This is a genomic window from Mycolicibacterium austroafricanum (genome assembly GCF_902705885.1).
GTDB lineage: Bacteria > Actinomycetota > Actinomycetes > Mycobacteriales > Mycobacteriaceae > Mycobacterium > Mycobacterium vanbaalenii_A.
The window spans coordinates 1-55,484 of sequence record NZ_CACSIP010000030.1; the positions used below are offsets into that span (position 1 = coordinate 1).

Annotated in this window: 56 protein-coding genes (1 of these 56 running past the window's edge); 29 read left to right on the forward strand and 27 right to left on the reverse strand. The window is 66.6% G+C overall.

Annotation, left to right across the window (positions count from 1 at the left end):
* On the forward strand, positions 1-555 hold a 555-nt coding region (locus BEMPMBAN_RS32775), incomplete at its 5' end, for a DUF6414 family protein (protein WP_234897583.1).
* Positions 556-570: 15 nt separating this feature from the next.
* Here BEMPMBAN_RS32775 and BEMPMBAN_RS19445 read toward each other — a convergent pair.
* A complete protein-coding gene (locus BEMPMBAN_RS19445) occupies positions 571-879 on the reverse strand; it encodes a hypothetical protein (RefSeq protein WP_159232894.1) in 309 nt (102 codons plus the stop codon).
* Positions 876-1,265 carry a hypothetical protein gene (locus BEMPMBAN_RS19450; RefSeq protein WP_159232895.1) on the reverse strand — a complete coding sequence of 130 codons (390 nt, stop codon included), beginning with the start codon at positions 1,263-1,265 and terminating at the stop codon, positions 876-878. Before BEMPMBAN_RS19450 ends, BEMPMBAN_RS19445 begins: the two co-directional genes overlap by 4 nt.
* Positions 1,266-1,722: 457 nt before the next feature.
* On the opposite strand from BEMPMBAN_RS19450, the gene BEMPMBAN_RS19455 reads away from it, so the two are divergent.
* Both BEMPMBAN_RS19455 and BEMPMBAN_RS19460 read left to right on the forward strand, forming a co-directional pair.
* Positions 1,723-2,109 carry a hypothetical protein gene (locus tag BEMPMBAN_RS19455; protein ID WP_159232896.1) on the forward strand — a complete coding sequence of 129 codons (387 nt, stop codon included), beginning with the start codon at positions 1,723-1,725 and terminating at the stop codon, positions 2,107-2,109.
* A gap of 122 nt (positions 2,110-2,231) precedes the next feature.
* Positions 2,232-2,531 (forward strand): hypothetical protein, encoded by a 300-nt coding sequence (locus BEMPMBAN_RS19460; protein WP_234897584.1) that lies wholly within the window; start codon positions 2,232-2,234, stop codon positions 2,529-2,531.
* 664 nt (positions 2,532-3,195) lie between these two features.
* On the opposite strand, the gene BEMPMBAN_RS19470 is transcribed toward BEMPMBAN_RS19460, so the two are convergent.
* The 6 genes from BEMPMBAN_RS19470 to BEMPMBAN_RS19495 form a co-directional block, all read right to left on the reverse strand.
* On the reverse strand, positions 3,196-3,357 hold the full coding sequence (locus BEMPMBAN_RS19470) for a hypothetical protein (protein ID WP_159232898.1): 162 nt from the start codon (positions 3,355-3,357) through the stop codon (positions 3,196-3,198).
* A gap of 4 nt (positions 3,358-3,361) precedes the next feature.
* The gene (locus tag BEMPMBAN_RS19475) at positions 3,362-4,237 is read right to left on the reverse strand and encodes a hypothetical protein (protein ID WP_234897585.1); all 876 of its coding nucleotides are present in this window, start codon (positions 4,235-4,237) and stop codon (positions 3,362-3,364) included.
* Positions 4,238-4,352: 115 nt separating this feature from the next.
* Positions 4,353-4,619, reverse strand: coding sequence for a hypothetical protein (locus BEMPMBAN_RS19480; RefSeq protein WP_159232900.1), 267 nt, complete (start codon positions 4,617-4,619; stop codon positions 4,353-4,355).
* Positions 4,620-5,857: 1,238 nt separating this feature from the next.
* Positions 5,858-6,826 (reverse strand): AAA family ATPase, encoded by a 969-nt coding sequence (locus BEMPMBAN_RS19485; protein ID WP_159232901.1) that lies wholly within the window; start codon positions 6,824-6,826, stop codon positions 5,858-5,860.
* Positions 6,823-7,080 (reverse strand): hypothetical protein, encoded by a 258-nt coding sequence (locus BEMPMBAN_RS19490; protein WP_159232902.1) that lies wholly within the window; start codon positions 7,078-7,080, stop codon positions 6,823-6,825. Before BEMPMBAN_RS19490 ends, BEMPMBAN_RS19485 begins: the two co-directional genes overlap by 4 nt.
* Positions 7,077-7,229 (reverse strand): hypothetical protein, encoded by a 153-nt coding sequence (locus tag BEMPMBAN_RS19495; protein WP_159232903.1) that lies wholly within the window; start codon positions 7,227-7,229, stop codon positions 7,077-7,079. Before BEMPMBAN_RS19495 ends, BEMPMBAN_RS19490 begins: the two co-directional genes overlap by 4 nt.
* A 344-nt stretch (positions 7,230-7,573) precedes the next feature.
* On the opposite strand from BEMPMBAN_RS19495, the gene BEMPMBAN_RS19500 reads away from it, so the two are divergent.
* Positions 7,574-8,185 (forward strand): hypothetical protein, encoded by a 612-nt coding sequence (locus BEMPMBAN_RS19500; RefSeq protein WP_159232904.1) that lies wholly within the window; start codon positions 7,574-7,576, stop codon positions 8,183-8,185.
* Positions 8,186-8,214: 29 nt separating this feature from the next.
* On the opposite strand, the gene BEMPMBAN_RS19505 is transcribed toward BEMPMBAN_RS19500, so the two are convergent.
* From BEMPMBAN_RS19505 to BEMPMBAN_RS19515, 3 genes are all read right to left on the reverse strand, one after another.
* Positions 8,215-9,348, reverse strand: a complete 1,134-nt coding sequence (locus tag BEMPMBAN_RS19505; protein WP_159232905.1) for a hypothetical protein — start codon at positions 9,346-9,348, stop codon at positions 8,215-8,217.
* A gap of 95 nt (positions 9,349-9,443) precedes the next feature.
* Entirely contained in the window at positions 9,444-10,052 is a 609-nt protein-coding gene (locus BEMPMBAN_RS19510) for a hypothetical protein (RefSeq protein WP_159232906.1), read from the reverse strand.
* Positions 10,053-10,109: 57 nt separating this feature from the next.
* Positions 10,110-11,681, reverse strand: coding sequence for a recombinase family protein (locus tag BEMPMBAN_RS19515; protein WP_159232907.1), 1,572 nt, complete (start codon positions 11,679-11,681; stop codon positions 10,110-10,112).
* Positions 11,682-11,854: 173 nt separating this feature from the next.
* On the opposite strand from BEMPMBAN_RS19515, the gene BEMPMBAN_RS19520 reads away from it, so the two are divergent.
* Together BEMPMBAN_RS19520 and BEMPMBAN_RS19525 are read left to right on the forward strand one after the other, a co-directional pair.
* Positions 11,855-12,271: a YkvA family protein gene (locus BEMPMBAN_RS19520; protein ID WP_159232908.1), complete on the forward strand. Its 417-nt coding sequence runs from the start codon at positions 11,855-11,857 to the stop codon at positions 12,269-12,271.
* Between the two features lie 47 nt (positions 12,272-12,318).
* Entirely contained in the window at positions 12,319-12,585 is a 267-nt protein-coding gene (locus tag BEMPMBAN_RS19525; RefSeq protein WP_159232909.1) for a TetR/AcrR family transcriptional regulator, read from the forward strand.
* A gap of 3 nt (positions 12,586-12,588) precedes the next feature.
* Here BEMPMBAN_RS19525 and BEMPMBAN_RS19530 read toward each other — a convergent pair whose 3' ends face one another.
* Positions 12,589-12,879 carry a WhiB family transcriptional regulator gene (locus tag BEMPMBAN_RS19530; RefSeq protein ID WP_137148761.1) on the reverse strand — a complete coding sequence of 97 codons (291 nt, stop codon included), beginning with the start codon at positions 12,877-12,879 and terminating at the stop codon, positions 12,589-12,591.
* Between the two features lie 396 nt (positions 12,880-13,275).
* On the opposite strand from BEMPMBAN_RS19530, the gene BEMPMBAN_RS19535 reads away from it, so the two are divergent.
* From BEMPMBAN_RS19535 to BEMPMBAN_RS19545, 3 genes are all read left to right on the forward strand, one after another.
* On the forward strand, positions 13,276-14,046 hold the full coding sequence (locus BEMPMBAN_RS19535) for a tetratricopeptide repeat protein (RefSeq protein WP_159232910.1): 771 nt from the start codon (positions 13,276-13,278) through the stop codon (positions 14,044-14,046).
* 133 nt (positions 14,047-14,179) lie between these two features.
* Positions 14,180-14,758, forward strand: coding sequence for a sigma-70 family RNA polymerase sigma factor (locus BEMPMBAN_RS19540; protein ID WP_159232911.1), 579 nt, complete (start codon positions 14,180-14,182; stop codon positions 14,756-14,758).
* Positions 14,751-15,986, forward strand: coding sequence for an anti-sigma-D factor RsdA (locus BEMPMBAN_RS19545; RefSeq protein WP_159232912.1), 1,236 nt, complete (start codon positions 14,751-14,753; stop codon positions 15,984-15,986). The genes BEMPMBAN_RS19540 and BEMPMBAN_RS19545 overlap by 8 nt, the downstream gene beginning before the upstream one ends.
* Positions 15,987-16,006: 20 nt before the next feature.
* On the opposite strand, the gene BEMPMBAN_RS19550 is transcribed toward BEMPMBAN_RS19545, so the two are convergent.
* Positions 16,007-16,411, reverse strand: coding sequence for a DUF5319 domain-containing protein (locus BEMPMBAN_RS19550; protein WP_159232913.1), 405 nt, complete (start codon positions 16,409-16,411; stop codon positions 16,007-16,009).
* 179 nt (positions 16,412-16,590) lie between these two features.
* Here BEMPMBAN_RS19550 and guaB point away from each other — a divergent pair, with 179 nt between their 5' ends.
* Both guaB and BEMPMBAN_RS19560 read left to right on the forward strand, forming a co-directional pair.
* The gene (gene guaB / locus BEMPMBAN_RS19555) at positions 16,591-18,144 is read left to right on the forward strand and encodes an IMP dehydrogenase (RefSeq protein WP_159232914.1); all 1,554 of its coding nucleotides are present in this window, start codon (positions 16,591-16,593) and stop codon (positions 18,142-18,144) included.
* Between the two features lie 39 nt (positions 18,145-18,183).
* Positions 18,184-19,311, forward strand: a complete 1,128-nt coding sequence (locus tag BEMPMBAN_RS19560; protein ID WP_200846053.1) for a GuaB3 family IMP dehydrogenase-related protein — start codon at positions 18,184-18,186, stop codon at positions 19,309-19,311.
* Between the two features lies 1 nt (position 19,312).
* On the opposite strand, the gene BEMPMBAN_RS19565 is transcribed toward BEMPMBAN_RS19560, so the two are convergent.
* The gene (locus BEMPMBAN_RS19565; RefSeq protein WP_234897590.1) at positions 19,313-19,846 is read right to left on the reverse strand and encodes a TetR family transcriptional regulator; all 534 of its coding nucleotides are present in this window, start codon (positions 19,844-19,846) and stop codon (positions 19,313-19,315) included.
* Between the two features lie 147 nt (positions 19,847-19,993).
* Between BEMPMBAN_RS19565 and BEMPMBAN_RS19570 the strand changes: the two genes are divergently transcribed.
* Positions 19,994-21,730, forward strand: coding sequence for a GMC oxidoreductase (locus BEMPMBAN_RS19570; protein ID WP_159232917.1), 1,737 nt, complete (start codon positions 19,994-19,996; stop codon positions 21,728-21,730).
* A gap of 280 nt (positions 21,731-22,010) precedes the next feature.
* A complete protein-coding gene (locus tag BEMPMBAN_RS19575; protein WP_159232918.1) occupies positions 22,011-23,549 on the forward strand; it encodes a SulP family inorganic anion transporter in 1,539 nt (512 codons plus the stop codon).
* Positions 23,550-23,567: 18 nt separating this feature from the next.
* Here BEMPMBAN_RS19575 and BEMPMBAN_RS19580 read toward each other — a convergent pair whose 3' ends face one another.
* Positions 23,568-24,797 carry a glycosyltransferase family 87 protein gene (locus BEMPMBAN_RS19580; protein ID WP_234897586.1) on the reverse strand — a complete coding sequence of 410 codons (1,230 nt, stop codon included), beginning with the start codon at positions 24,795-24,797 and terminating at the stop codon, positions 23,568-23,570.
* Between the two features lie 161 nt (positions 24,798-24,958).
* On the reverse strand, positions 24,959-25,675 hold the full coding sequence (locus BEMPMBAN_RS19585; RefSeq protein ID WP_159232919.1) for a polyamine aminopropyltransferase: 717 nt from the start codon (positions 25,673-25,675) through the stop codon (positions 24,959-24,961).
* Positions 25,676-25,863: 188 nt separating this feature from the next.
* On the opposite strand from BEMPMBAN_RS19585, the gene BEMPMBAN_RS19590 reads away from it, so the two are divergent.
* Both BEMPMBAN_RS19590 and guaA read left to right on the forward strand, forming a co-directional pair.
* The gene (locus tag BEMPMBAN_RS19590) at positions 25,864-26,265 is read left to right on the forward strand and encodes a MerR family transcriptional regulator (RefSeq protein ID WP_159232957.1); all 402 of its coding nucleotides are present in this window, start codon (positions 25,864-25,866) and stop codon (positions 26,263-26,265) included.
* Between the two features lie 9 nt (positions 26,266-26,274).
* Complete coding sequence (guaA, locus tag BEMPMBAN_RS19595) at positions 26,275-27,834, forward strand: glutamine-hydrolyzing GMP synthase (RefSeq protein ID WP_159232920.1); 1,560 nt, start codon at positions 26,275-26,277, stop codon at positions 27,832-27,834.
* On the opposite strand, the gene BEMPMBAN_RS19600 is transcribed toward guaA, so the two are convergent.
* Genes BEMPMBAN_RS19600 through BEMPMBAN_RS19620 form a run of 5 tightly spaced genes read right to left on the reverse strand, consistent with a single transcriptional unit; the run spans position 27,835 to position 33,067 of the window.
* Complete coding sequence (locus BEMPMBAN_RS19600; RefSeq protein ID WP_159232921.1) at positions 27,835-28,731, reverse strand: MerR family transcriptional regulator; 897 nt, start codon at positions 28,729-28,731, stop codon at positions 27,835-27,837.
* 11 nt (positions 28,732-28,742) lie between these two features.
* Positions 28,743-30,245, reverse strand: a complete 1,503-nt coding sequence (locus tag BEMPMBAN_RS19605) for a flavin-containing monooxygenase (protein WP_159232922.1) — start codon at positions 30,243-30,245, stop codon at positions 28,743-28,745.
* A 3-nt stretch (positions 30,246-30,248) separates the two neighbouring features.
* Entirely contained in the window at positions 30,249-31,169 is a 921-nt protein-coding gene (locus BEMPMBAN_RS19610) for a ferritin-like domain-containing protein (protein WP_159232923.1), read from the reverse strand.
* A gap of 8 nt (positions 31,170-31,177) precedes the next feature.
* The gene (locus BEMPMBAN_RS19615; RefSeq protein WP_159232924.1) at positions 31,178-32,017 is read right to left on the reverse strand and encodes an SDR family NAD(P)-dependent oxidoreductase; all 840 of its coding nucleotides are present in this window, start codon (positions 32,015-32,017) and stop codon (positions 31,178-31,180) included.
* The gene (locus BEMPMBAN_RS19620) at positions 32,018-33,067 is read right to left on the reverse strand and encodes an alpha/beta hydrolase (protein ID WP_159232925.1); all 1,050 of its coding nucleotides are present in this window, start codon (positions 33,065-33,067) and stop codon (positions 32,018-32,020) included.
* A gap of 192 nt (positions 33,068-33,259) precedes the next feature.
* On the opposite strand from BEMPMBAN_RS19620, the gene BEMPMBAN_RS19625 reads away from it, so the two are divergent.
* On the forward strand, positions 33,260-33,946 hold the full coding sequence (locus BEMPMBAN_RS19625; protein WP_425294993.1) for a DnaE2-dependent mutagenesis accessory factor ImuA': 687 nt from the start codon (positions 33,260-33,262) through the stop codon (positions 33,944-33,946).
* 35 nt (positions 33,947-33,981) lie between these two features.
* Positions 33,982-35,511, forward strand: a complete 1,530-nt coding sequence (locus BEMPMBAN_RS19630; protein WP_159232959.1) for a DNA polymerase Y family protein — start codon at positions 33,982-33,984, stop codon at positions 35,509-35,511.
* On the opposite strand, the gene BEMPMBAN_RS19635 is transcribed toward BEMPMBAN_RS19630, so the two are convergent.
* On the reverse strand, positions 35,502-36,530 hold the full coding sequence (locus BEMPMBAN_RS19635) for a nucleoside hydrolase (RefSeq protein ID WP_425294994.1): 1,029 nt from the start codon (positions 36,528-36,530) through the stop codon (positions 35,502-35,504). The genes BEMPMBAN_RS19630 and BEMPMBAN_RS19635 overlap by 10 nt on opposite strands.
* 5 nt (positions 36,531-36,535) lie before the next feature.
* Positions 36,536-38,542: an SDR family oxidoreductase gene (locus tag BEMPMBAN_RS19640; protein WP_200846050.1), complete on the reverse strand. Its 2,007-nt coding sequence runs from the start codon at positions 38,540-38,542 to the stop codon at positions 36,536-36,538.
* Between the two features lie 77 nt (positions 38,543-38,619).
* Here BEMPMBAN_RS19640 and BEMPMBAN_RS19645 point away from each other — a divergent pair, with 77 nt between their 5' ends.
* The 4 genes from BEMPMBAN_RS19645 to BEMPMBAN_RS19660 all read left to right on the forward strand — a co-directional run bounded on the left by BEMPMBAN_RS19645 (position 38,620) and on the right by BEMPMBAN_RS19660 (position 44,890).
* Positions 38,620-39,489, forward strand: a complete 870-nt coding sequence (locus BEMPMBAN_RS19645) for a MaoC/PaaZ C-terminal domain-containing protein (protein WP_159232928.1) — start codon at positions 38,620-38,622, stop codon at positions 39,487-39,489.
* A gap of 205 nt (positions 39,490-39,694) precedes the next feature.
* Entirely contained in the window at positions 39,695-40,768 is a 1,074-nt protein-coding gene (locus tag BEMPMBAN_RS19650; protein ID WP_234897588.1) for a diguanylate cyclase domain-containing protein, read from the forward strand.
* A 44-nt stretch (positions 40,769-40,812) separates the two neighbouring features.
* Positions 40,813-44,160, forward strand: coding sequence for an error-prone DNA polymerase (locus BEMPMBAN_RS19655; RefSeq protein ID WP_159232930.1), 3,348 nt, complete (start codon positions 40,813-40,815; stop codon positions 44,158-44,160).
* 88 nt (positions 44,161-44,248) lie between these two features.
* Positions 44,249-44,890, forward strand: coding sequence for a nitroreductase family protein (locus BEMPMBAN_RS19660; protein ID WP_159232931.1), 642 nt, complete (start codon positions 44,249-44,251; stop codon positions 44,888-44,890).
* Here the strand turns inward: BEMPMBAN_RS19660 and BEMPMBAN_RS19665 are convergent, their stop codons facing one another.
* Entirely contained in the window at positions 44,891-45,355 is a 465-nt protein-coding gene (locus BEMPMBAN_RS19665; protein WP_159232932.1) for a tRNA (cytidine(34)-2'-O)-methyltransferase, read from the reverse strand. It lies immediately after the preceding gene.
* A gap of 45 nt (positions 45,356-45,400) precedes the next feature.
* On the opposite strand from BEMPMBAN_RS19665, the gene BEMPMBAN_RS19670 reads away from it, so the two are divergent.
* On the forward strand, positions 45,401-46,006 hold the full coding sequence (locus tag BEMPMBAN_RS19670; protein ID WP_159232933.1) for a class I SAM-dependent methyltransferase: 606 nt from the start codon (positions 45,401-45,403) through the stop codon (positions 46,004-46,006).
* A 14-nt stretch (positions 46,007-46,020) separates the two neighbouring features.
* Here the strand turns inward: BEMPMBAN_RS19670 and BEMPMBAN_RS19675 are convergent, their stop codons facing one another.
* Entirely contained in the window at positions 46,021-46,182 is a 162-nt protein-coding gene (locus BEMPMBAN_RS19675; protein ID WP_200846051.1) for a hypothetical protein, read from the reverse strand.
* Between the two features lie 362 nt (positions 46,183-46,544).
* Between BEMPMBAN_RS19675 and BEMPMBAN_RS19680 the strand changes: the two genes are divergently transcribed.
* The 7 genes from BEMPMBAN_RS19680 to BEMPMBAN_RS19710 all read left to right on the forward strand — a co-directional run bounded on the left by BEMPMBAN_RS19680 (position 46,545) and on the right by BEMPMBAN_RS19710 (position 52,897).
* Complete coding sequence (locus BEMPMBAN_RS19680) at positions 46,545-49,169, forward strand: ATP-binding protein (RefSeq protein ID WP_159232934.1); 2,625 nt, start codon at positions 46,545-46,547, stop codon at positions 49,167-49,169.
* Positions 49,166-49,573 (forward strand): roadblock/LC7 domain-containing protein, encoded by a 408-nt coding sequence (locus BEMPMBAN_RS19685; RefSeq protein ID WP_159232935.1) that lies wholly within the window; start codon positions 49,166-49,168, stop codon positions 49,571-49,573. The genes BEMPMBAN_RS19680 and BEMPMBAN_RS19685 overlap by 4 nt, the downstream gene beginning before the upstream one ends.
* A gap of 7 nt (positions 49,574-49,580) precedes the next feature.
* Positions 49,581-49,946, forward strand: a complete 366-nt coding sequence (locus tag BEMPMBAN_RS19690; RefSeq protein ID WP_159232936.1) for a DUF742 domain-containing protein — start codon at positions 49,581-49,583, stop codon at positions 49,944-49,946.
* Positions 49,927-50,511 (forward strand): GTP-binding protein, encoded by a 585-nt coding sequence (locus BEMPMBAN_RS19695; protein WP_159232937.1) that lies wholly within the window; start codon positions 49,927-49,929, stop codon positions 50,509-50,511. The genes BEMPMBAN_RS19690 and BEMPMBAN_RS19695 overlap by 20 nt, the downstream gene beginning before the upstream one ends.
* Before the next feature lie 4 nt (positions 50,512-50,515).
* Positions 50,516-51,067, forward strand: a complete 552-nt coding sequence (locus BEMPMBAN_RS19700) for a pentapeptide repeat-containing protein (protein ID WP_159232938.1) — start codon at positions 50,516-50,518, stop codon at positions 51,065-51,067.
* Between the two features lie 124 nt (positions 51,068-51,191).
* On the forward strand, positions 51,192-51,650 hold the full coding sequence (locus tag BEMPMBAN_RS19705) for an RrF2 family transcriptional regulator (RefSeq protein WP_159232939.1): 459 nt from the start codon (positions 51,192-51,194) through the stop codon (positions 51,648-51,650).
* Between the two features lie 26 nt (positions 51,651-51,676).
* Complete coding sequence (locus BEMPMBAN_RS19710) at positions 51,677-52,897, forward strand: globin domain-containing protein (RefSeq protein WP_159232940.1); 1,221 nt, start codon at positions 51,677-51,679, stop codon at positions 52,895-52,897.
* Here BEMPMBAN_RS19710 and BEMPMBAN_RS19715 read toward each other — a convergent pair.
* Both BEMPMBAN_RS19715 and BEMPMBAN_RS19720 read right to left on the reverse strand, forming a co-directional pair.
* Complete coding sequence (locus tag BEMPMBAN_RS19715) at positions 52,894-53,487, reverse strand: TetR-like C-terminal domain-containing protein (protein WP_234897589.1); 594 nt, start codon at positions 53,485-53,487, stop codon at positions 52,894-52,896. The two genes, BEMPMBAN_RS19710 and BEMPMBAN_RS19715, sit on opposite strands and share 4 nt — an antisense overlap.
* 68 nt (positions 53,488-53,555) lie before the next feature.
* On the reverse strand, positions 53,556-55,484 hold the 3' portion of the coding sequence (locus tag BEMPMBAN_RS19720; RefSeq protein WP_159232941.1) for an FHA domain-containing protein. The gene runs 633 nt beyond the window's last position; only the last 1,929 of its 2,562 coding nucleotides appear in the window; its start codon lies off the right edge, out of view; it ends in the stop codon at positions 53,556-53,558.

A 55,484-nucleotide genomic window follows, 5' to 3' on the forward strand; every position in this document is an offset into this window, starting at 1 on the left:
GTCAGAACAGGAGGACACCCCCGCGGCACTGACCGCCTGAACCATCACCACGAAGAATCACACGACGACGTCGTACACCACGTCCATGGACTTGACCGTGGAGGGGCGCAGCTGATGGGTCTCATGAGCGGTTTAGCTGCCCTCAATGCCGCTGGCTTTCCGCGAAGGCCAGGCCCGGTCCCTGGCGGGTCGCAAACTATGCGACCAGAGGATGCCGCCATGCTTCAAAGTCAGATCCAAGGCGTTCAGTCGATGCTCGACACGATGAATGTTCAACGTGTCGCCATTGGAACCGATACCGATACGAGATGGTCTGTGTACGGGACGCTTTACGGCGACCACCTTAGGGTGGAAGACATTGATAAGGAGCGCCTGATCGTGGTGGGAAAGATCAAGCGGATAGTGAAAGAAGGCGATTCCCGACTAGCCATCAACACCGAGGCCATGCAATTGATGGCCAACCTCAAGCCCCCGGGCAAGTCACCACGGATTGATGGCTCTAACGAGATCAGTGGACCAGCCCTCGAATTGGACATTCTCGCGATCTATCGCTGAAGCGCAGTGCCAAGGCTATAGCTTGAACTTGGAGTAGTCCCATCGCTGCGGTTCGTAGCCCGACTCCCGCTGTGGCGCGGGCGTCGTGAGCTGGTCGCGCATCGCTGCGAGGAAAGTCAAACCCGTGGCTTCCATGACGGCGCTAACGAGTTCGGCTCCTGCGCCTGGAATCTGGCTGTCGATCCAGTCTGCGATCTCGGATCGGCGGACGTCCATATCGGCGTACGTCCCGAAGGTGCGGAGGTGTTGGGGCATCAGATCCACCAGCGCGCCTTCGTCGTCGGTCGCACGACGCCGCCCGCGCCGCTTCGGTGCGCGGATCATCGGCCCCACCGAGCCCCGGCGCCGAGTCTGCCGATCTGGCTGCGGGACAGCTTGTCGTCGCCCTCATCGGGAAGACGCAGTGACTTCAGCATCGACAAGAGGATGTTCTGGTTCTTGCGTAGGTCGTCGGCCTCGGGCATCGAGACCGGCTGCCCGTTGTAGCCCGACACGCGGGTGTCATCGCCCGCAACGCGGACGATCTTGCGAAGCCGCTCGATCTCATCGGAAAGGAAGCACGCTTCCTCCGCGAGAATCCTGGTTTCGGGTACGCCGTCGAAGTCGGCGGTAGCGTGCAGCTCCCGCCAGAGCCGCTTACCCCGGGCCTTGAGCCCGGTCGGATAGTCGGGGCAGGGAGTGCCGTCTGGCAGTGGTGGCGCTTTGGGCATGGAACTGCCCCTTTCTGGCCCCAATTGGGCCGGTTTCTGGCCGTTTCCGACCTGCGAATATGGCCGTGCTGATTGCACGGGAAATGCTGTGTGAGCTGGGATGGGACTCGCTTACGGCTGCCCGGAAAAACTGGGCTATGCCTAAGCATCGGATGTCGGACCCGCATTACGGACCGGTCTTGCGCACCCGGGCAGGGGTATACCCCCTGGGGTAGCGGGAGTGCGTACCCCAGAGGCCAGGCAGTGCAGCCAGGCGACGGCGGACGCGTTGCAGGCCGCAGGACACCCGCCCAACCCTGGAAGGGCAGGCAGTGCCCTACTCAACTCCGCACCTTGGCCAGGCCCCACCCGGGAGGGAGGGCATCCGGGAGCGGCGCAGCAGGGACGCGCCTCGGGGTAGCAGCGATGAGCAGCAGATTCCCCACCCCGTCCAAAGTGGCCGTGTTTCAATCGGGATATGGGTGATCCAGCTATCTACGGGACAGGCGAGTTCGAGCCAATCCTCGCCACAATTGGGGATATCAGCGTCTCCCAGCACTGGGTAATCACACCGACCGGACCGCACCCAATCCGCGGTTCAGTGTGGACCGTGACCGACATGTCGCAGTGGCAAGAAGGCATCTCGGCGGTGGGCGTCGTCCTTTGCATACTCTTCATCTGGGTTTGTCTGCTCGGCCTTCTCTTCTTGCTAATGAAGGACCGCAAGCTGACCGGCTACATTCAGGTCACCGTGCAGGGCAAAGGCTTTCATCACCAAACTCTGGTTCCTGTGAGGGGACCAGACACATTTGCGCAGGTTCACCAGTCGGTGAACTATGCCCGTTCGCTGTCTGCCCTGGGATAGCACACCCACCCCGGCGAAGGGTTTCTGGCAATCTGCTGCGAGTTAGCCGAGCTCTCGCATATCCTGCTGCCTTACTCATAGGGGGAGTTGCAGTGTCGAGAAAACAGTTTGCGGTGGTCGGTGTGACCGCGTTGCTTGCCAGCCTGGGCGTCGCCGTGGCGGCGCCAGCTTCGGCTCAGTCTTGGACGATGCCCAACCTGATCGGGACGGATCTACAGGGCGCCCAGGACGCGGTGCAGTCTGTCTCAGGGGGTGACGTCTGGTTAAGCACCTCAACCGATCTGACGGGGCAGGGCCGAGCCCAGATCCTGGACCGCGCTTGGGTGGTGTGCTCGTCCACGCCGCCGCCGGGGGCGCCGTTCACGACAACGACAGAGATCGACTTTGGCGTGGTGAAGAAGGACATTGAGTCCTGCCCGTAACGCCGCTCTTGATTGATCGCCACTGGTCATCGGTGACACCGGCCAGGTGAGCGACGTGCTTCGCCTGAGCCTCGGCTCTTTGGTACTCGGTGAGTGCATCGCTGAGAGTGACTGCGGACGACCATAGTTCGCCTGTCTTCGCACCTGGCCCTATCGCCTCACAGATCCGTCTAGCCTCGGACAACGTTGCCTCGGACACGCGACACGCGCTAGAGCAGTACCAGCGCTGTCCCGGCTTCGTGCTGATGGCAACGCGGTTACAGCCCTCCCGGTAGCAGCGTTTCTCACGAGGCTTCCTGTTGCGGCGACGAGGTCGCCCTTGGCGTGCTACCTCGGTCACTCGTTGCGGCCTTCGATCGTTCCGTGTCCGCCCGCCAGCGCGGCGCGGACAATTCCCTCNCCGTTGAGCGGCATCGCGTTACCACGTCGACCACTCAGCGCGTTGTGCAGCTTCGCGGCCGCGGGCAACTGGGCGTCGGCCTCGGCTTGGCGCCGTGTCTCTAGATCGGCCTGTCCCGCCTTCTGACGTCGGTCGTGCTCGATAGCTAGGTCGAACCATTCCGGTTCGGGAGCGTGGACCTGAGCGCCGGGAACGCGGGTGATACCGCGGCTCTCCAGCTTCCGGGCAACCGCCTTGGCGAACTCTCCCTCTACGGGTGCGGGTTCACGCTGCGATCTGGTCATCGCGGCGATGATCGCTTTCGCTGCTGAGTCGGACATCGGCGGTTCCCTTCTGGTAGTCGCGGATAGATTTGACCGGGCTCATGCCCTCGGGTGGCGCGGGTCGCTGGTAGCGCCGGTTGAACAGCTCCCGACGTTCTTCCATCGAGTCAGTCCAAGGCGTGTCGCCGTTCTCGATGACGGCTGCCTCGTAGAGAGCCCCACGGGTCTCCCACCATTCCTCGAATGTCTTGCTCATCGGGTGTAGACGACGCCGGTCGGACGCTGCGGCTGAGACTGCATCGCCAGTTCGAGGTCCTTGCGGAGACGGGACGCTTCACGAGGAAGGTTGAGCCCGAAAGGAACTCCGAGACGTGCGGCGGTGAAGTAGACCGGGACGACCGCGGCGAAAGTCCTGTCGGCGTTGTTCGACAGGTTCGCTTTGTCGAGCTTGGCGAGCTGCAACGCATCCTCGGGCGTTTGACGACGTTCAGGAAGTTCTCGGTACTGCGAACTCCGGTGATGTCGGAGGTCTGGCTGATCCACGAGCTGATCCCGCCGATGTAGGCAGCCTCTTCCTTGGCGACGCCGTACGCGGCGAGGGCATCGGGGCCAGCCTTAACGAGGGTGTCGGAGGTGATTGTCTCGGGCAGTGCCAACGCCGCCTCGGCGTAGGCTTCCGCGTGTTCCTCGAACTCGGGTTCGAGTGCGTCGATGATCTGCGGGACGGACTGTGCAGCAGTGCGTTTGAGTGCGATGGCTGCTGCGTTGAGCGCCCATGACTTGGACGATTCGAGCACCGATGCCGACACGCCATCCTCCAACCTCATCGGAATGTGATTGGCCAAAACCTTTGCGAACTCTCGGACCTTCTCTTCGGCGTTCTCCGCGGTGACAGATTCCAAGTCGAACGTCGGACGGTGGCCCACCTCGACGTACTGCAACGCCTCGAACCGATCGAGCGCGGCGGTGAGTTCGTCGGGCAGCTCGATACCGAGGTTGGTCCATCGGCTGATCTGTTTGGCGGTGCTGACAGGGTTCATCATGTGATTCCTCTTTCGTTGGGCGATCTCCGCTTCCGGGTGTCCCGGAAACGACAAAGGCCACCCGGTGAAGGGTGGCCAGCTTTGGTGCCGGGGGTCGGCGCTGAGCGAGTTTCGTTCAATCCGTGGGTAAACCATCGGATTCGGAAAATCCGTTGGCGAGCGCGGCTGCGAGCTGTCGCAGGTTGATCGGCGGGTCAGAGCGCATGACTTGCACCCCTTCGGCTTCCAGCGCTAGGGCAAGTTCCATCGCCGCCCGTCGCCGGGTCCGGTAGCGACCTTGGTTGTCCCGGTCGCAGTGGCGGCACTGGCCGTCATCGAAGTAGTCCGCGGGTCCGCGCTGCGGGTGCCCGTGGGAACAGGTGTCCCGGTGCATCGTGTTCACCTCCGATCCTGTGCACATGGGGAGTGGGCAAACGAAAAAGCCCCACGCACCCGGAGGTTGGGGTACATGGGGCAATTCGGATCAACCCAAACGAGTGGCGCAGCCTCGGGGCAGCACCTTTCTACTAGTTAGGGAGTTTTTCGGACAGCGACCCGCCAGGTAGGACCAGACCGCGTCTGACTTGGCAGGATAACCACCAATTCGGCTCATTCCGTCGTCGTGGCCGGTTCCATACGTGGGGCGGGTTGTCGTCCCTCTGCTTTGGCGTTGGGCTGCTGGCAATTCTCGGCTCTTCCGCTGCCAGTGCCTCCCGCACGGGTGGTTCGGCTGCCGGAACTAAATGATCCTGTATCGCCAACCCTGCCCGCTTCCGACGCTTACGGAGTTTGTCAGCTTCCCGCTCGCAAACTCTACTGCCGCAACGCTGTCGAGGCCGGCCCCCTTGGGGCTTGTACTTCCCGGCGAGGTAGTCCTGATACGAGAGGCACCACCCGCAATTGCAGCTCACCGATGCTGGTCGCGTCTCGTCGTAGTACTGGCAGAGCCAGTCCGGGTCAGCGCCGGGTGTGGGTAGCGGTCCCTCACAGACCTCGCAGGTGACCCTCCGGGGCTTGTGGCTCGCTTCGATCTTTCGGACTAGGAATCCGTGTGCGGCGTCGAGCATGTCGCAGATGGCTTGATCTCTGCTAGAGCGGCCGACGTCGTCGCCGTCGCTGCCCATGTCGAGTACAGGATCGCCGGGTGCGCGAAAGAGTCCGGTGCCGTCTGACAACCTTGCGGCATTCTCTCGGGGCGCGGGCGTCTGATCTGCGACGCCGCCAACGGCTGGTCGCTCCAGGAGCTCGATGCCGAGCGAGGGCATTTTGTCCTCGGTGGCTGTGGCCATGTTCTGTTGTGCCTTCCTGCGGACCTGTCGGGTCCGCTCATCGGTGGGTTGGTTGATGAGATGCAGCCCTTTCGATGGGCTGCTCACTGCTAGGACGAGCCTCAAATACGGCTCGTCACCGGGGACGGGGCTGGCCTTCCGCGGCCAGCCTCCCGGGATACCGGACGGCCCCCTCAAGGCCGTCTTCCGGGTAGCCCCTTCGCCGTGCTGGGCGGCTTCGGGGCACGCGGGATCAAAGGGAGCGTGCCTCTCCGGCGCCAGCCTCGGGGGCTGGCTATTCCCTTCGTCCCTCCGATGCCTCGGAGGGTGGGACACGGGGGGTTATTAATAGAGGGGGGGTCCCACTGTCCCACTAGGCCGGAATCTGCCAGCGGCCCTCGATGAACTCGCCACCCGCTGTGCTCCGGGCACGGCCGAACGCTTTGTAGGCGGCTTCCGAGGTTGTCCATTCGCCGGGGTACTTCTCGAACAGCCCGCGGCCGACACCGCGGGCGGAATCGACGCGGCAGAGTTCCGGGTCATCGGCTACGCGGTCGAACAGTTGGTTCCGGCGTTGGTGGGTTTCCTCGGTGCGCTGGCGTGTGTCCTCGCGTTCGTTGAGTAGCGACCAGTCCGCAGACGATCGTCCCCATTCCGCCCGAAGTACCAAATCCCGGTTGCTGTGGTCGTTGGACCTGATGGCCACGGCCCGGGTGTTGGGTTCGGTGACGTCGTGCATGTGCAGGTTCAGCCGCTCCCAAGCGCGATACACCGTCGAGCCCATGACGCCGGTCGGGGTGTACCGCCCGGATTGCGCCTCGGAGTTCTTCGCCGAGTGCGCGATCATCACGACCGTCGTCCCGTTCTCCGCGATCTCAGCCAGTGGAGTACAGAACTTCCGGGCGGCGTCGTCGTCACCGATCCTGGCGTCGCCCAGACACCCCGTCAGGTTGTCGACCACGAGCAGGCGCGCTGCCTTCGCCTGTCCCTCGTATAAGCGCCAGTCCAGCGGGTTGAACTTGGCGATGCCGACCCGCCCATCGGGCACGTCGTGCTCTCGCATTCTCAGGCCCCATCGCCGGGTCTCCCCGGCGTCGGTGGAGATGACCATCACCGGACCCGCCCCGACGATCTCGGAACCGCAGAACGTCTCGTCCTCCCGGGCGATAGCCGCTGCCATCGCGGCGACAAGGCGCGTCTTGCCGACCGTGGGCTTACCTGACACGGTGTTGGTCGCGGCGTGGAGCATCCCGGCGATGAGGAAGTCCGGTTCGTTCTCCGCAAGGTCTGCCCAGTACTCGAAAGAGCGGAACGGCCCGCTCCACTGCGATACAACCGTCACGCGGCGACCTCGGCAGCGATCCGGTAGAGCGATACCTCGGCCTCACCGAACGCCATACCGTCGTCAGCCACCGTTTCGTGGTGGACCAGCTCGGCGTCTCCGATGAGTTCGAGCACCGGCTGATACAGGTCGTCATCTTCTCGGACGATCGGACTCCGGTAGACAATCAGCGTGTCCTCGGTGCGGTGCGCGTACAAAATGCAGTCGTGCTCGATCACGGCCTGACCCATACCGCTGTCAGTCTCGTGGATCACTTGCCGAGTCGCTTCGCCGGTGGCGTGAACAGGGAGTCGATAGAACTCGCCGGAACCATTGCTCGGAACTCGACAGTGTTCTCGTCGATCGCTTTGAAGGATCCGGGCTCTACCATCACCATCAGTTTGTCGTCGTCGAGCGGCATCACGTCGTCAGTCTTGAGCCAGACGGCGTGAATGTTCGCGTAGTTCGCTCTCGGTTGAATCTTCATTGTGTTGCCTCTCTTCGTGTTTGAGTTGATTTGCGTCTGCTGCGCTCGACCGGAGGTCTGCGCTTGGCGTCTTTGGATGACGACGAGTCGATTCCTCCCGTCGTGTTCTCGCTATGTCCGCACCTGGCTCCCGGTCCTGCCGGAGTTTGCATCGGGGTCACTAGGGATGGCCGCCTCGCCCGAATCTTGCTGGTCGTTTTCAGTTGTCGTCATCTTGACAACTCCAGTAAACCGTTGTCAAACAGGTTGTGTCAAGTCATGTTGGGAGAAACATGTTTGGTATGCTGGGCCGCATGAGCAAAGAAGCGCCCCAAGCGCCACGCACGGTGATGCAGGGCATCGGGGACTGGTACGTCGTCATGGAATGGCCGGAGGGCGTTGACGACGGCGGGCCAGCACGGCTGACGATCCAGCCCGTGGGTGACTTCCCAATCGGAGGTCTGTCTTCGACAGTGCTACGGCAGATTGACTTTCGCGCAGCGGCCGAGGAACTGCGGAAGCAGGCCGAGGGTGATGAGGTCCGAGCGCATCAGCACGACACGATGAACAAATGGCACGCCGAGCGGCTGCGGGCGGCGCTCGCAGAGCACGGACCGGCCTCCTCGGAGTACCTCACGCTGTTGGCCTCCGAGTACCTCCGCGCCGTCAACCGCGGACAGCAGAAGATCAACGAATTTCTTGCCGCGATGGCGGGCAAAGAAGCGAGCACGATTCGAGGGCACCTCTGGCAGGCGAGAAAGCAAGAGATTCTCAGTAGCAGCCCAGGCCGCAAGGGTGGTCAGTTGTCGGCGGCGGCACAGGACACTATGCGGCGTATCGAGGAACGGTCTGCCGAATCATTCTTTGCCGCGCTGGAAAGTTCGCGGGAAAGGAAGCCGCAGCGCAAGCGCTGAACCTTGACACCGTACGAATTGAGAGAGGCTCAGGTGTCCAGGATTGCCTCGTCCGAGGCGCCGCTGTCGGTGTCCACGAACTCGAAGCGGCTCGCCTCGGGCCTCGCTTCCATGACGGCGGCCCGATACAACACCTTCAGTAGGTTTCGAGTCTTGACCTCCAGCGCAGGCAACTCCGCGGCTGGCAGGTACCCATCGTGAACCAAGGTGCTCCGTTTGGTGTAGACCTCGGTGGCCATGCGCTGCAATTTCTTTCGTGATTCCTCGCTGAAACCGGGGAGGTCGACAAACAACTTCCGGATCTGGTTCCCGATGGACTCGCGTCCGCGAAAGTCAAGCTCTCGGGAGAGGGCATCCAAACTGTAGAACTCGTCGGATGTAGCCTCATGCTTAGCCTTCTCCGCGTTAAGCTCCTGACGCCACCGAGATAGGAGATCCAGCGCCACTTGATGTTTGGTATCCCCTTCGGCTAATGCCTCCATTGCGATGACCAGCAAGATGAACCGAACACGCACCTGTTGCTCCGCGAAATGTGCGGCGTACAGCTCCAGCGATACCCGGAACTTGTCTCCAAACCTTGGATCGGTGAGAAAGTGAGCCAAGTCTAGAAACGGCTCGGGGAGAGACTCTTTGGTGTATGAATGGCGCTCGAAAACGGCGATCCGGTGCTCCAGCGTTAACTCTGCGCGGTCTTCGCCTGTTGCCAATCGCCTGGTTTGGAATGGCAACTGGGGGACGAGGAACTCAGCAAGCCGCAAGTTCAGCAGCGCGAGGATCTCGTACGCCGTGGATCTCAGGGCCTCGAATAGAGTCGCCGGAAGTTCGTCTGCGTCGAACTCGAACTTCAGCCAGATTTCCAGCTCGCCTCGGTATGGTTCTCGCGTCCGCATTGTCAACGGCACGCTGTCTTCCGGGGCCTTTAGATACGCGTCCCACACGCGGTGCAGTCCGGGAAGCTCACCGTCCCATAGCGGCGGGCCTTCGACCTCCTCGTCGGACGCGTACTGCTCCGGTCTATTCCTCGGCTGATAACTGTCTACTACCGGAGTCACTCGTACAGGCGACTCGGCACCGTACTCGACGTCTATAGGTGCGAGCGCGCCGGAAAACCCGGCGGGCCACACATTCCACGTTTGACACCGAAGAATCCCCTCCCAATCCACGGAAGGCAATTTACATCTCCGCGGTGACAGAACGATGAAACTGCAGATGTGGATTTTTTACCAACGCGGATGATCTCGTGCGCTGGGAGTTCAAACTACTTGGAAGTCCGGATGACTGTTGAGGTGGTGACGCCGTCCGCGTCCTCCTCCAGCTGGACTGTGAATCTGTGCACCCGATCTCTGGTGTTGAAGATGACAACGCTTGCCTTCTCGCCGAGCTGCACTACCTCAACTTCAAGCTCGTGGCGCATGACGTCAAACCGTTCCTTGATTGCGTTAGCTGCCTCGCGCAGTGCCTCTTGGTGGTGCAAGGCGACAGCCTCAGGCCGAGATAGCTTAAGTGGCCCAGCCATTCTCTTGTAGACCCTTTTGAGTAGGTCGTACGCGAGCGCGCCTGCTGCGCCTTTCCAAGCTTCGTCGCCCAGCTGCACTACGACATCTAAAAGCTGCAGGGGCCATGCGCCGCCGCCGCCCGTGACTAGGTGGGTGCGATGCTGCAACTCAGACTCAGGCGCCAGGGTGGTCAACCGGTGCGCCAAGAGATCAGGGCGAATGCGTGTGGTATCGCTGGGGAGCCAAATGACTGCGGCATCCCGTAGCGAGCCGTCGTCGGCGTGGACTACGAAGGTAATACGGATTCGCGAGAAGTGCTGTCCTCCAGCGCTATTAACGACGTCGTCCCACGAGTCCTCGCCTTCGGTCATCTGTTGCTCCCTATATGATTCGGCGGAACGGGGTCGCATTCGGTGAGAATCGGAAGACTACTCGGCAGGGGTCAGTTCAACATGCCCCTCTGCCCCGATCGTGAGCCCCCGTATACCGACGTCCCTCATATTGTCCAGAAGTGCCTGCCAGTTGGCTACGGGGCCGCTAGCGCGCATCTGCTCCGTGAGGGCGTATAGGTCTCCGAGGTCCAACCTGATCTGCTGCCGGTCGAACTCGACGCGGACGTTCATCGAACGTAGCCAGATGTTCTTGCCCTCTATGTCCTGCCTGACCCACCAATCGCCGAACTTCTCTCCGGCGGGCTTCCACGCCCATCCGGCGGGCTTGATGGCTTCAGACTCCAAGGCGCTCTGACGCTCTGCGAGTGCTTCGATCCTCGCGTCTAGGCGTGCTCTCTGTGGTGTGCCAGCCCGAAATGCTGCGCCGCCTATCTGTCCGGTGAGGTCGATCAACTCACTGTTGATGTCGGCCAGTTCAGCGGAATTGTCTGATCCCGAATCCCATTCGCGCACAAGCCGTTCAGACTCTCCGAGCATCCTCATAATTGTCTGGTCCACGAGTCGGTCCACTTCATCGAGTCGGACGGTGCGGTTACCGCACTTGGTCGCCCTCGTCACCGATCGGCATCTGTACCGGGGCCACTTGCTGTGGCTGCCGCCGTTGAACTGGTAGGCGACCTCTCCGCACACCCCGCAGTAGATGACCCGCAACAGGAGAGAGGTTGTGCGCTTGTTCGGCTCCCCGCGCTTCGACCTCCCGGCCAGTTCGACCCGCAGTCCCTCGAAGTCCTCCCGGGTGAGAATCGGTTCTGCGCGGACGACGGGGGAGCCGTCGTCGTTACGGACCGCGGTGCCTTTGGAGACGGCGTAGCCGAGCATGGTTTCACTGAGCAACGACCTCTTGAGCGGTGTCACACTCCACTCTCGGTTCTCGACCTTGCGGCCCCGGTGGCGCGCAAAGTAGTCCTTCGGGGTGAGCACGCCGCGCCTGGTGAGGTCGTGGGCTATCCGATTCAGGGGTTCTTGGTGATCCAATACGCGACGGACAACCTCGTGGATTACGTCGACCTGCGCCTTGTCTGGGACTAAGCGCCACGCGCCATCGACCTGCTGGGGCAGGTAGCCCCACGGCGGCTGTGAGCCTCGGTACTTGCCCGCCCTGATGTTGTGCTGAGCCGCCGAAGCGTTGCGCTCACTGATGGCTTCCAACTCCATCTGAGCCACGGTTCCCATGAGGGCAATCACGACCGCTGCGAACGGAGTCGTCATATCGAAGTGCGATTCGGTGGCAGACACGATGAGCTTGTCGCGGTCCTCAGCCCACGCCACGAGCCCCTGTAGATGCCTGATGGACCGGGTGAGTCGGTCGACGCGATAGACCACGATCACGTCGAATGCTTCGTGTTCACCGGCCAGCCATCGGGCCAGGTGTGGGCGGTGTTTACGGTTGAACGGGTCCACCGAGCCGGAGACGTCTAAATCCTCCGCAATGCCGACGACCTCGTACCCGCGCTGTTCGCAGAGCTTGCGGCATTCCGCTAGTTGCCGTTCGGGGGATGTGGTGGCGTCGGTGACGCGGGATAGTCGGATAGCGACGAGAGCGCGCATGGCTTATATAGAACACCACCGAGACGGCGATCGTCGACAAGCCGGCCGATGAAGAGGGCGACGGCCACGGCCACGGCCACTCGCACGGCCACTCGCACTAGAAGCACCCGCTACGGAACACCCCCGGTCCACAGGGCCGGGGGTGTTTCGCGCGCAGGAGCGAAGATGGGGCCATGGGGTCTGTCTGGTGGTCAGTTGCCCTCGGCTTGGTCGCGGGTCTGGCGATGTGCTGGTTGGCCCTCGTCGTCGTTGTGTGGAGGGCGAAGCCGGCGGACTTCGGTCCGCGCGAGGTCGCCCGGTTGCTTCCCGATCTGATGCGGCTCCTCGCGCGGCTGGCGAAGGACCCGACGATGCCGAGAGGGGTTCGCGTCCGGATGGCGCTGTTGACGGGTTACCTCGCACTGCCGTTCGACCTGATCCCCGACTTCATCCCGGTGCTCGGCTACGCCGACGACGCGGTGATCGTTGCTCTGGTCCTTCGTTCTGTCGCCAGACGCGCCGGTCCGACAGCGCTGTCGAAGCACTGGCCCGGGACGCCGCAGGGTCTGGACGCGGTGCGCCGATTGTGCAGGCTTCCAGATATCGAATAGGCGGTGCGGCGTCAGTCGCGAGCGAATCTCAGTGGACGGTGTCGCGGATGTCGGTGCCGACCGTGCCCCGAAATATCGCGACCCGCCGCGCCATCCAGGCCGCGGCGGACGCGCTCTTCGCCGCCCGGGGGTATTCCAACACCACAATCAGGGATATCGCCGACGCCGCGGGTGTCACCGAACGCCCCCTCTTTCGCTATTTCTCCGGCAAGGAAGCGTTGTTGATCAAGGACATCGAGGCGTGGATACCGATGCTCGGCGCTGAGATCAGATGGCGACCGGAGGGGGAGGCCCCGCTGCGGGCCGACGGCTAGCGGTCAGGCGGTGCGGCGGATTCCCCGCTTGAGGAGCAGTTCGCGCTCGGACTCGCTGAGGCCGCCCCAGATGCCGTAGGGCTCGCCGACGGCAAGTGCGTGGGTGCGGCACTGGGTGATCACGGGACAGCGACGGCACATCTCCTTGGCCCGCATCTCCCGCTGCGCGCGGGCACGGCCGCGTTCGCCGTCGGGGTGAAAGAACATCGAGGAATCGACTCCCCGGCAAAGACCTGACATCTGCCAATCCCAGATGTCGGCGTTCGGCCCGGGCAACTGTTGCGGCTGTGGCATTTCAAAACCTCTCTCTGCACATCCATTTCGTATACGCACTGGATGCGTGAGTCGTTGAACAGATCCGAGCGCAGTCGCCGATGACCTCTCGTGCACACAACGTAGAAGGGCTTCGGAATTGCCGTCAATAGGCTGGCGTTGTGCTGAACCGCATATCCGCAGGCAGAGAATTTACATCACGTTCATCCATGCGACCCGCACGCAACGGGATCGGTGCTAGCGACTCCGGCCGCAATGCAATCGACACCGCTGTTTTGGCTGATCACTTCGATGCTGTGTCGCGCGCGTTCACCCAGCGCCGAGAAGGCGGTTGACATGGCGTTAACAGCGCGTCCATGAATTGTTAACTAACGCAGTACTAAAACGATTTCTGAATTGGTAGCGTCCCGTCTCGGCATGAATGACGCGGCGTTCGGCGGTGACCCCGGGCGCTGGCCGCTGCCACCGGCCAGCACACCACAAGAGCTGTGGTGGCGCGCGGTGGCAGCGGGCGGGCAGGGCCGCTATGCCTGCGCGATGACCGACCTCGAGCTGCTGCGCCGGGAACTCAGCGGCGGCCGGCTCGCGTCGCTGGCGTGGAGCACGCACGCATCGTTCGCGCGCCAGCTCGGCTGGCACGATCGAGCCCGTTCGCTCGACGGGAAGGCGCTGACGCTGTCCGGCGATGACGGTGAGGCCGCCGCCGATGCGCTCATCGGGCTGGCTGCCGACGCGCTCGGTGTGGGCCGGTTCGCCGCGTCGGCGCGGGCGCTTCAGCGTGCGGCCGATCTCGTCAGCGGTTCGTCGGTGGCGCGCCTGCCGGTGCGGTTCGCGTGGGTGTCGGCGGAACTCGCGATGTCTCGCGGCGACGGCGGTGCCGCGGTAGACCATGCCGAACGCGCGCTGCATCTGGCGGGGACGCTGGGGTCGACGCGCCACCGGATCAAGTCCGGGGTGGTGCTGGCAGCCGCGCGATGCAGTTGCGGAGACGTCGCTGCAGCGCGTCGACAGGCCGATGAAGTGCTGGTGACAGCCGGGGCATCGGGCTTGGTTCCGTTGCGGTGGGCGGTTGCCTGCCTGCTCTGCGATATCGGCAGCGGGCAGCATTTGCCCGCCGAAGTCGCCGCGATCCGCGACTGCTGCGTCGAAACCGTGACCCGACGGGGCGGCGTGTGGCGATCCCGGTAACCGGGATGTGCCCTGTGCGGTCGTTATTGTTTAGCTGAGCCGCACCCTGTGGTGGGGCCACCTGCCCACCGGCAGACCCACCTCCCGCGACGCGGGGAGTGCCCCCGACGTAACGCTGGAGAGACCGCTCACGATGACAATTTCGGGAGAACATCTCGACGCTGTCGTCGCTGAGGCGGTCGCCGGCGACCGGGACGCGCTCCAGGAAGTGCTGAAGACCATCCGTCCTGTCATCGTCCGGTACTGCCGGGCGAGGGTGGGGACCACGGAGCGCAGTGGACTCTCAGCAGATGATGTCGCACAGGAGGTCTGCTTGGCTGCCATCACGGCGCTGCCGCGCTACAAGGATCAGGGGCGCCCGTTCCTGGCCTTCGTCTACGGCATCGCCGCACACAAGGTTGCTGACGCCCATCGTGCGGCCGGGCGGAACCGGGCCGATCCGATGGACGTGGTCCCGGAACGTTGGTCCGGTGAAGCAGGTCCCGAGCAGCTGGCGATCGAGTCCGAACAGTCGACCCGGATGAACGAACTGTTGCAGATCCTTCCGGACAAGCAGCGCGAGATCCTGATCCTGCGGGTGGTCGTCGGGATGAGCGCGGAGGAGACCGCAGACGCCGTCGGCAGCACCGCGGGGGCGGTGCGGGTGGCGCAGCATCGCGCGCTCGCGCGGCTGAAGACGGAGATCATGGCGACGGGGCGGGACCATGCCTGACTTCGGACGCTGGACCTCCAACGGCGGGGATCCCTCGCTCAACGAGATCAACCGCAGTGACCAGTTCCTCGACGCGTTGGCCGCGCAGGAGCCGGTGTATGCGACCGATCGCGGCGAAGCCGAGCTGGCGCATCTGCTGGCGGGTTGGCGCGATGATGTCCGCGAGACGCCGGTGGGCGAACTCGTGACGATGAACGATGCCGCGCTGACTCTGGACCGCGTCACCTCGCGGGGCCGTGGCCGACGGCTGTCCCTGGCGGTGGTGGGTTCGGCGGCCGCAGCGGTGCTGTGCCTCGGCGGTTTCGGCGCAGTGGTCGCGGGGGCAGGCCCTGGTGACGCGTTGTACGGGCTGCGGACCATGCTGTTCGGTGAGCAGGCCACGACGCGGGACGACGCGGTGATCCTGGCCGCGCAGACCGAGATGGCGCAGGTGCAGGAGCTGATCGAACAGGGCGACTGGCAGGCTGCCCAGGACAAGCTGGAAACGATCACCACCACCGTCGCGACGGTGAACGACGACCAGAGCAAGCAGGAGCTGGTCACCCAGTGGCAAGAACTCACGGTCAAAGTCGAAGCGCAGGACCCCGCCGCCACCGTGGAACCGGGCGCGCCGCCGCCGGTCTTCCCTGAGGTGCCCGTGGTCGAACTCGACCCCGGCACGTTGGTCCCGCTGCTGCCCGGTACCACCGATACTTCGGCGACCGCCACCTCGGACACGTCGGAGACGACGGCGCCGACGTCCGAGACGAGCACGTCTGAGACGAGCACTTCGGAGACAACCCCGTCGGAGACGAGCACGTCTGAGACGACCCCGTCTGAGACAACAACATCGGCACCATCGGCGACGGAAACCAGCTCGCCGGTCTCGGAGACGCCGACGTCGACCCCTTCTCAGGCGACGCCTTCTCAAACGACGCCATCTCAGACGACCACTTCGCCGACGCAGGCACCGACGACCACCGAGTCACCGCTGCCGACCACCACGTCGACGTCGGTCATCGCCCAGTTGTCGACGACGGCACCTTCCCCGCGCTCGACGGAGCCGTCCCCGACCACACAGTCACCGGCACCGTCCGCGACGGCGACGCCTCAACCGACGGCGACGCCTCAACCGACGACGCCTCAACCGACGACACCGATTCCGACATCTGCCGCCGAGCCGTCACCGACACCTGCGCAGCTGCCGACCACCACAACTCTCGGGGTGGTTCCGGCGCTACCGGGCTGACACGGCCGTCGATTCAGCCCTCAGCGATAGCCGTCGGACTCCGACGTCGCCTCATTGAGCGAGGCATCCGCGTACCCGCGGCAGTAGTCCCACGTGACATACGAATCAGGTTCCGGATCGAAGGCCGGTTCGTGGGGGCGCACGGTGCCGTCGACGAGCAGCTGCAGCAGGTTCGCGCGCAGCATGTCCCAATCGTGGTAGTGGTCCTGCTGGCATTCGTCACAGCAGACGACCAGGCCGCGTATCCCCTTGTGGGCGAGCAACGTCTCGTAGATCGCCAGGTCGGCGAGGTCGGCTTCGACCGCGGTGCGCTCCTGCGGGTCCAGTGGCTGACCCGGCTCCAGGGCGTCGAGCGCTGCCGACGGATCGCAGGGATCATCGGCGAACGGGTCGGGCGGCAGTCCTGGCGGCAAGTGATCTCGCACGACTCCAAGACTACGCAGCCTCCCAGGTATCGCGCCAGCGCTTGCGCGGCACGCCGACCAGGGAGGTGGCGCGATCGTTCATTCGAGGTGGGGAACCGAAACTGCGAGCTCGATGCCGATAAGATGGAGGTTTCAGGCCGTGCCCGGGCCTGGCTGCACCTGTTACTGGAGGCTTATCCGTGTCGCTTGCCGAAAGCAGCATCCCCCTCGCCGTTCCGGTGCCCACCGGCGGTGATGACCCCACCAAGGTCGCGATGCTGGGGCTGACCTTCGACGACGTCCTGCTGCTGCCCGCGGCCTCGGACGTGATCCCGGCCACAGCTAACACGTCGAGCCGGCTGACCCGCAAGATCCGGCTGAAGGTGCCGCTGGTGAGTTCGGCCATGGACACCGTCACCGAGTCACGCATGGCGATCGCGATGGCACGCGCCGGCGGCATGGGCGTGTTGCACCGCAACCTGCCGGTGGCCGAACAGGCCGGGCAGGTCGAAACCGTCAAGCGGTCTGAGGCCGGGATGGTCACCGACCCGGTGACGTGCTCGCCGGACAACACGTTGGCCGAGGTCGACGCGATGTGTGCGCGGTTCAGGATCTCCGGCCTGCCGGTGGTGGACAACAACGGCTCACTTGTTGGAATCATCACCAACCGGGACATGCGGTTCGAGGTGGACCAGTCCAAGCCGGTTTCCGAGGTGATGACCAAGGCGCCGCTGATCACCGCCCATGCGGGAGTCTCCGCCGAAGCGGCGCTGGGGTTGTTGCGGCGCAACAAGATCGAGAAGCTGCCGATCGTCGATGGCAACGGCAAGCTCACCGGCCTCATCACCGTCAAGGACTTCGTCAAGACCGAGCAATTCCCCCTGTCCACCAAGGACAGCGACGGCCGACTGCTGGTCGGCGCGGCGGTGGGTGTCGGTGAGGACGCGTGGACGCGGGCGATGACGCTGACCGAAGCCGGTGTCGATGTGCTGATCGTCGACACCGCCCACGCCCACAACCGGGGCGTGCTGGACATGGTGCACCGCCTCAAGACCGTGGTGGGCGACCGGGTCGAGGTGGTCGGCGGCAACGTCGCCACCCGCGCGGCCGCGGCAGCCTTGGTGGATGCGGGTGCCGATGCCGTGAAGGTGGGCGTCGGTCCCGGCTCGATCTGCACCACCCGAGTGGTCGCCGGCGTCGGCGCTCCGCAGATCACCGCGATCATGGAAGCCGTCGCCGCCTGCGCGCCCGCCGGTGTTCCAGTGATCGCCGACGGCGGACTGCAGTACTCCGGTGACATCGCCAAAGCGCTGGCAGCGGGCGCATCCACCGCGATGCTGGGTTCGCTGCTGGCCGGTACCGCCGAGTCGCCCGGTGACCTGATCCTGGTCAACGGCAAACAATTCAAGGGCTACCGCGGCATGGGCTCACTCGGCGCGATGCAGGGGCGTGGCGCCGCAGGCGGAGTCCGGACCTCGTACTCCAAGGACCGTTACTTTCAGGACGACGTGCTCTCCGAGGACAAGCTGGTGCCCGAGGGCATCGAGGGCCGGGTACCGTTCCGCGGGCCGCTGTCGACGGTCATCCACCAGCTCACCGGTGGGTTGCGCGCGGCGATGGGCTACACCGGCTCGGCCACCATCGAGCAGCTCCAGCAGGCGCAGTTCGTGCAGATCACCGCGGCCGGGCTCAAGGAGAGCCACCCCCACGACATCACGATGACCGCGGAAGCCCCGAACTACTCCAATCGCTGAGGCCCTCGGCCCAATCAATGGAAGCTGAATATGCGCGACATGGTCGAGATCGGCATGGGGCGGACCGCCCGCCGCACCTATGAACTCGGTGACATCAACATCGTGCCGTCGCGGCGCACCCGTTCCTCCAAGGACGTGTCGACGGCCTGGCAGCTGGACGCCTACCGGTTCGAGATTCCCGTGGTCGCGCATCCCACCGACGCGCTGGTCTCGGTGGAGTTCGCGATCGAACTCGGCCGGCTCGGTGGTCTCGGAGTGCTCAACGGTGAGGGGCTGATCGGGCGGCACCCCGACGTCGCCGACAAGGTGGCTCAGGTGCTCGAGGCCGCGGACAAGGAGCCGTACCCGTCGGCGTCCATCCGGCTGCTGCAGCAATTCCACGCCGCGCCACTGGATCCGGATCTTCTCGGCGCCGCGGTCGCGCGGATCCGTGACGCCGGCGTGACCACCGCGGTCCGGGTCAGCCCGCAGAACGCCCAGGCGCTGACGCCGGCGCTGGTGTCGGCCGGCATCGATCTCCTCGTCATCCAGGGCACGATCATCTCCGCCGAACGTGTGGCGCAGGATTCCGAACCGCTCAACCTGAAGACGTTCATCTCCGAGCTCGACGTTCCGGTGGTCGCCGGCGGAGTGCTCGACCACCGCACCGCGCTGCACCTGATGCGCACCGGCGCCGCGGGCGTGATCGTCGGCTACGGCTCCACCAGCGGGGTCACCACGAGCGACGAGGTGCTCGGAATCAGCGTGCCGATGGCCACCGCGATCGCCGACGCCGCGGCGGCGCGACGGGAGTACCTCGACGAGACCGGGGGCCGCTACGTCCACGTGCTCGCCGACGGCGACATCCACACCTCCGGAGACCTGGCCAAGGCCATCGCCTGTGGCGCGGATGCGGTGGTGCTGGGCACACCACTGGCCTCGGCCGCCGAAGCGCTCGGGGGCGGCTGGTTCTGGCCGGCGGCCGCCGCCCATCCCTCGTTGCCGCGCGGCGCGCTGCTGGAGGTGGCCTCAGGTGAACGGCCTTCCCTCGAGCAGGTGCTCACGGGCCCATCGGACGATCCGTTCGGCTCGCTGAACCTGGTCGGCGGCCTGAGCCGGTCGATGGCCAAGGCCGGCTATTGCGACCTCAAGGAGTTCCAGAAGGTCGGATTGACGGTCGGCAGCTGAGCTACCGCATGCTGCGCAGCGTGCGGGCGAGGTAGTCGTCGATCAATCCGGTGCGTGCCGGTGAGTCGTCGGTGGTGATCAGCAACGCGTAGAGCCCGAGCAGGAAGTAGATGGCGCTGTTCATCGGCGTCACGTCGGAGGCGGTGTCTCCGCGCGCTCGGGCCTTCTCGATCTCGGCGGCGACCAGCACGATCAACGGATGATCGTCGCTTTCCTCGGCCGGCGGACGGGTCGGTGAGAAGTGCAGTGCCAGAAAATCTTTGAAGAGCAGGACGCCAAGGCGACGTTCCAGGCCCATCACCAGGTCCACCGCCTCGCGCAGCGTCGACGGCAGATCCGCATCCGACTTGGCGAACTGCGCGAACCGCTTGGCGATCCGGTCCTCCTCGCGCCGCTCGAGTTCGAGCAGCACATGTTCCTTGGTCGGAAAGTGGAAGAAGAAGGTGCCATGGGCGACGCCGGCCGCGCCGACGATCGCCCCGACGTCGGCGTCGGCCATGCCGGCCCGCTTGAACTCCGCGACAGCCGCGCCCATCAGCCGTTCCCTGGTCTGCAGGCGTTTCGCATCGCGAGTCGTCTTCGCGTCCGCCGTCCGGTTGGCCACAGCCACCGACATTAGCTCCTGGGCCGGTTAGGGTCGCCTCGCTAGCAGGTTACCGGTGGGTAAGTTCATAATGTCGGGATGAAGCCTGACTATGACGTCGTCATCATCGGCTCCGGGTTCGGCGGCAGCGTCAGCGCGCTTCGGCTCACCGAGAAGGGCTACCGGGTCGGCGTACTGGAGGCCGGCCGCCGGTTCACCGACGCGGAGTTCGCCAAGACCTCTTGGAACCTGCGCAAGTTCCTGTGGATGCCGCAGCTGGGCATGTACGGGATCCAGCGCATCCACCTGCTGCGCAACGTCATGATCCTGGCCGGAGCGGGGGTCGGTGGCGGCTCCCTGAACTACGCCAACACGCTCTATGTGCCGCCGGAGCCGTTCTTCAACGACCCGCAGTGGAAGGGCATCACCGACTGGCGCGCCGAGCTCATGCCGCACTACGAGCAGGCCCAGCGGATGCTCGGCGTGGTGACCAACCCGACGTTCACCGACGCGGACCGGATCATGAAGGAGGTCGCCGACGACATGGGTGTCGGGGACACCTTCGTCCCGACGCCCGTCGGGGTGTTCTTCGGCACCGACGACCAGAAGATGCCGGGCAAACGGGTCGAGGATCCCTACTTCGGCGGTGCCGGTCCGGCCCGCACCGGCTGCATCGAGTGCGGCTCCTGCATGACCGGATGTCGCTACGGCGCGAAGAACACCCTGGTGAAGAACTACCTGGGCCTGGCCGAATCCGCTGGGGCGCAGGTGCACCCGCTGACCATGGTCAAGGGGCTGGAGCAGCGGGCGGACGGTCTGTGGGACGTGCACACCGCGCGCACCGGGGGCAAGCTGCGCAGGCGGCGTAAGACCTTCACGGCGCGCTACGTGGTCCTCGCGGCCGGCACCTACGGCACCCAGAAGTTGCTGTTCAAGATGCGGGACACCAACAAGCTGCCGAAGCTGTCCGACCGGCTCGGCGTCCTGACCAGGACCAACTCGGAGTCCATCGTGGGCGCCGGCCGGCTCGCGGTCAGTGATGATCTGGACCTCACGCACGGCGTCGCCATCACGTCGTCCATCCATCCGACGCCGGACACGCACGTCGAACCGGTGCGTTACGGCAAGGGTTCGAATGCGATGGGCCTGCTGCAGACTTTGATGACCGACGGCGCCGGTCCGCGGGGCACCGATGTGCCTCGCTGGAAGCAGTTGCTCCGCAACGCCAACGATGACCCCAGGGGCACGTTGCGGCTGCTCAACCCGCGCCGGTGGAGCGAGCGCACCGTGATCGCGCTCGTCATGCAGCATCTCGACAACTCGATCACCACCTTCACCAGGAAGACCAAATTCGGCTTCCGGATGCTGGACAGCAAGCAGGGTCACGGCCAACCGAACCCGACATGGATCCCGGAAGGCAACGAGGTCACCCGACGCATCGCCAAGAAGATCGACGGTGTCGCGGGCGGTACCTGGGGCGAGCTGTTCAACATCCCGCTGACCGCCCACTTCCTCGGTGGCGCGGCGATCGGCGACAGTCCCGAGCATGGTGTGATCGATCCGTATCAGCGGGTCTACGGCTACCCCACGCTATCGGTGATGGACGGTGCCGCGATCTCGGCCAATCTCGGTGTGAATCCCTCGCTGTCGATCACCGCACAGGCCGAGCGGGCGGCGTCGCTGTGGCCGAACAACGGCGAGGAGGATCTCCGTCCCGCTCAAGGTGAGCCTTATCGGCACCTCGCGCCGATCGCGCCGGCGCATCCGGTGGTCCCCGCCGGCGCGCCCGGTGCGCTGCGCAACCTGCCGATCCGGCCGGTCACCTCGGCGGGGTAGGACTCGGGCCGGAAGTTCTTATCAGGCACCAGATCTCGGTGCCCGCGATCACCGTATCGGTATGGCTGTTGGCTGATCGACGCCCCGGCGTGCTGGTGATCTGCACCACCAAATTTCAACTCATCCCTCCGGTAAGGGTAAAGTTCCCGGCGGCAGCAATCGCCGCGGTTCCCCTTCGTGGGTGAACATTCCGCGAGACGTGCATCGGTGCACCTGCCTCAACCGTTCTCATGGTCGCCCGGACGCGGGTGTTGTTGTGCTGCGCCCTGATTGGAGTGTTTTGAACAAGCGAGTGGCTGCGGCCGGCCCCACGATCCGCGAGGCCGGGGATCCGACGACGTCGGTCTGGGCCGCACTGCGTTCGCCGCGCCGGCTGAAGACCGAGGTGTTGGCCGGACTGGTCGTGGCCATGGCGCTGATTCCCGAGGCGATCTCCTTTTCGATCATCGCGGGTGTTGATCCCAGGGTGGGGCTGTTCGCCTCGTTCACCATGGCGGTGACGATTGCGTTCGTGGGTGGCCGCCCGGCGATGATCTCGGCGGCGACCGGTGCGATCGCCCTGGTCATCGCTCCGCTGGCCCGCCAGTACGGCCTGGACTACTTCGTCGCGGCCGTCATTCTGGCCGGTGTTCTGCAGATCGTGCTCAGCGTGCTGGGTGTCGCTCGGCTGATGCGGTTCATCCCCCGCAGCGTGATGGTGGGCTTCGTCAACGCGCTGGCGATCCTGATCTTCCTGTCCCAGATGCCGCATCTGCTCGGTGTGCCCGCGCTGGTGTACCCGTTCGTCGGCATCGGCCTGCTGGTCATGGTGCTCCTGCCGAAGCTGACCACCGCGGTCCCGGCACCGCTGGTGGCCATCGTGGGGCTCACCGGTGCGGCCGTGATTCTGGGTGTGGACCTGCCGAATGTCGGCGATCAGGGGGAACTGCCGTCGAACCTGCCGAGCCTGCTGGTACCCGATGTGCCGCTCTCCATGGAGACCTTGACGATCATCGCTCCCTACGCGTTGGCCATGGCCCTGGTGGGCCTGCTGGAGTCTTTGATGACGGCCAAGTTGGTCGACGACATCACCGACACCCATTCCGACAAGACCCGCGAGGGCTGGGGCCAGGGCGTCGCCAATGTGGTCACAGGGTTCTTCGGAGGTATGGGCGGATGCGCGATGATCGGCCAGACCATGATCAACGTGAAGGTCTCGGGGGCCCGTACCCGGATCTCCACCTTCCTGGCCGGCGTGTTCCTGCTCGGGTTGGTGGTCGGTTTGGGCGACGTGGTCGGGCTGATCCCGATGGCGGCACTGGTGGCGGTCATGATCATGGTGTCGGTCGCGACGCTGGACTGGCACAGCGTCGCGCCATCGACCCTGCGGCGGATGCCTCGCAGCGAGACCATGGTGATGGTGGCGACCGTGGCGGTGACCGTGTTCAGCCACAACCTCGCCTATGGAGTCATCGTCGGTTCGCTCACTGCGATGGTGCTTTTCGCCCGTCGCGTCGCCCATATGGTGACGGTGGAGAGGGCCGAGGAGACCACAGACGCCGACGGAAAGGTGATCAGCGTGGTCTACCGGGTGACCGGGGAACTGTTCTTCGCCTCCAGCAACGACCTCGTGTACCAGTTCGACTATCTGGGTGATCCCGAGGCCGTCGTCATCGACATGTCGGAGTCACATATCTGGGACGCCTCCACCGTCGCGGCGCTGGACGCGATCACCACGAAGTACGCGGCGAAGAACAAGAGCGTCGAGATCATCGGGCTCAATCAGGACTCGGCCGACCGCCATGACCGGCTGTCGGGGCAACTCGGCGCCGCGGAGTAGTCGCCCGAACGACCGCGACTACCTGCTCGCGCCGGCCAACTGAGCGTCCTCGCCCGCGACGAGGTCGGTCTGCTCGGGCTCGGCTACCCGCCGCCGAGCCGCCAGTGCCGCGCCGATCAACAACAAAGCGGCGGTGAGGAACTGAGAATTGCCGACGAGTCCGATTCCGACCTGCTGCCAGGTTCCCGACGGCGCGGCGTCCTCCAGCACGTCGTGCGGGCCGATGAGAAACACCACCACGGCCACCGCGAGGAACGGTCGCCACGACCGGTACTGCGGTGCGACCAGCAGCGGTAGCAGAATCACGCAGTACACCCAGTGATGGGTGACGGCGATCGGCGCGGCCAGCAGGGCCGCCAGTGCCACCACGCCGAGGGCTGCGACGTTCTCGCCGTTGCGGGCGAAGCGCCGAGCGGCCCAGAACGCGATAACGGCAACTGTGAGGGCGGCGAGCAGCCACACCGCGTCCTTGAGCCCACCGTCGAGGCCGAGGCGCGCGAGAGGACCGGTGATCGCCTGGTTGCGGTGGAACTCGTGTCCACCCGCACGATCGTCGCGGAAGAACTCGCGCATCCAGAACCACTTCGAGTCCTGGGGCCGGAGCAGGAACCCCGCAGCAACCGTCGCCAGCACAACTGCGGCGGCAGTTGCTATCGCCTTGGTGTCCCGTCGGGCCAGCAGGAACAGGCCGAAGCCTGCGGGAGTGAGCTTGACAGCGGCGGCGAGCCCGATGAATGCACCCCGCAGTGCCCGGGGCACGGCGCGTAGGCAATCGGAGACGACCAGGGCCATCAGGATGATGTTGATCTGCCCGAAGGCGAAATTGGAGCGGATCGGCTCGAGGAGCAGTGCCGGGCCGAGAATGAGCACCGCGACAGAACTCGACCGGTCGACGTTGAGCCGCGCGAGGCAGAGTCGCAGGACCCACCAGACCAACACGATGTTCGTCAACGTCCAGATGAATTGCAGCAGTGCCGGCGACAGCCAGGTCAGCGGCGCGAACAGCATGGCGGCGAACGGCGGGTAGATGAACCGGAATCCCGACGAGCTGGGGAAATTCTCGGAATAAAGAGGCAGTCCGCGGCGGAATGCTCCGCCCGCATCGCGGAAGACCGACAGATCCAGTTGGAACAAGTTGACCGAGTCGGCGACCAACATCGACGCCACGACGACGGTGAACAGAGCGGCTATGGCAGGACCGAGTTTGTGCAGCGGCCGGATGGCCCGATAGCTGGAGTGGTCCCCCATACTCCACTTACCTCCGAATCACGCGAAGCGCGGGCGCACGGAGGGCGCCCGCAGGACAGTACTCTAACGTTACAGAAGTGTTGCTTGGGCCAGCGCTGCAGCGTCGTCGGCCATCGCGCACCATTCCCCGTCTGAACTGCGCTGAAACCCGCGATGACGCGTCATTTACGGGTGGCGAGGTAGACGGTGTTGGCCGACCTGCCCCCGGTGAGCGGGTTGTCGAACCAGACCTGCTGGGCCTCGACATCGGTGAAAACGACCTCGAGGACCGAGCGGAAATCGTCGTCGGGCGCGTCGTCGGACCACAGGGCAAAGGTGCCTCCCGGGACGAGGCGGGTGGCTGCTGCGAGCAGCCCCTCCTGGGTGTAGAAGGCAGCGTGGGCCGGGTCGAGCACGTGGCGGGGGGAATGGTCGATGTCGAGCAGGATCGCGTCATAGGTTCGGTCGGGGTCTTCGGGTGCGAACCCCGTCGGGTCCGTCGCCGCGGCGAAGAAGTCCGCACGCACCAAGGTGGCCCGGCTGTCGGCAGCGAGCCCCGCGGTGTCCGGAAGCAGATCGCGTTGATGCCAGTCGATGACCGCTTCGGAGTATTCGATCACCGTCAACGACCGGATTCGGTTACACCGTAGGGCTTCTCGGGCGGTGTAGCCGAGACCGAGGCCGCCGACGACCACGTCGAGGTCGGTGCCGGGCGTGCGTGCCAGTCCGAGCCGTGCGAGCTCCCGTTCCGCGACGGTGAACAGGCTCGACATCACGTACTCGTCATCGAGCTTGACCTCGTACACGTCGGTGCGCACCGACAGGTCGAAACGCCGCCGAAGACTGATCTGCCCCATCGGCGTTTGTTGCCAGCCCAATTCCTCGAAGCGTGCGCCCATCGGCGCAACGATAGCGTCTTGGATTGCTGTGACGGACCCCGAGTTTCGTCCACGGGGAACCACGCGCTCGTGCCGGTGGCCCTCCTCACCCGTTAGGGTAGGTTTCTGCGGCGGATGCTGCAGGCGTTGCGCCGGACAGGTCGGCGGGCTGGAGGAGAGTCACGGTGGGGGGCACCCAGAGTGCGCACATGCAGATCGGCCAGGTCGCGGCGCGAACTGAGCTCTCCATCCGCACGGTGCGCCACTACGACGACGTCGGGTTGGTGACGCCATCGGTCCGCAGTGCAGGTGGTTTTCGGCTGTACACCGAGGCCGACGTCGACCGATTGCTCGTCATTCGGCGGATGAAGCCGCTGGGGTTCACGCTGGCCGAGATGAAGGAACTCCTGACCGCGCTGGATGTGTTGGACGACGCGAAATCCTCGGCGGCCGAACGTGACAACGCGGTACAGCAGCTCCGCGATTACCGCACCAAGACCGACGAGAGCGCCGATCGGCTGCGCCTCCAGCTCGCCTACGCCGAGGAACTGGCGGGACTGCTGGCGCAGCGCGCCCAAGTCAAGGGTCGCGGCACCGGAGGCCCCCATTAGACTGACCCGGTGGATTCTGCAGCTCCCCGTCCGGTGTTGGTCGTCGACTTCGGCGCGCAATACGCGCAGCTGATCGCGCGCCGGGTCCGCGAGGCGCGGGTGTACTCCGAGGTCATCCCGCACACCGCCAGCGTGGAGGAGATCAAGGAGCGCAATCCCCGTGCGGTCGTGCTGTCCGGCGGCCCGGCCAGCGTCTACGCCGACGGCGCCCCGCAACTGGATCCCGGGCTGTTCGACCTGGATGTCCCGGTGTTCGGCATCTGCTACGGCTTCCAGGCCATGGCGCAGGCGCTGGGGGGTACGGTGGCCCGCACCGGCACCAGCGAGTATGGCCGTACCGAATTGAAAGTCACCGGCGGGCAATTGCATTCGGATCTGCCGGTCACCCAGCCGGTGTGGATGAGTCACGGCGACGCGGTGACCGCTGCCCCGGCTGGCTTCGACGTGGTGGCGACCAGCTCCGGGGCGCCGGTGGCGGCGTTCGAGAACCGCGGACGCCGGCTGGCCGGAGTGCAGTACCACCCCGAGGTGATGCACACCCCGCACGGCCAGCAGGTGCTGAGCCGGTTTCTGCACGAGTTCGCCGGTATCGACGCCGCGTGGACCGCGGCCAACATCGCCGACGCGCTGGTCGAGCAGGTGCGTGCCCAGATCGGTGGTGGACGTGCGATCTGCGGGCTCTCCGGGGGTGTCGACTCGGCCGTCGCGGCGGCGCTGGTGCAGCGGGCCGTCGGTGATCAGCTGACCTGCGTGTTCGTCGACCACGGGTTGCTTCGCGCCGGGGAGCGGGGGCAGGTGCAACGCGACTTCGTCGCCGCCACGGGTGCCAACCTGGTCACCGTCGATGTCGCCGACCGGTTCCTCGAGGCGCTGTCCGGCGTCACCAATCCCGAGGGCAAGCGCAAGATCATCGGTCGTGAGTTCATCCGGGCCTTCGAAGGTGCGGTGCGTGACGCGTTGGGGGCGGCAGACGGTGATGTCGAGTTCCTCGTTCAGGGCACGCTCTACCCCGACGTGGTGGAATCCGGCGGCGGATCGGGAACCGCCAACATCAAGAGCCACCACAACGTCGGCGGTTTGCCCGGCGACCTGAAGTTCACGCTCGTCGAGCCATTGCGGCTGCTGTTCAAAGACGAGGTCCGTGCCGTCGGGCGGGAACTGGGTCTACCGGAGGAAATCGTTGCCCGCCAACCGTTTCCCGGCCCCGGTCTCGGTATCCGGATCGTCGGGGAGGTCACTGCGGGGCGCCTCGACACCCTGCGCCGCGCCGATGCCATCGCCCGCGAGGAACTGACGTCGGCGGGTCTGGATCATCAGATCTGGCAGTGTCCGGTGGTCCTGTTGGCCGATGTCCGTTCGGTGGGTGTGCAGGGCGACGGCCGCACCTACGGACATCCGATCGTGCTGCGCCCGGTCTCCAGCGAAGATGCGATGACTGCTGACTGGACCCGGGTGCCCTACGAAGTGCTGGAACGGATTTCGACCCGGATCACCAACGAGGTCCCTGAGGTGAACCGCGTGGTGCTGGATGTCACCAGCAAGCCGCCGGGCACCATCGAGTGGGAGTGACTAGGCGTCAGGCGGTTCGCGAGATTTGTCGATCGACTGGGCCAGAATGCCGGCCACCACTGCCTCGACGTTCGCCTCGATCGACGACGCCAGCGTCGCAGTCACGGCGGACACCGCGACCGTGCGGAACCGCACCAGCATGGTGATCAATTCCGCCATCTCGGTGTCCGGGGGCAGCTCCGCCCCGGGGTTGAGGCGATCGCCGATGTGCTCCACACCCGCGCGCACCAGGATGTCGCTGATCTGATCGACCAGCGGGATGATCTGTTCGTGCAGGTCGATCAGCTTGTCGGTGGCCACGCCGTACTGCCGGATCTCGTTGAACGCCTCGATCAGCTTCGGCCGCATGATCGTGGCGTCGACGCCGTCGTCCTCGAGTTTGATCACCCCGATGTCGACCATCCGGTCGAATCCGGGGTCGTCGTCGACCAATCGCCTGGCGTCGGCCAACGACATCCGTTCGGGCTTCTCGGTCGCCCAGCTGCCGGAGATCGCCGACTCCAGTCCCAGCATGTCGCCGACGTTCTTGCCCTGTTCCCAGGCTGAGAGCATCTCGTTGACGTGCGCGATGTTGTAGCCGCGGTCCAGCAGCGAGGTGATCAGTCGCAGACGGGTCAGGTGTGTGTCGTTGAAGAGCACGATGCGGCCGACCCGAAGCGGGGGGTGCAGAAGGCCGCGGTCGCGGTACACCCGGATGTTGCGGGTGGTGGTGCCGGCCAGTCGGGCGAGGTCCTCGATGCGGTATTCGCCGGATGCCGCCACGCCGTGCGGCTGGACGGCGGCGTCGAACAGCTGGGACACCGCAGCCTCGACCACATCCCGGGATCCGCGACGGATTCGTCGCAGGATCGTCGGGACCGGCCCGCTGGGCGGGCGAGGCTGCCTGGCTCCGGACATCTCAGGACATCTCAGGCCGTCGAGGTGACCACCCGGGGGCGCACGTCGTGTGCTACCGCGTGGTAATCCTCGAACTGGAATTGACGCATCTGTCGAAGATACTGGGTCGCGAACCCGGGGTACATCGAGGCGTTGAAACCGTCGGCGGTCAGGTACCAGCTGTTGCAGCCCGACATCCAGGTGGTCTTGGCCAGCCGCTGTTGCATGCGGTCGTTGTAGCGGCGCTGGACCTCGCCGCGGACGTCGAGGTAGCGCAGGTTCTGCCTCAGGATCGTGGTGATCCCGGTGACCGCGTAGTCCAGTTGGCCCTCGACGTAGACCAGCAGCGAGTTGTGGCCCGGCCCGGAGTTCGGCCCGCACATGAAGAACAGATTCGGATATCCGTGCGCGCTCGCGCTCTTGTACGCCTCGGCGTGGCCGGCCCATTCCTGCAGCAGCGACCGGCCCCCCAGCCCGGTGACGGGAAACGGCGGCCCGGACAGGTGCACGTCGTACCCGGTCGCGAACACGATCGCGTCGACGTGGTGCTCGAGGCCATCGGCGGTGCGGATCCCGACCGGGCTCAGGGTGGCGATCGGCCAGTCGATCAGCTTGCAGTTGTCGCGCTGCAGCGCCGGGTAGTAGTCGCTGGAGATCAGCATCCGCTTGCAGCCGGGAGTGAAATCCGGGGTCAGCTGGCGGCGCAGCCAGGGATCGGCGACGGTGCGGCGCAGATGTGCTTTGCCCAGCCGACCGACCAGACGGCTCAGCGGGGTGTTCCACACCAGCGCGGTGGCGCTGGCCTCGTGGCCCCAGAACAACGCCTGGCGGGCGAGTTCCTGGGCGGCTGGCACTTTGGCGAACAGCGACTGCACCGCCGCGGGCATCGGAACGTCCAGGCGCGGGAGCACCCAGCCCGGGGTGCGCTGGAACACCTTGACGAACTCAGCGGTCTTGACCAGTTCGGGAACGATCTGCACGGCGCTGGCGCCGGTGCCGATCACCGCGACGCGCTTACCGGTGAAGTCGTAGTCGTGGTCCCAGGCCGCGCTGTGGATCTTGTGGCCTTCATAGGTGTTGATGCCGCGGATGTCGGGCAGCTTGTGATCTGCCAGTGGGCCACCCGCGAGTACGACGGTTCGTGCCTGGAACCGCTTGCGCCTGTTGGTGGTCGCGGTCCACACCCCGGCGGCCTCGTCGAAGCGCAGGCCGATGATCTCGGTGTTGAAGGTGATCAACGGCCGTAACCCGTGCTGGTCGGTCAGGTCCTCGATGTGTCGGCAGATCTCGTCACCTGACGGGTAGGCCCGTGACCAGGAAGGGTTCTTGACGAACGAGAACGAGTACAGCAGTGACGGGATGTCGCAGGCCACACCGGGATAGGTGTTGTCGCGCCAGGTCCCTCCGACGCGGTCGGCGCGTTCGACGACGACGATGTCGTCGACTCCGGCCTGTCTGAGTTTGATCGCGGTGCCCAGGCCGGTGAAGCCGGCGCCGACGATCAGCGTGTCGTGGACATGCTTGGGAGCGGCCATGTCTCAGGCCGCCGGCTCGTGGGTGAGTTCCTTGAACCACGACGGGATCGGTTTGAGCAGCGCCTTGGGGTAGTAGTCAGAGGCCCAGACCATCGGGTTGGCCAGCCAGTGATACGGGTTGTTCGGTTTGACCACCACGCGCGCGTGCAGCTTCAGGATCTGGTAGGTCGGAACCCGCCAGGTGCTCTCGCTGCGTTCGCCGAGCGTCTTGAAACGCTTCATCGCGTTGTAGAGCTTCTCGGGCTGCAGGCCCATGTCGACGATGTTGTTGCGCATCCGGTTCAGTAGCGGGATGTACATGATGGCGCCGATGATTACGCCGGGCGTGGCGACATTGCCGACGAACTGGACCAGCAGGCGGCGCACGTCGGCCTGCCCGATCATGTTGAGGACCTCGAAATCGACGGCGATGTGCCGGGACTCGTCGTTGTTGATCTTCTCGAAAACCTGGTGACAAACCGGGTCGTGTACCTCTTCGAGCAGGAACTTCAACAGCGCGCCGTCGAGCGCCACCTCGAGCATCGGGATGACGGTGCCCAGGATCGACAGCGACATGTCGTCGGCGTAGGTGTCGAGCCATTCGATCGCCAGCCGGATGTTGACGTTCGGCTCCGGCATCTCGCCGTCGTCGAGCATCCCCCACCGCTTCATCAGGGCCAGTTCGGCATTCGCATGGCGCTGTTCCTCGGCGTGGAAGTAGCGGTAGATCTCGGCGATCGTCGGCGTCGGCGCCTTCTTGGCCATCGCGGCGAACCCACGCGCCCCGACATTCTCGATCCAGCACAGGTCGGCCATGAACGCCTTGAGCTTGGGCCGCATCTCGTCGGTGATCGTCTCGGCACCCGGAGCGTCCCAGTCGATGTCGGCCAGCGCCCACTGGCGATCTTTGATCTTCGCAAGCATGACATCCATGTCGATCGCCATGATTCCTCCTAGGGGATGACCCGAGTGGTGAAACCGACGGCACGGGTGTACACCGTCGGAGTGAAACGCTTGATGCCCCAGCCGATCCGGGCTTCGGGCTGCGGCATGCAGTAGAGGCCACCGCGGTCGAGGGTGTCCAGGCACATCCGCGCGACCCGCTCGGCGGAGAAGCCGGTCCAGCGCATCAGTTGGTCGGCCAGCTGGGTGGACTTGGCCGAGATCCGGCCTGCGCCGACGATGTTGGTCTTGACGAAGGTGGGGCACAGCACGGTGACGTTCACACCGGTGCCCGCCATTTCGGCGGCCAGGGTCTCCGACAGCGACAGGGTGCCCGCTTTGCTGACGTTGTAGGCGGCCATGCCGGGTGCGGCACCGAACGCGGCTGCCGAGGCGACGTTGATGATGCCCGCAGGCCGGCCTGCTTCCCGCAGGATCGGGGCGAATACGTGGCACCCGTGGATCGGACCCCACAGGTTGATGTCGAGCACCCAGGTCCAGTCGGCGAGGTCGGACTCGCCGATCATGGCTCCGCCGGCGCCGACGCCCGCGTTGTTGATCACCAGTGTCGGTGGGCCGTCGAACCAGGACTGGGCCTCTTCGGCGAGGTGATGCACCTGTTCGATCTGGGTGACGTCGCACGGGACTGCCAGGGCCTTGCCGCCGTCGGTTTCGATGGCTTTAGATGTCACGCGCGCGGTGTCGACGGCGATGTCGCTGCACACCACACGGCCACCACGGCGGGCCAGTTCGGTGGCGAACGCGGCACCGATACCGCTGCCGGCGCCGGTGATGACCGCGTCGGCGCCGTGGCTGCGCCGTGGGGATCCCAGCCCGAACAGGTCGATCATTCAGCTCACCCGCCCGATGCTGTTGGTACGCAATAGTTCTGTGACGAACTCCGCGATCTCCCGCATCGCGGGTGCGGCTTCGGGGGTGAGCCTGGGTAGAGCATGGAAGACGTGTACTTGGCCGGGCCAGATCTGCAGGGAGCACCGGCCGCCGGCGGCGGCGAGGTCGTCGGCGAGGCTGATGGCGTCGGCGGCGAGCATCTCCGCACCGCCGGCATGGATCAGCGTCGGCGGCAACGGGCGTCCGCCGGCGACGTCGAGCGCCAGTCGCGGGTGGGTGGATTCGATTCCGGTGCAGTACAACTCGACCAGCCGGGCAGCGTCGCGGGACCGGATCGCCGGGTCGGGGCAGGTCCGCTCGCGGGAGCGGGCCAGGTTGAACGTCAGATCCACCAGCGGGGAGAGCAGTACAAGGCCCGCGGGATGGCAGACGTCGGGCTGCAGCATCAGGTCGACGGCGAGATGTCCCCCTGCCGAGTCGCCGGCGACGACGATCTGCTCGGCAGGGAACCCGCACTGATCGGTCAGCCACTCCCAGCCATGCCGGACATCGTCTGCGGCGGTGGGGAACCGGTGCCGCGGTGCCAACCGGTAGTCGATGCTGAAGACCGGGATTCCGGTCAGTTGCGACAGCCATGAGGCGAGACGTCGGTGTGTTCGTGGTGAGCACAAGGCGTAGCCGCTGCCGTGGACCAAGTAGATCGCTTTGAGGCCATCGGACTTCGGTTGACGGGCAACGCCTTTGCCGTAGACCCACTCGCCGACAACCCGGTGTCCGGGGGAGGTTCTGGTGTCGACCGGGACGACCTCGGTGCCGGCCAGGGACGGCCCGAAGGTGTCCATGATCCGGGCCACGATCTGTCGCGAGGTCCACAGGCCCCAGGCCCGGTCGGCCGGGAGCACGCTGCTGAGCTGGCGCAGCGTCAGGCTGCTGATGAGCACGGCACTGCGAGACCGGAGCGACCCTCGCTCTGGCAGGGGAGGCGCCTGCTCGTCTTTCGGCACGCTTCGGAGTACATCCCGAATGGTGACATTTGTCAATGGCACCATTTGCCACTGCGCCTGTCTGTGCGCCCGTTCATACTGCGCTGGCGGCGTGACCCACTCGCACTTCTGTGCCATGGGCGCAGCCTCGATGTGGGGAAACTTCGGTTGACGCTGTCGGGGGCGGGGTGTTTACTGGGGCTGTCGAACATATATTCGAACACAGTGTCTGGGTCAGGTGTTGCGAGAGGGGCTGCTGTGGCATTGGCGATGAACGTCGACAGGCCTCTGTCGCACCGCGCTGAGCAGGTAGAACAGCTCCGAAGGCAGATGGCTTCGGTGTCGGAGAAGATGGCTGCCAAAGGCGGGGGAAGCCGCCGGGTGCAACCTCCGCCAACCGGGCCCTCGCCCGCCGCGGATTCTTTGCTGTCGTTGCCGGAATCCACGGCTGAGCTGCCTGCCGACCCCCTGCCCCGCGGAACTGTGGCGGTGCTGTCGGGGGCTCGGTCGCTGGAACTGAGCATGGTGGCGGCGGTGACGGCCGGGGGTGGTCACGCCGCGATCATCGGCCAGCCCGACATCGGTCTGCTCGCCGCGGTGGAGATGGGAGCGGACCTGAGCAGGATCGCCGTCATCCCGGAACCGGGAGCAGACCCGGTCGAGGTGGCCGCGGTCCTGATGGACGGGATGGATCTGGTGGTCCTCGGACTGGGCGGCCGGTCGGTGCCGCCGACTCGGGCCAGAGCGGTGGTCGCCCGGGCGCGGCAGCGGGGATGCACGTTGCTTGTCACCGATGGAGACTGGCAGGGAGCCTCCGCCCGGCTGGACGCGCACGTCAGTGGCTACGAGATCGCTGGCGGGGGGAGCCCGGGATCCGGGCGGATCTGCCGGGTGCGGCTGGCCATGCGCGCCCGGGGACGCCCGGTCCGTGCGCTGGGAGGCTAGAGGTGGCCGCTTCCAGGGTCCTGGCGCTCTGGTGCATGGACTGGCCGGCCGTGGCCGCGGCGGCAGCCGTCGGCCTGCCCTCGACGGTGCCGGCCGCGGTCACGCTGGCCAACCGGGTCATCGCGTGCTCGGCCGCGGCACGCGCAGCGGGTGTGCGTCGAGGGTTGCGGCGCAGAGAGTCGCAGGCCCGCTGCCCGGAACTGCATGTCGTCACCGCTGACCCCGCCCGCGATGCCCGGCACTTCGAGCACGTCACGACCGCGGTCGATGAGTTGGTGCCGCGGGCCGAGGTGTTGCGTCCCGGGCTGCTGGCCTTGTCGGTCCGCGGCGCTGCCCGCTACTTCGGGTCGGAGCAGGCGGCCGCCGAACGATTGGTCGACGCGGTGGCTGCCGCCGGCGTGGAGTGCCAGGTCGGCATCGCCGACCAGCTGCCCACCGCTGTTTTCGCCGCGCGGGCCGGCAGGATCATCGGTCCTGGCGAGGACGCCCTGTTCCTGTCGGAGATGTCGGTCCGGCAGCTGGCCGCCGAACCGAGCCTGGCGCCCGTCACCCGGGAAGGCTTGGTCGACCTGCTGTGGCGCTTGGGTATTCGCAAGATCGGGCAGTTCGCTGAGCTGTCCCGAAGTGATGTGTCCTCCCGGTTCGGGGCCGATGCGGTAGCCGCACACCGTCTCTCCCGCGGAGAGCCCACCCGACCGCCATCGGGACGGGAGCCCGAACAGGAACTCGACGCGGTGATGGACTGTGACCCACCCATCGACCGGGTGGACGCTGCGGCTTTTGCCGGGCGTTCGCTGGCCGGGATGCTGCACCGCAGCCTCGAAGCCGCGGGAGTGGGCTGCACCAGGCTGGCCATTCACGCTGTGACTGCCAACGGGCAAGAGCTGGAACGTGTCTGGCGGTGCGCGGAACCGCTGACCGAGGACGCCACCGCAGACCGGGTGCGCTGGCAGTTGGACGGTTGGTTGAATCGGCGCAACAAAGATGATCGTCCGTGCGCGCCGGTCACCGTGCTGCGACTGCGTCCGGTGGAGGTGGTGTCGGCCGAGGCCCTGCAGCTTCCGTTGTGGGGAGGCGTCGGGGAGGAGGACAGGCTGCGGGCGCGGCGGGCTCTGGTGCGGGTGCAGGGCCTGCTGGGCCCCGACGCTGTCAAGGTGCCGGTGCTCAGCGGAGGGCGAGGTCCTGCCGAACGCATCACGTTCACCGATCTCGGTGATGAGGTTGTGCCACAAGCGAACCCGGACCAGCCATGGCCGGGTAGACTTCCCGAACCATCGCCGACCGTACTGCTCGACGATCCGGTCGAATTGTTCGACGTCGAGGGCAACCCGGTGCGGGTCACTGCGCGGGGACTGTTCTCCGCGGCGCCGTTCCAGCTGAATGCGCCCGGCCGCAACGGCCGGTTGTCCTGGTGGGCCGGCCCGTGGGTTGTTGATGAACGCTGGTGGGACCCAGGCCTGCAACATGGCCGGACGGCTCGAGTGCAGGTGCTGCTCGGCAGTGACCAGGCCTTGCTGCTGTGCTACCGGCAGCGGCAGTGGTACCTCGAGGGTGTCTACGAGTGATCCAGCTGCTTGGCGAACGCACCCACGCGGGAGATGAACCGGTCGAAGAACGCCGCGGGGTCGACATCGACACCGATGAGAGCGTTGGGTTCTCGTCCCCACCGCCGACTCCAGTCGGCGATCGTCATCCCGCGCGTCAGCGTGCCGGTCAGCTCGACACCAACCGGTGCCGGTCGGGACCGCACCAGCCCGGTGTCCAACGCGACCGCAGCAGCCAGCGGGTCGTGCAGGTGGGCCAGGTAGCCCTCGCCCTGATCGTGGTGGAACTCGAAGTAGAACCTCATCGCGTCTTCGAGCACCCGGATCAGTGGGTTGGAGGCGGCCGACGCCGCCCCGCGGTCGTCGTCCACCGACATCGGGGTCCAGGAGGACCCGGCAGCTGCCGCCAGCCGGCCCAACAGTTGCGGGGTCATCGCGATGTTCTCGGTGAGGTTGAGCCCCAGCACGATCGGGAGATGGCCGACTTCGGAGTCCCACGCGGCGAACACCTCCGCCGCTGACTCCGGGTCGACGCTGACGTTCCATTCCGCCACCGGGGTGGTGTTGCCGCGGTAGTCGAACGCACCGCCCATGATGACCAACCGTCTGAGCAGTCTCGGCAGGGTGGGGTCGGCGCGCAACGCCAGCGCCAGGTTGGTCAGCGGTCCGGTGGCGACCCCGATCAGCTCCCCGGGATGGGCATGTGCGGCCCGCACCCACGCTTCGGCGGCATCGTAGGGGGTCAGGCTCGTGGTCGGTGCAGGAAGTCGCGCATGGCCCAGGCCGTACGGTCCGTGGGTGTCCTCGGCGGTGCGCAGTGGGGTCTGCAGCGGGTTCTCCGAACCCATCGACACCGGCACATCGGTGATCCCACACAGTTCCAACAGGGCCAGGTTGTTCCGGCAGACCTGCCGCACGGGAACGTTTCCCGCGGTCGAGGCGATACCGACAAGCTCGGCCTCGGCACTGCCGAACAGGTAGACCAGTGCCATCGCATCGTCGACGCCGGTGTCGACATCGAGGAAAACCGGTTGTCGCACCCCGGTCACCAGTGCACGCCGGGCACCAACCGCACCGCCCTCTTGACGGTGCGGGGCACCCGGAGCGCGGTAGCTGGCCGAGCCGGGCGTCTGGGGCTGCGCGGCACCGGCGGCGGCGCCGGACGCTCCTGCGAAACACCGCGTGCCGCAGCTGAATCGGGGTAACCAAGGTACAGCTGGTGCAGCACCCGGCGGGACAGCTTCGGGGTGAAGTACATCCCCAGGTCCGACAGCGTGCCGATCGGTGTGTCGATGCGTGCGGGCTTTTCCACCAGGCCGCGGACCACCATGGCGGCAGCGTGTTCGGCGGAGATCGGTGGCATCGGGTTGAGCTTACGTGACGGGGCGATCATCGGCGTCTTGACCAACGGCATGTGGATGGTGGTGAACGTGATGTGATCGGACAGAGTTTCGGTCCCGACGACCTCGGCGAACGCATCCAGCGCGGCCTTGCTGGGGATGTAGGCGCTGTACTTCGGACTGCTGGCCTGCACTCCGGCGCTGGAGACGTTGACCACATGGCCGAATTGTCGTTCGCGCCAGTGCGGAAGCAGCGCAAGCACCATCCGGACCGGCCCGAAGTAGTTGACCGCCATCACGCGTTCGTAGTCGTGCAACCTGTCGGTGGAGGCCACCACCGACCGTCGGATGGACCGCCCGGCATTGTTGACCAGATAGTCGACGTGCCCGAAACGGCCCAGGATGTCCTTGACGGTGTGTTCCACCGCCGCCGAATCGGTGACATCACAGGTGAATGCGTGCGCGTCGCCGCCGGCGGCGCGGATCTCGGCGATCAGCCCGTCGAGGGCTTCGGCGTTGCGCGCCAACGCGAACACGGTGGCGCCGCGCGCGGCCACCGCGACCGCCGACGCCCGGCCGATACCGCTGGAGGCGCCGGTGATGATCACGTGCTTGCCCACCAGCGGGCCGGCGGCGTCGTCGCGCCGCGCGCGGTTGGGGTCGAGCTGCGCGACCCAGTGACGCCACAGCTGGGGGGCGTAGGATGCGAACTCCGGAACCGCGATTCCGCTGCCCTGCAAAGCTTCCTGGGTGCGTTCACAGCTGAACGTCGGCGCGAGGTCGACCACGTCGAGGATCTCACCCGGAATGCCGAGCTGGGTGGCGGCCATGTTGCGGATGACCTTCGCCCGACCGGTGGCCTGCAGCAACGGCGTCGCCGCCGCACGGGGCAGCGATCCGACCAGCGGCGGCAGCCCGGCCGCCGGTGCGAGTCCGCGGTAGATTCCCCGCAGTCCGATCGTCTTCGGTGCGGTCAGGTGGAACGTCTGGCCGTCGCGTCCGTCGAGGTGCATGAGCGTGGTGATCGCGTCGACCACGTAATCCACAGGGACGAGGTTCGTGCGTGCGGAGTCCGGCAACACCATCGGTGTGAAACGCGGCAGCGAGGCGAGCCGGGCAAGCACCGGAAAGAAGTAGTACGGGCCGTCGGCCTTGTCGATCTCTCCGGTCCTGGAGTCGCCGACGACCACCGCGGGACGGTAGATCCGGTACCGGAGTCCGTCGGCCGACCGCACCAGCAGTTCGGCTTCGAACTTGGTCTGGTGGTAGGGCGTCGGAAGGTCTTGGGCGACGTCGAAGTCGTCTTCGGTGAACACCCCGCGGTGTGTTCCGGCGACCGCGATCGACGACACGTGGTGCAACGTCGCATCCAGCCGGCGCGCCAACGCGATCACGGCGCGGGTGCCGTCGACGTTGGCAGCCCGCTGCGGATCCGCAGCAGCGGTGATGTCGTAGATCGCCGCGCAGTGCACGAGATGGTCGACCCGGCCGATCTCGACGACGGCGGCGTCGGTGAGGCCGAGATCGGGTGCGGTCAGGTCACCGACCAGGGGTACCACGCGCTCGTCCCAGTGCTGCGCCAGCTGTTCGAACCGGCTGAGCGACCCGCGACGCACCAGTACGTGCACCGCCTCGCTGTCAGGAAGGGCCAGGATCCGGTCCACCAGATGCCGACCGATAAACCCGGTACCGCCGGTAACGACATAGCGCATGCGACACATGGTCACCTGCGGACGGAGAAACGTCAATGCCGAACCGGGCACGGAGCAGTGCCCGCTAACCTCGCCTCATGCCTATCGATCCGAACGCCATCGGCGTCACGACGCCGCCTCAGATCTTCGAGTGGACCGACCGCGACACGCTGATCTATGCGCTCGGCGTGGGCGCGGGCACCGGCGATCTCGCGTTCACCACCGAGAACAGTCACGGGATCGAACAGCAGGTGCTGCCCACCTATGCCGTGATCGCCTGCTCGCCGTTCGCCGCCGTCACCGAGATCGGGACGTTCGACTTCAGCAAGCTGTTGCACGGGTCCCAGTCCATTCGGGTGTTCGCGCCGCTGCCCGCGGCCGGAAGGCTCAGCGTCGTCTGCGAAGTCGCCGACATCCAGGACAAGGGTGAGGGCAAGAACGCGATTGTGATGCTGAAGGCCAGCGGCAGTGACCCCGACACCGGTGCGGCCGTCGCCGAGACGCTGGCGACGCTGGTGATCCGCGGCGAAGGCGGCTTCGGGGGGCAACCCGGTCAGCGCCCGGCCGCACCCGAGATCCCCGAACGCGACCCCGACGCCCGGGTGGCGCTGCCCACCCGCGAGGACCAGGCGCTCATCTACCGACTGTCCGGCGACCGCAACCCGCTGCACAGCGACCCCTGGTTCGCCCGGGAGCTGGCAGGCTTCCCCAGGCCGATCCTGCACGGCCTGTGCACCTACGGGGTCGCCGGGCGGGCACTGGTCGCCGACCTCGGTGGCGGTGATGCCTCGAAGGTCACCGCGGTCTCGGCGCGATTCACCTCACCGGTCTTCCCCGGTGACGTGCTGACCACATCGATCTGGCGTCTGGAATCCGGCCGGGCGGTCTTCCGCACCGAGGCCGCGAACCCTGACGGGTCCGAGGTGCGCCCGGTGCTCGAGGACGGCACGGTTTCCTACGTGAGTTGAGGCGCCGATCTTGACCCTGTCAAAACGTTTGCTGGGCTGGTACGTTCTCTGTGCAGGGGGACGGCCTGAAGACGCGTGTAACCGGGGTGGGTGAATGTTCGATGCTTTGCGGAGTTCTCCCGCTGCATCCATAAGCCCTGTCCTGTGGCGATCCGACCAGTACTACTGGTTTACTGCGGTCCTCGCTGGGCGGGGGCTGCAGGCGTTGACATCCCGGCTGGTGGCGGGTGGAGTGCTGGCCCTCGGGCTGCTGCCGGTCGCCCTGATGGCCAGCCCGCTCGGCCCCCAGGGGCCGGCATCGCGGGTGGCTGCCGTGGTGATCGCCGTCTGCTGCGGGGCGATGGCCGTCGTCTGGTTGCGTCACTTCTGGCCTGCCCGGGTGGTGTCGCTGACCTGCGTCATCGTCGAGTCGTTCGCCATCGGCGCCGCCGCGTTGATCGTGTCCAGCCCGATCGTCGGGTTCCTGGTTGCCACGACCTACGTCCTGCTGACCGCGTACGTGGTGTGCTTCCACGCCCCACGTTTGCTGGCGGTGACCGGGCTGGTTGCGATGGCGGTGCTGGCGGTGCTGTTTATGCGGTTGGCCGCCGCAGATCTGCCGCTGGCTCTGATCGCCACCGGGGTGGTGGTGCTGATCAACGTCTTCATCGCGTTCGTCTGCAGGGCAGGCATCAAGCTGATCCAGCCGGACGCCCTCGACACCGATTACGAGCAACTCACCGGCCTGCTGCACCGTGACGCCTTCTATCGCGGTGTCGCGACCTTGCTGGCGTCGCGGAGCCGCAGCGACGACAGGTATCTGGTCGTGGTCGCGGTGAACATCGACAGCTTCTCGCTGCTACTCGGTCTGTCGGGCGCGCGCGGAGGCAACCGGGCACGGGTGATGGTGGGCCAGGCGCTGCGCGAGACCGTCCGGCACAACGCGATCGTCGCTCATGTCTCTGACGGCGGTTTCCACGACTTCCTGGTCGCCGACACGTTCACCACCGCCGATGCGTCGCCTCTGGTGGAGCGGATTCGCGGCGCGATCGCCACCACGCCGCAGCGGCTGACGGCCAGCATCGGGGTGGTGGTGACACCGCTGGCCCCGTTGGCGGCCGAACCTCCCGATGAAGTGGTCGACAAGCTGATCGCGATTGCCACCACGGCGATCAATCAGGCGCGGATGGCCGGCGGCAACCAGGTTCGTTATGTGCTGCGGCCGACGCTGGGTGAGGACGGCGACGACGGTGACGACGGCGACGACGGCGACTTGCCCGACACCGACAAGACCGCCTGAGAGACTCCCTCGCATATCGAACACCTGTTCGATATGCTGGTGAGATGGGTTGGCACAACGGTCCGCCGAGCTGGACGGAGATGGAGCGCGTCCTCAATGGCCGATCGCCCCGGCCCGCCGGGGATGGCCGATCGCCCCGGCCCGCCGGGGATGGCAAGCCGCGCCGCAGCGGGTTACCGCTGGACGAGCCGCACGGCGACGGTGGGGACAGTCCGGCGTGGTCGCGCAAGCGGGGCCGGTACCAACCTGTCGATGTGCACCGGTCGGGCTCGGTGACGCCCTATGCCGAATTGCACACCCACTCGGCCTACAGCTTTCTCGACGGAGCGAGCACGCCGGAAGAACTCGTCGAGGAGGCCGCCCGGCTCGATCTGCGGGCCATCGCGCTGACCGATCACGACGGGCTCTACGGGGTGGTGCGGTTCGCCGAGGCGGCCAGGGAGTTGGACATGGCCACGGTGTTCGGAGCCGAGCTGTCCCTGGGTGGGGGCAGTCGCACCGAGGACCCCGACCCTCCCGGGCCGCACCTGCTGGTGCTCGCGCGGGGGCCGGAAGGCTACCGGCGGCTGTCGAGGCAGCTGTCCTCGGCGCACCTGGCAGGCGGGGAGAAGGGCAAACTGCGCTACGACTTCGACGCGCTGACCGACGCGGCGGGAGGGCACTGGCAGATCCTGACGGGCTGCCGCAAAGGCCATGTTCGGCAGGCTCTCTGCGACGGTGGGCCGGATGCGGCGGCGCGGGCGCTCGCTGATCTGGTCGACCGGTTCGGCCGCGAGCGGGTCAGTATCGAACTCACCCATCACGGCCACCCGCTCGACGACGAGCGCAATACCGCGCTGGCGGCGCTCGCACCCCGGTTCGGGGTCAACATCGTCGCGACGACCGGTGCGCATTTCGCCGAGCCGGCACGCGGGAGGCTGGCGATGGCGATGGGGGCGATCCGGTCCCGGCGCTCCATGGAGGAAGCGGCGGGTTTCCTTGCCCCGCTGGGTGGTTCGCATCTGCGCTCGGGTGAGGAAATGGCACGTATTTTCGCGGGGACGCCCGAGGTGGTGACGGCCGCGGCCGAGCTCGGCGAGCAGTGCGCCTTCGGCCTGGCTCTGATCGCGCCGCAGTTGCCGCCGTTCGATGTTCCCGAGGGCCATGACGAGATCAGCTGGTTGCGGCACCTGGTCGCCGAGGGCGCCCGGGACCGCTACGGCCCGCCCGAGCGCGCGGCCCGCGCGTACGCCCAGATCGAACACGAGCTGATGATCATCGAACAGTTGAATTTCCCGGGCTACTTCCTGGTGGTGCACGACATCATCCGGTTCTGCCGGCTCAACGACATCCTGGCCCAGGGCAGGGGCTCGGCGGCCAACTCGGCGGTCTGTTACGCGCTCAAGGTCACCAACGTCGACCCGGTGGCCAACGAGTTGTTGTTCGAACGCTTTCTGTCACCGGCCCGCGACGGGCCGCCCGACATCGACATCGACATCGAATCGGACCTGCGGGAGAACGTGATCCAGTACGTCTACCAACGCTACGGCCGGGAGTACGCCGCACAGGTGGCCAACGTGATCACCTATCGCGGTCGCAGCGCGGTGCGGGACATGGCTCGGGCGCTCGGATTCTCCCAAGGTCAGCAGGATGCCTGGAGCAAGCAGATCAGTCGGTGGAACGGTCTGGCCGACTCGCCCGATGTGGAGGGCATTCCCGACCAGGTGGTCGATCTGGCCATGCAGATCTCCAACCTGCCCAGGCACATGGGCATCCACTCCGGCGGCATGGTGATCTGTGACCGTCCGATCGCCGACGTGTGCCCGGTGGAGTGGGCGAGGATGGAGAACCGCAGCGTGCTGCAATGGGACAAGGACGACTGCGCGGCAATCGGTTTGGTGAAGTTCGACCTGCTCGGTCTCGGCATGCTCTCGGCGCTGCACTACGCCATCGACCTGGTGTCCGAGCACAAGGGTGTCGAGGTGGATCTGGCCAAGCTGGATCTGGGCGAGCAGCCGGTGTACGAGATGCTGCAGCGGGCGGACTCCGTCGGGGTGTTCCAGGTGGAGTCGCGGGCGCAGATGGCCACGCTACCCAGGCTGAAGCCGCGGGTCTTCTACGACCTGGTGGTCGAGGTGGCGTTGATCCGCCCGGGGCCGATCCAGGGTGGCTCGGTGCACCCGTACATCAAGCGGCGCAACGGTCTGGAGCGGGTCACCTACGACCATCCGTCGATGGAGCCGGCGTTGCGAAAAACCCTGGGTATCCCGCTGTTCCAAGAACAGCTGATGCAGTTGGCCGTGGACTGTGCCGGATTCTCCGCGGCCGAAGCCGATCGGCTGCGCCGCGCGATGGGCTCGAAACGCTCTACGGAGAAGATGCGCCGGTTGCGGGGCCGGTTCTTCGACGGGATGGCAGAGAAGCACGGTATCACCGGTGAGGTGGCCGAGCGGATCTACGAGAAGTTGGAAGCTTTTGCCAATTTCGGTTTCCCGGAAAGTCATTCGCTGAGTTTCGCGTCGCTGGTGTTCTATTCCTCGTGGTTCAAGCTGCACCATCCCGCAGCGTTCTGTGCCGCGTTGCTGCGGGCGCAGCCGATGGGTTTCTACTCTCCGCAATCCCTGGTCGCCGATGCGCGCAGGCACGGCGTCGTGGTGCACGGGCCAGATGTCAATGCCAGCCTCGCGCACGCCACGCTGGAGAACCGCGGTCTGGAGGTGCGGCTCGGGCTCGGTAGTGTCCGGCATCTGGGGGTCGAGCTGGCCGAGTGTCTGGTCGAGGAGCGGAAGACCAACGGCCACTTCGCTTCTCTACTCGATCTGACCGGGCGGCTGCAACTGTCGGTGCCGCAGGCCGAGGCGCTGGCCACCGCCGGGGCGCTGGGCTGCTTCGGGGTCTCCCGGCGGGAAGGGCTGTGGGCCGCGGGTGCGGCAGCCACCCAACGCCCCGACCGGCTGCCCGGTGTCGGGTCGGCGTCGCACGTCCCGTCACTTCCCGGGATGACCGAGCTGGAGCTGGCTGCCGCCGACGTGTGGGCGACCGGCGTCTCGTCGGACAGCTATCCGACCCAGTTCCTGCGGGAGGACCTTGATGCCCTGGGCGTGGTGCCTGCCGATCAATTGTTGTCGGTGCCCGACGGCACCCGGGTGCTGGTCGCGGGGGCGGTCACGCATCGGCAGCGGCCCGCCACCGCCCAGGGGGTGACGTTCATGAACCTCGAGGACGAGACGGGGATGGTCAATGTGCTGTGCTCGCCCGGAGTGTGGTCGCGTCATCGCAGGCTGGCGCAGACAGCGTCGGGGCTGGTGGTGCGCGGCATCGTGCAGAACGCCACCGGCGCGGTCACCGTGATCGCCGACCGGATGGGGAAGCTCAGCATGCGGGTGACGTCCAAGTCCCGCGACTTCCGCTGAGTCACCCCCCGCCGGAACGGTATTCCAGCAGCGAAAACCCGAGGGAACCCCTGCTGGAATACCGTTCCGGCGGAGGTAGTCTCGAAAAGTGACCCTCAACCTGTCTGCCGATGAAGTCCTGACCACCACACGCTCGGTGCGCAAGCGGCTGGATTTCGACAAGCCGGTCCCGCGTGAGGTCCTGATGGAGTGCCTCGAGATCGCACTACAGGCGCCGACCGGGTCGAACAACCAAGGCTGGCAATGGATGTTCGTCGAGGACCCGGACAAGAAGGTGGCGCTCGCCGACATCTACCGGACCAACGCGACACCGTACCTGTCGATGGAGAAGCCGCAGACCGGTGACATCCGCGACCAGCAGCGCCCCCGGGTGACCGACTCGGCGAAGTACCTCAACGAGCACCTCCACCGGGTGCCGGTGATGCTGATCCCGTGTCTGGAAGGCAAACCGCTCGACACCCCGTCGGGTCAGAGTGCAGGGTTCTGGGGTTCGCTGCTGCCCGCGGTGTGGAGCTTCATGCTGGCGTTGCGTTCCCGCGGGCTGGGGTCGGCATGGACGACGCTGCACCTGCTCGGCGACGGCGAGAAGCAGGCCGCAGACATTCTCGGTATCCCATTCGACAACTACAGCCAGGCAGGCCTGTTCCCGATCGCGTACACCAAGGGCACCGATTTCCGTCGCGCCACCCGGCTGCCGGCCGAACAGCTCACCCACTGGGACACCTGGTAGTCACACCGCGCCGGGAAAACCGTGCTGGCGCCACGCTTCGTACACCGCGACGGCGGCGGCGTTGGACAGGTTCAGCGACCTGCGCCCGCTCAGCATCGGAATCCGTGCCTGCGCGGTGATGTGCGGGTCGCGCAGCGTCGTCTGATCCAGCCCGGTGGGTTCCGGACCGAACATCAGCACATCACCGGGCGCATAGGCGATTTCGGCGAACGACATGGTGGCGTGCGCGGTGAACGCGAAAACGCGTGCCGGCATCAGTGCGGCCCAGGCGGCGTCCAGGTCGGGGTGCACGGTGACTGACGCCAGGTCGTGATAGTCCAGACCGGCGCGGCGCAGTTTGGGTTCGGACAGGTCGAATCCGAGCGGTTCGACCAGATGCAGTTCGCAGCCGGTTCCGGCGACCATCCGGATCGCGTTGCCGGTATTCGGCGCGATCCGCGGCGAGAAGAACATCACCTTGAACATGGCACGGCAGTCCTTCCTCGGGCGGGTGACCGCGATAATGCCTCCATGGTCGAGCAAAGCAACTGGATGCGACAGGTCGAAGCGGATCCCGGGCATTCCCACTGGTATGTCGAGCGATTCCGGGCGATGGCGCGCGCCGGTGACGATCTGGCCGGGGAGGCACGCCTGGTCGACGCGATGGCCCCCCGCGGTGCCCACATCCTCGATGCCGGCTGCGGACCCGGGCGGTTGGGCGGGTACCTGGCCGCGTGCGGCCACCGGGTTGTCGGCGTCGACGTCGACCCGACCCTCATCGAGGCTGCCGAACAGGACCATCCCGGACCGCGCTGGCTCGTCGGCGACCTCGCCGAGCTCGACCTACCCGCGCACGGGATCATCGAACCGTTCGACATCATCGTGTCGGCAGGCAACGTGATGACATTCCTCGCCCCGAGCACGCGGGTGCCGGTGCTGACTCGACTGCTCGCGCACCTCAAGGAGGACGGTCGCGCGGTGATCGGCTTCGGGGCGGGGCGTGACTACGAGTTCAGCGAGTTCCTCGCCGACGCAGCACACGCAGGGTTCGCGACCGACCTGCTGTTGTCGGCATGGGACGTGCGGCCGTTCACCGAGGACTCCGAGTTCCTCGTTGCGCTGCTTCGCCCGTCGTGACCGGACACGACGAGCTACGCGGACAGGCCGAGTTCGTCTTCGTACGCGGCGATGGCGACCAGACCGGTATGGGTGTCGACATCGACGACTTCGCCGCCCATCACCCTCATCATGGGTGAGTCGACGATCAGCGCGAGATCGGCCAGCGTGGACAGGTCGTCGTCATCTCGGTACATCGCACCTCCAGTTTTGTGAAACCCAGCTTACCCGGTGCCTCGTGATCTCAATCACACCGACTCACCAATTATTCAGTCTCCGTTGTCATCTCCCGACGTCGAAGTCGTAACGATCGGCTATCGGTTCAATCGGCGCCCCGCGTTTGCTGGCATCGCCGGCAACGGTTGGGTCACGGGTTTGCGGGCTCGTTCTGTTCAGTGACAACTGTGGAAACCCACCGACTTGGCTGGCATACTCTTCGAATTGCCAGGCACGCGCAGGCTCGAATGCCCGACCGCGTGAGGGCGCCATCAGCAGGAAGCCTTATGAACGACGCTCGATCAGTGAACGGCGGGCGCCACGCCGACAGCGTGGGCGGCCGATGACAACCGCCAAGCGGCCGCCGCGCTTTGCGCTGTCCAACTGGCCGGTTCGATGGAAAGTGCTCGCGATCCTGGTGGTTCCGCTCGCGCTGGCCTGTGTGTTCGGCGGGTTCCGCATCTATGCGAGCGCCACCGACGCCGCCGAACTGCGTGGCTCGGCCGAGCGGGCCGAGATGGTCCCCGCCGTCGTCGACTACCTGGGCGCCCTCGAGGGCGTGCTCGTCACGGCCACCGAGGGCCGCGACGCCCAGAGCGCGGTGTCGGAGTTCGACGCGCGCCGCACCGCGCTGCAGCAACAACTCGCCGACACCGAGGTCTCCGACGACGTCCGGCTGGCCACCAACACGTTGCTGGACTACGGGCAGGACCTGATCGGCAAAGTCACCGCCAACACCGTCGACCTGCGGGCCCGGGTGATGACGTACGCGCCGCTGCTGATCACCGCCGAGACCGCCATCACCGGACTGGTCGCCAACGACGACCAGGAGGTGCAGTCCCAGGGCGCGGCGCTGTCCCGGGCGGTCGGCGCACGCGGGCAGATGGCGATGCAGCAGATGCTGGTCAACCGCGGCGGCGACATTCCCGAACCGGAGCTGCGCTCGGCCATGATCACCCTGGCGGGCACCGAGCCGTCGACGGTGTCGGCGATGGGTGCGTTCCTCGGTGGCGCGACCGATCAGGCAGCAGCACTGCGGTCGGAAATGGTCAACCGGATGTCGGTGTTGTCCGAACCCGCCTCGGTGCTCGTCGGCAATCCGGAGCTGCTGGCCTCCCAACAGGTCACCCGGGAGATCGCCGCCGACCTGATCGCCGAGACCGCCGCATCGATCCCGGCGACCGTCGACAGCCAGGCCGGCGCCGCCCGCACTGCCGCGATCCGCGACGCCGCGCTGATCGTCGCCGCGATCGTGGTCGCGCTTCTGCTGGTCACGCTGGTGGCCCGGTCACTGGTGCGTCCGCTGCGGACGCTGCGCGACAGCGCGCTCAAGGTCGCCCACGACGACCTGGCCCGTGAGGTCGCGCATGTCCGCAGCGACGGCAAACCCTTCCCGGTGCAACCCATCCCGGTGCGCACCACCGAGGAGATCGGGCAGGTGGCGCACGCCGTCGACGAACTGCACGAGCAGGCGGTGCAGCTCGCCGGGGAGCAGGCCCGGCTGCAGCTGCAGGTCACCGACATGTTCGAGACGCTGTCACGACGCAACCGGTCGCTGGTGGATCAGCAGCTCTCCCTCATCGACCGACTCGAACGCAACGAGGAGGATCCCGACCGGCTCGAGAGCCTGTTCCGGCTCGATCACCTGGCGGCGCGGATGCGTCGCAACGGGGCCAACCTGATGGTGCTGGCCGGCGCACGCATTCCCCGCGAGCAGGCCGACCCGGTGCCCGTCACCGCGCTCGTCAACGCGGCGGCCTCCGAGGTGGAGGACTACACCCGCATCGTCACCGCCGGCCTGCCCGACACCGAGATCGCCGGGGCGGTCGCGGGGGACCTGGTGCATCTGCTCGCCGAGCTGTTGGACAACGCGCTGCGCTACTCGCCGCCGGCCTCGCAGGTGACGGTCTCGGCGGTGCACACCGGCAACGGTGGCCTGGTGCTCGAGGTCGCCGACACCGGCCTGGGGATGACGGAGCCCGATCTGCGGGTGGCCAACATCCGCCTGCAGTCCGGCGGCGAGGTCAACCCGTACACCGCCCGGCACATGGGCCTCTTCGTGGTGGGGCGGCTCGCCGCCCAGCACGGCCTGGTGGTGCGGCTGCGCAGCACGGTTGCGAAGGAACCGGGATCGGGCACCACCGCGGGGGTGTACGTGCCGGCCGGACAGCTCTTCAACTACGCCGCGCCGACGCCCGGCGTGGCCGACGAACAGGCCGCCCTCGAGGAGCCGCGGTATGTCGAGCGCGCCACTCGGGACGACGAGATCACGCCGGCTTCCACTGTCTCACCGGCTGTCTCACCGGCTGTCTCACCGGCTGTGCCGCCGGCGGGCGTGCTGCCGCCGGCTGTGCCGCCGGTGGATGTGCTGCCGCAACGCCGCCCCGGCGCCAGTGGCATCACCGCCCCCGAAACCCCCGAGCCCGAACCGGTCGCGGCCCAGCAGCCCCCCGGGCGTTCCGAGGTCGCCGCGTTCTTCGCGCCGCGTCCGCAGCCCACCGCCCCTCAGCCCGCCGCCCCGGTGCCGACCCACAACGGGCACTCCCGGCACGCCGCGCCCGAGGACGCCGACACCGCGGACGCCATCTATCAGAAGATGCTCTCCGAGTGGCTCGTCGACCCGCACGAACTGTCCCAGAGCACCGACCTGAACTGGAAGTCGGTCTGGGACCACGGCTGGTCGGCCGCGGCCGCCGCCGCCGACACCCCGGTGCGCGACCACACGGCCGAAGGGCTGCCGATGCGTCGACCCGGAGCGCGACTCGTGCCCGGTGCCGCCGAGAACGCCGCAGGCGACCCCAACCGCCGGCGGGTAGCATCGCCCGTCGAGGGGGGTAACGGCAGCGGCGCACACGCGACGCCTGTCCGTGATCCCGACGCCGTCCGGGCCAGCATCGGTAACCACTTCGGCGGGGTACACGCCGCCCGCTCCCGCGTTCGGCAGACCGGAGGAGCCGACACCGAATGACCGACTCGCAACAGCGCGATTCGCTCGACTGGCTGGTGTCCCGGTTCGCCCGAGAGGTGTCGGGGGTTTCCCACGCGATCCTGGTGTCGGCGGACGGTCTGCTGATGGCGGCCAGCGAGCACATGCCGGGGGAGCGGGCCGACCAACTCGCCGCGGTCGCGTCCGGGCTGGCGAGCCTGTCCACCGGCGCCGCGCAACTGTTCGACGGTGGACACGTGCTGCAGTCGGTGGTCGAGATGGAGAACGGCTACCTGCTGCTGATGAGGATCGGCGACGGGTCCAACCTCGCCACGCTGGCCGTCCACAACTGCGACATCGGCCAGATCGGCTACGAGATGGCGATCCTGGTGGAACGGGTGGGATCGGTCGTGCAGTCCGCGCGGCGCACCCCGCAACACTCGTGAGCGTCGGATGGACCAGGGCCGCAGCGACGACGAGCCGAGTCTGGTCCGCCCGTACACGCTGACCGCCGGGCGCACCGACTCCCGGGTCGAGCTCCCGCTCGAGGCGCCGGTGGGTGCGGTGGCCCCCGCGCAGCCGCCGCAGTGGCCGGGCAACGATGTCCGTGGGCAGATTCTCGCGATGTGTGCCGAGCGCCCCTCGGTGGCCGAGATTGCCGCGCATCTCTCACTGCCGCTCGGCGTGGCGCGGGTGTTGGTGGGGGATCTGGTGGTGCAGGGTTATCTGCGGGTGCACACCACCCTGGGCGGGGCCGCGACGGCCGACGAACGACGAGAACTGATCGGGAGGACTCTGCGTGGTCTCAGGGCACTCTGATCACTCCGGCAGGCGGGCGGCGTCGACGAAGATCGTCATCTCCGGCGGCTTCGGAGCCGGTAAGACGACGTTCGTGGGCGCGGTGTCGGAGATCGTTCCGCTGCGCACCGAAGCCCTGGTGACCAACGCCTCGGCGGGGGTGGATGGTCTGGAGGCCACCCCGATGAAGACGACCACGACGGTCGCCATGGATTTCGGCCGGATCAGCCTGGGCGAGGATCTGGTGCTCTACCTGTTCGGGACGCCAGGGCAGCGACGGTTCTGGTTCATGTGGGACGACCTGGTGCGCGGAGCGATCGGCGCGATCGTCCTGGTCGACGTTCGCCGCCTGGCCGACAGCTTTGCCGCGGTGGATTTCTTCGAGGCGCGCAACCTACCGTTTCTGGTTGCCGTCAACGAGTTCGACGGGGCGCCGCGGCACGCGCTGGCGGCGGTGCGGACGGCGCTCGCACTGCCCGACCACGTGCCGGTGATGGCCGTCGACGCACGAAGTCGCGAGTCGGCGAAGGCTGCGCTGATCGCGGTCACCGAATACGCGCTGAGCCGGCTCACACCGGCGGGCTGAGGGCGTGGACGAGCGCGTTGCCGACCGCGAGTTCGACTGTTGCGACTTCCGCGACGAGGACTTCAGCCGACTCAGAACCGAGCGGGTGATATTCACCGGATGCGACTTCTCCGGTGTCGACCTGTCGGACTCCGAGCACGTCGGCTCAGCGTTCCGGAACTGCGTGTTCCGCCGAACCTCGCTGTGGCACAGCATCTTCCGCCAGTGCAGCTTCCTGGGTTCGACGTTCGTCGAGTGCCGGATGCGGCCGCTGACGCTGGTCGAGGTGGACTTCACGCTGGTCGTGCTCGGCGGTGCGGACCTGCGCAAGGTGGACCTGTCCGACTGCCGGCTGCGCGAGGCCGGCCTGGTGGGCACGGACCTGCGCGAGGCTGTGCTGCGGCGCGCCGACCTGACCGGTGTCCGGGCCCAGGGCGCGCGCCTCGAGGGTGCCGACCTGCGGGGTGCACGCACCGATCCGACGTTCTGGACCACCGCCACACTGCGCGGCGCCAAGGTCGACATCGAGCAGGGGCTGGCCTACGCGGCAGCGCACGGCCTCGACATCGGCGGCTGAGACGGCGGCACCGTTCGGTCCGCCGTCAGCTGCGAGCCTGGTCAAAAAACCGCACGTCATGAGGTGTTTGACGGCACACCGCTAAAAGTCGCATCTGAGATGCGCATTTACTAGCGTCGGTGTCATGCAACTGACCCGGTTCACCGATCTCGGGCTGCGGGCGATGATGTTGCTCGCCGCCGGGGAGGCCGACGGCCAGCGGGTCACCACGGCTTCGATCGCCGCCGGCGCCAACGCCTCGGAGAACCACATCGCCAAGGCGGTGTCCCGGCTGGCCGACCTCGGCATGGTGCACGCCCGTCGCGGCCGCACCGGCGGTCTCGCCCTCACCGACGAGGGGCGGCGCGCCTCCGTCGGGTGGCTCGTCCGTCGTCTCGAGGGTGACCGGGAAGTCATCGAATGCGGCGGCGAGAACCCGTGTCCGTTGATCCCGGCATGCCGGCTGCGCCGGGCGCTCGCCGACGCCAAGGAAGCGTTCTACTGCGAGCTGGACCGCTACACCGTCAGCGATCTGGCCAGGGGCGCGAACCTGTCACTGCTACCGCTGAGCCACGGCCCACCCGGGGCCCTCGACCTCCGATAAGAAACCCCACCACCGAAAGGCCCCCGATGAACGTCACCGCCGCCCCCGTCGAACTGGAGCCCGCACATGCGGAGATCGTGTCCGCGACGCTTCCGCTGATCGGCGCACACATCGACGAGATCACCACCGAGTTCTATCGCCGCATGTTCGCCGCGCACCCGGAACTGCTGCGCAACCTGTTCAACCGCGGCAACCAGGCCCAGGGCGGCCAGCAGCGCGCGCTGGCGGCGTCCATCGCCACCTTTGCCACCCATCTGGTCGATCCGGCGCTGCCGCATCCCGCCGAGTTGCTGTCACGCATCGGGCACAAGCACGCCTCACTCGGGGTGACCGCCGAGCAGTACCCGATCGTCTACGAGAACCTGTTCGCCGCGATCGTGGACGTTCTCGGTGCCGACACCGTCACCGCGGAGGTGGCCGCCGCCTGGGACCGGGTCTTCTGGATCATGGCCGACACCTTGATCGCGCTCGAGCGCGACCTGTATCGCGCCGCGGGTGTCGCCGACGGTGACGTGTACCGCCGGGCCCGGGTGGTCTCCCGGGTGGACGACCCGTCGGGCACGGTGCTGCTCACCGTCCGATCAGACGGCGAACCGTTCTCTGATTTCCTTCCGGGACAGTATGTTTCGGTGGGGGTGACGCTTGCCGACGGCGCCCGCCAGCTGCGCCAGTACAGCCTGGTCAACGCCCCCGGTGACGAGCTGACCTTCGCGGTCAAGCGGGTCTCGGCCGTCGCCGATCAACCGGCCGGCGAGGTGTCCGGCTGGATCGCGGCGAATGTGTGTGTCGGCGACCTCCTCGATGTCACCGTGCCGTTCGGCGATCTGCCCGCCCCGACCGGTGACGTTCCGCTGGTGCTGATCTCGGCCGGAATCGGGATCACCCCGATGATCGGCATCCTGGAGTACCTCGCCGCAGAGGCGCCGGACACCACGGTGCGGGTCCTGCACGCCGACCGCAGCGACCAGAGCCATCCGCTGCGGGAGCGCCAGCACGAACTGGTGGAGCACCTGCCCAACGCCGGCCTGGACGTCTGGTACGAAGACGGCATGACGGCGGGCGCCACCGGCGCCCACCCGGGCCTGCTGTCGCTCGACGGTGTGGAACTTTCCGAGGGTGCGCACTTCTACCTCTGCGGCAACAGCGGATTCGTGCAGGCGGTCCGTTCCCAACTGCTCGGCCGCGGTGTGCTGACCGAGCGGGTGCACTGCGAGCTGTTCTCGCCCAACGACTGGCTTCTCGGCTAGCCGACGCGCACTGCCCGGGTCACCATGTCGGCGATCGCGCGGCAGTAGTTCGGTTTGACCGGCAGGTCGGTGTACAGGGCCACGGACTGCAGTGGCGAGGTCAACAACTGCAGCGTGATTAACGGATTCGCATCGCCCCGCAGCTCGCCCCGGACGGCGGCTCGCGCGAAGACGTCCTCGATCGTCTTGCGGCGCAGTAACCAGAACTGCACCCTGATCTCGGAGTCGACGGCCATCGACTTGCAGTCGACGACGAACATCCGGGTGACCCTGCGTCCGACGGCGTCATTCAGGAACCCGCCGAGGGACAACGCGAGCGCGGTGAGGTCACCGTGCAGCGAGCCGGTGTCGGGTAGGCCGATCAGCGTGTCGCTGTAGGTGTCCAATGCGTCGATGATGAGTTGGCGTTCGCTGGTCCACATCCCGCGGAGATGGTCGGGCGGGATGTGGGAGCGGTCGGCGACGCCTTCGAAGCTGAAACGGTCGACGCCCCACTGCTGCACCTCGGCCAGCGCGGCAGTCAGCGCGGCGGCGCGAGCCGCCGCATCGGATTCGGGCACATCCGTTCCGGACAACACGGCATCGGACATTGACTGTTCCATCGGCACCCCCCGCGCCTGACACTACGGAAGATCGCGCGACTTGCCTACCGGTTCTGTCAGGCGGGTTTGAGCCTGAGCCGCCAGCGCACGAATCCGAGATAGAAGATGCTGATCGCGGCCAGCATCAGCATGTCGAACAGCCACGCGCCGGAGGTGTGCTCCCAGTGCCGGTCCTTCGGTGTCAACGGCCCGGGCACCAGCCGGATCAGATCCACGGTGGACGCTGATGCCGCGAAACCCCAGCGTGCCGGTGTGGCCCAAGACATCTGGTCCAAAACCAGCCTGTCGGTCACCGGGATCATGCCGCCGGAGAACACCAGCTGGCTCATGATCGCGACCACCAGCAGCGGCATGATCTGCTCGGACGACTTGGCCAGCGCGGACAGTGCCAGCCCGACCATCGCCGCGGCCACGCACGTCGCCGCGATGTCGACGAACAGCTCCAGGCTGCGATCGCCGATCACCGCTCCCCGTTCGACGGCGCCCGGACCCCAGCCCTTGCCCACGATCGCGATCGACGTGACGATGGCCGACTGCACGATCGCAAAGGCGGTGAACACCACCACCTTTGCCATCAGGTAGGCCGACGTGGACAGGCCGACGGCCTGCTCGCGTTTGAAGATGGCCCGCTCGCCGATCAATGCACGGATGGTCAGCGCGGTGCCCATGAAGATCGCACCCACGTTGAGCATCACCAGGATCTGCCCCGGCTCGTTGGGCGCTTCGCCGCCTTCCATCGCGGTCCTCGGCACGCCGAATCCGACGTCGCCCGGCACCGACAGCGACAGCACGCCCATGATGAACGGCAGCATCATCAGGAACGCGAAGTAGCCGCGGTCGGAGATCACCAGCCGGATCTGGCGCCGGGCGATCGTCGACAACTGCCGCGGCACGCTGGTGCGGGTCGGATTGCCCAGTTCCGAAGGGGTCAGGGCGGCCGGCGGCGCCGGGGGCGGCCCGTGCTGGACGAGGTAGCGCTGCGCTGCGGCATCCGGGTCTCCGGCGACGCCGGAGAAGATGTCCGCCCAGTTCGTCGTCCCCATCGACGCGCCGATCTGGTCGGGCGGGCCGTAGAACGCGGTCTTGCCACCCGGAGCGAGCAGCAGCACCTGGTCGCACACGTCGAGATAGGTCAGGGAGTGGGTGACGACGAGCACGACGCGGCCCGCGTCGGCCAGTTGCCGCAGCATCGTCATCACCTGGCGATCCAGCGCCGGGTCCAGGCCCGAGGTCGGCTCGTCGAGGATGAGCAGCGACGGACCGGTCAGCAGTTCGAGCGCCACCGATGCGCGCTTGCGCTGCCCGCCGGAGAGCTTGTCGACGCGGGTGTCGAGGTGCTTGGTCATCTCGAGTTCCTCGAGCACCTCGTTGACCACCTGTTCGCGGTCGGTCTTGGTGGTGTCGGGGGGAAGGCGCAGCTCGGCGGCGTACATCAGGGCCTGCCGGACCGTGAGCTGACCGTGCACCACGTCGTCCTGGGGAACCATGCCGATCCGGGAGCGCAGCGACGCGTACTCGGCGTGCACGTCGTGGCCTTCGAACGACACCTGGCCGGTGGTCGGATGGGTGTACCCCGCGACCAGCCGGGCGAACGTGGATTTGCCGGCGCCCGAGGGCCCGATCACCGCGGTCAATGTCCCCGGCCGTGCCGAGATCGAGATGTTGTCCAGCAGCGTCTTGTTGCCCTCGATGGTCCAGGTGACGCCGTGCACGTCGAGGCCGCCGGTGGTGGTGTCGGCGGCGGTCGCGGTGCGGCGCACCAGGGTGCCGTCGCGGAACAGCAGGTCGACGTTGCCGATGGTGACGGCGTCACCTTCGGTCAGCGTCGCGGTCTCCACCCGGGCGCCGTTGACGAACGTGCCGTTGATGCTGCGGTTGTCGCGGATCTCGGCGGTCCCGGACGGTCCCGGGATCAGCGTGGCGTGGTGGCGTGAGGCCAGCACGTCGGGGATGACGATGTTGTTGTCGGGCGCGCGGCCGATCTT

Coding starts and splice junctions, on each gene's coding strand:
- BEMPMBAN_RS19445 (WP_159232894.1), bottom strand. CDS start 879: ATGATCCGCGCACCGAAGCGGCGCGGGCGGCGTCGTGCGACCGACGAC.
- BEMPMBAN_RS19450 (WP_159232895.1), bottom strand. CDS start 1,265: ATGCCCAAAGCGCCACCACTGCCAGACGGCACTCCCTGCCCCGACTAT.
- BEMPMBAN_RS19455 (WP_159232896.1), top strand. CDS start 1,723: ATGGGTGATCCAGCTATCTACGGGACAGGCGAGTTCGAGCCAATCCTC.
- BEMPMBAN_RS19470 (WP_159232898.1), bottom strand. CDS start 3,357: ATGGAAGAACGTCGGGAGCTGTTCAACCGGCGCTACCAGCGACCCGCG.
- BEMPMBAN_RS19475 (WP_234897585.1), bottom strand. CDS start 4,237: ATGATGAACCCTGTCAGCACCGCCAAACAGATCAGCCGATGGACCAAC.
- BEMPMBAN_RS19500 (WP_159232904.1), top strand. CDS start 7,574: ATGCTGGGCCGCATGAGCAAAGAAGCGCCCCAAGCGCCACGCACGGTG.
- BEMPMBAN_RS19510 (WP_159232906.1), bottom strand. CDS start 10,052: ATGACCGAAGGCGAGGACTCGTGGGACGACGTCGTTAATAGCGCTGGA.
- BEMPMBAN_RS19515 (WP_159232907.1), bottom strand. CDS start 11,681: ATGCGCGCTCTCGTCGCTATCCGACTATCCCGCGTCACCGACGCCACC.
- BEMPMBAN_RS19520 (WP_159232908.1), top strand. CDS start 11,855: ATGGGGTCTGTCTGGTGGTCAGTTGCCCTCGGCTTGGTCGCGGGTCTG.
- BEMPMBAN_RS19525 (WP_159232909.1), top strand. CDS start 12,319: ATGTCGGTGCCGACCGTGCCCCGAAATATCGCGACCCGCCGCGCCATC.
- BEMPMBAN_RS19530 (WP_137148761.1), bottom strand. CDS start 12,879: ATGCCACAGCCGCAACAGTTGCCCGGGCCGAACGCCGACATCTGGGAT.
- BEMPMBAN_RS19535 (WP_159232910.1), top strand. CDS start 13,276: ATGAATGACGCGGCGTTCGGCGGTGACCCCGGGCGCTGGCCGCTGCCA.
- BEMPMBAN_RS19540 (WP_159232911.1), top strand. CDS start 14,180: ATGACAATTTCGGGAGAACATCTCGACGCTGTCGTCGCTGAGGCGGTC.
- BEMPMBAN_RS19545 (WP_159232912.1), top strand. CDS start 14,751: ATGCCTGACTTCGGACGCTGGACCTCCAACGGCGGGGATCCCTCGCTC.
- BEMPMBAN_RS19560 (WP_200846053.1), top strand. CDS start 18,184: ATGGTCGAGATCGGCATGGGGCGGACCGCCCGCCGCACCTATGAACTC.
- BEMPMBAN_RS19565 (WP_234897590.1), bottom strand. CDS start 19,846: ATGGGCGCGGCTGTCGCGGAGTTCAAGCGGGCCGGCATGGCCGACGCC.
- BEMPMBAN_RS19570 (WP_159232917.1), top strand. CDS start 19,994: ATGAAGCCTGACTATGACGTCGTCATCATCGGCTCCGGGTTCGGCGGC.
- BEMPMBAN_RS19580 (WP_234897586.1), bottom strand. CDS start 24,797: ATGGGGGACCACTCCAGCTATCGGGCCATCCGGCCGCTGCACAAACTC.
- BEMPMBAN_RS19585 (WP_159232919.1), bottom strand. CDS start 25,675: ATGGGCGCACGCTTCGAGGAATTGGGCTGGCAACAAACGCCGATGGGG.
- BEMPMBAN_RS19590 (WP_159232957.1), top strand. CDS start 25,864: ATGCAGATCGGCCAGGTCGCGGCGCGAACTGAGCTCTCCATCCGCACG.
- BEMPMBAN_RS19600 (WP_159232921.1), bottom strand. CDS start 28,731: ATGTCCGGAGCCAGGCAGCCTCGCCCGCCCAGCGGGCCGGTCCCGACG.
- BEMPMBAN_RS19605 (WP_159232922.1), bottom strand. CDS start 30,245: ATGGCCGCTCCCAAGCATGTCCACGACACGCTGATCGTCGGCGCCGGC.
- BEMPMBAN_RS19610 (WP_159232923.1), bottom strand. CDS start 31,169: ATGGCGATCGACATGGATGTCATGCTTGCGAAGATCAAAGATCGCCAG.
- BEMPMBAN_RS19615 (WP_159232924.1), bottom strand. CDS start 32,017: ATGATCGACCTGTTCGGGCTGGGATCCCCACGGCGCAGCCACGGCGCC.
- BEMPMBAN_RS19620 (WP_159232925.1), bottom strand. CDS start 33,067: ATGGTGCCATTGACAAATGTCACCATTCGGGATGTACTCCGAAGCGTG.
- BEMPMBAN_RS19630 (WP_159232959.1), top strand. CDS start 33,982: ATGGACTGGCCGGCCGTGGCCGCGGCGGCAGCCGTCGGCCTGCCCTCG.
- BEMPMBAN_RS19640 (WP_200846050.1), bottom strand. CDS start 38,542: ATGCGCTATGTCGTTACCGGCGGTACCGGGTTTATCGGTCGGCATCTG.
- BEMPMBAN_RS19645 (WP_159232928.1), top strand. CDS start 38,620: ATGCCTATCGATCCGAACGCCATCGGCGTCACGACGCCGCCTCAGATC.
- BEMPMBAN_RS19655 (WP_159232930.1), top strand. CDS start 40,813: ATGGGTTGGCACAACGGTCCGCCGAGCTGGACGGAGATGGAGCGCGTC.
- BEMPMBAN_RS19665 (WP_159232932.1), bottom strand. CDS start 45,355: ATGTTCAAGGTGATGTTCTTCTCGCCGCGGATCGCGCCGAATACCGGC.
- BEMPMBAN_RS19670 (WP_159232933.1), top strand. CDS start 45,401: ATGGTCGAGCAAAGCAACTGGATGCGACAGGTCGAAGCGGATCCCGGG.
- BEMPMBAN_RS19675 (WP_200846051.1), bottom strand. CDS start 46,182: ATGTACCGAGATGACGACGACCTGTCCACGCTGGCCGATCTCGCGCTG.
- BEMPMBAN_RS19680 (WP_159232934.1), top strand. CDS start 46,545: ATGACAACCGCCAAGCGGCCGCCGCGCTTTGCGCTGTCCAACTGGCCG.
- BEMPMBAN_RS19685 (WP_159232935.1), top strand. CDS start 49,166: ATGACCGACTCGCAACAGCGCGATTCGCTCGACTGGCTGGTGTCCCGG.
- BEMPMBAN_RS19690 (WP_159232936.1), top strand. CDS start 49,581: ATGGACCAGGGCCGCAGCGACGACGAGCCGAGTCTGGTCCGCCCGTAC.
- BEMPMBAN_RS19705 (WP_159232939.1), top strand. CDS start 51,192: ATGCAACTGACCCGGTTCACCGATCTCGGGCTGCGGGCGATGATGTTG.
- BEMPMBAN_RS19710 (WP_159232940.1), top strand. CDS start 51,677: ATGAACGTCACCGCCGCCCCCGTCGAACTGGAGCCCGCACATGCGGAG.
- BEMPMBAN_RS19715 (WP_234897589.1), bottom strand. CDS start 53,487: ATGTCCGATGCCGTGTTGTCCGGAACGGATGTGCCCGAATCCGATGCG.